At 63.1% G+C, this 56628-nt stretch carries 53 protein-coding genes (2 of these 53 running past the window's edge); 35 read left to right on the top strand and 18 right to left on the bottom strand.

Annotation, left to right across the window (positions count from 1 at the left end; all coding sequences use genetic code 11):
* The 4 genes from C8K44_RS10905 to C8K44_RS10915 form a co-directional block, all read left to right on the top strand.
* Positions 1–1492 carry the 3' portion of an efflux RND transporter permease subunit gene (locus tag C8K44_RS10905; protein WP_109575817.1) on the top strand. The gene continues 1598 nt to the left of window position 1, outside the view, so 1492 of the gene's 3090 nt are visible here — the last part of the coding sequence; its start codon lies beyond the left edge, outside the window; the stop codon is at positions 1490–1492.
* 106 nt (positions 1493–1598) lie between these two features.
* The gene (locus C8K44_RS27510; protein ID WP_158282729.1) at positions 1599–1751 is read left to right on the top strand and encodes a hypothetical protein; all 153 of its coding nucleotides are present in this window, start codon (positions 1599–1601) and stop codon (positions 1749–1751) included.
* Positions 1723–2790 (top strand): GNAT family N-acetyltransferase, encoded by a 1068-nt coding sequence (locus C8K44_RS10910; RefSeq protein ID WP_158282730.1) that lies wholly within the window; start codon positions 1723–1725, stop codon positions 2788–2790. Before C8K44_RS27510 ends, C8K44_RS10910 begins: the two co-directional genes overlap by 29 nt.
* Positions 2791–2968: 178 nt before the next feature.
* Positions 2969–4099: a glycoside hydrolase family 3 protein gene (locus tag C8K44_RS10915; protein ID WP_109575819.1), complete on the top strand. Its 1131-nt coding sequence runs from the start codon at positions 2969–2971 to the stop codon at positions 4097–4099.
* Positions 4100–4127: 28 nt separating this feature from the next.
* On the opposite strand, the gene C8K44_RS10920 is transcribed toward C8K44_RS10915, so the two are convergent.
* Positions 4128–5147 carry a substrate-binding domain-containing protein gene (locus tag C8K44_RS10920; protein WP_109575983.1) on the bottom strand — a complete coding sequence of 340 codons (1020 nt, stop codon included), beginning with the start codon at positions 5145–5147 and terminating at the stop codon, positions 4128–4130.
* A gap of 355 nt (positions 5148–5502) precedes the next feature.
* On the opposite strand from C8K44_RS10920, the gene C8K44_RS10925 reads away from it, so the two are divergent.
* The 5 genes from C8K44_RS10925 (at position 5503) to ugpC (ending at position 12042) form a co-directional block, all read left to right on the top strand.
* The gene (locus tag C8K44_RS10925; RefSeq protein ID WP_109575820.1) at positions 5503–6858 is read left to right on the top strand and encodes an ABC transporter substrate-binding protein; all 1356 of its coding nucleotides are present in this window, start codon (positions 5503–5505) and stop codon (positions 6856–6858) included.
* Between the two features lie 196 nt (positions 6859–7054).
* Positions 7055–8071 (top strand): sugar ABC transporter permease, encoded by a 1017-nt coding sequence (locus tag C8K44_RS10930; RefSeq protein WP_109575821.1) that lies wholly within the window; start codon positions 7055–7057, stop codon positions 8069–8071.
* Position 8072: 1 nt separating this feature from the next.
* Positions 8073–9227, top strand: coding sequence for a carbohydrate ABC transporter permease (locus tag C8K44_RS10935; protein WP_109575822.1), 1155 nt, complete (start codon positions 8073–8075; stop codon positions 9225–9227).
* Between the two features lie 4 nt (positions 9228–9231).
* Entirely contained in the window at positions 9232–10896 is a 1665-nt protein-coding gene (locus C8K44_RS10940; protein ID WP_109575823.1) for an alpha-glucosidase, read from the top strand.
* Between the two features lie 30 nt (positions 10897–10926).
* Positions 10927–12042, top strand: coding sequence for a sn-glycerol-3-phosphate ABC transporter ATP-binding protein UgpC (ugpC, locus tag C8K44_RS10945; RefSeq protein WP_109575824.1), 1116 nt, complete (start codon positions 10927–10929; stop codon positions 12040–12042).
* Between the two features lie 7 nt (positions 12043–12049).
* Here the strand turns inward: ugpC and C8K44_RS10950 are convergent, their stop codons facing one another.
* From C8K44_RS10950 to C8K44_RS10965, 4 genes are all read right to left on the bottom strand, one after another.
* Entirely contained in the window at positions 12050–12895 is an 846-nt protein-coding gene (locus tag C8K44_RS10950) for a metal ABC transporter permease (RefSeq protein WP_109575825.1), read from the bottom strand.
* A 148-nt stretch (positions 12896–13043) separates the two neighbouring features.
* Positions 13044–13904 carry a metal ABC transporter permease gene (locus C8K44_RS10955; protein ID WP_109575826.1) on the bottom strand — a complete coding sequence of 287 codons (861 nt, stop codon included), beginning with the start codon at positions 13902–13904 and terminating at the stop codon, positions 13044–13046.
* Positions 13901–14815, bottom strand: coding sequence for a manganese/iron ABC transporter ATP-binding protein (locus C8K44_RS10960; protein WP_245417447.1), 915 nt, complete (start codon positions 14813–14815; stop codon positions 13901–13903). The genes C8K44_RS10955 and C8K44_RS10960 overlap by 4 nt, the downstream gene beginning before the upstream one ends.
* On the bottom strand, positions 14812–15672 hold the full coding sequence (locus tag C8K44_RS10965) for a metal ABC transporter substrate-binding protein (RefSeq protein WP_281062990.1): 861 nt from the start codon (positions 15670–15672) through the stop codon (positions 14812–14814). Before C8K44_RS10965 ends, C8K44_RS10960 begins: the two co-directional genes overlap by 4 nt.
* A 234-nt stretch (positions 15673–15906) precedes the next feature.
* Here C8K44_RS10965 and C8K44_RS10970 point away from each other — a divergent pair, with 234 nt between their 5' ends.
* From C8K44_RS10970 to gndA, 3 genes are all read left to right on the top strand, one after another.
* Positions 15907–16158, top strand: a complete 252-nt coding sequence (locus C8K44_RS10970) for a DUF2171 domain-containing protein (RefSeq protein WP_109575827.1) — start codon at positions 15907–15909, stop codon at positions 16156–16158.
* A 192-nt stretch (positions 16159–16350) separates the two neighbouring features.
* A complete protein-coding gene (locus C8K44_RS10975; RefSeq protein ID WP_109575828.1) occupies positions 16351–16791 on the top strand; it encodes a Fur family transcriptional regulator in 441 nt (146 codons plus the stop codon).
* A 145-nt stretch (positions 16792–16936) separates the two neighbouring features.
* Complete coding sequence (gndA, locus tag C8K44_RS10980; protein ID WP_109575829.1) at positions 16937–18364, top strand: NADP-dependent phosphogluconate dehydrogenase; 1428 nt, start codon at positions 16937–16939, stop codon at positions 18362–18364.
* Here gndA and C8K44_RS10985 read toward each other — a convergent pair.
* Positions 18352–19413: a LacI family transcriptional regulator gene (locus C8K44_RS10985; protein ID WP_109575830.1), complete on the bottom strand. Its 1062-nt coding sequence runs from the start codon at positions 19411–19413 to the stop codon at positions 18352–18354. The genes gndA and C8K44_RS10985 overlap by 13 nt on opposite strands.
* Positions 19414–19785: 372 nt before the next feature.
* Between C8K44_RS10985 and C8K44_RS10990 the strand changes: the two genes are divergently transcribed.
* From C8K44_RS10990 to C8K44_RS11025, 8 genes are all read left to right on the top strand, one after another.
* Positions 19786–21015 carry an ABC transporter substrate-binding protein gene (locus tag C8K44_RS10990; protein ID WP_109575831.1) on the top strand — a complete coding sequence of 410 codons (1230 nt, stop codon included), beginning with the start codon at positions 19786–19788 and terminating at the stop codon, positions 21013–21015.
* A gap of 129 nt (positions 21016–21144) precedes the next feature.
* Complete coding sequence (locus C8K44_RS10995) at positions 21145–22047, top strand: sugar ABC transporter permease (RefSeq protein WP_109575832.1); 903 nt, start codon at positions 21145–21147, stop codon at positions 22045–22047.
* Complete coding sequence (locus C8K44_RS11000; RefSeq protein WP_199227072.1) at positions 22040–22993, top strand: carbohydrate ABC transporter permease; 954 nt, start codon at positions 22040–22042, stop codon at positions 22991–22993. Before C8K44_RS10995 ends, C8K44_RS11000 begins: the two co-directional genes overlap by 8 nt.
* A 4-nt stretch (positions 22994–22997) precedes the next feature.
* Complete coding sequence (locus tag C8K44_RS11005) at positions 22998–24080, top strand: ABC transporter ATP-binding protein (RefSeq protein WP_109575833.1); 1083 nt, start codon at positions 22998–23000, stop codon at positions 24078–24080.
* A 24-nt stretch (positions 24081–24104) separates the two neighbouring features.
* Entirely contained in the window at positions 24105–24851 is a 747-nt protein-coding gene (locus C8K44_RS11010; protein ID WP_109575834.1) for a sugar phosphate isomerase/epimerase, read from the top strand.
* Between the two features lie 11 nt (positions 24852–24862).
* Positions 24863–26005, top strand: coding sequence for a Gfo/Idh/MocA family oxidoreductase (locus C8K44_RS11015; RefSeq protein ID WP_109575835.1), 1143 nt, complete (start codon positions 24863–24865; stop codon positions 26003–26005).
* Between the two features lie 57 nt (positions 26006–26062).
* Positions 26063–27115, top strand: a complete 1053-nt coding sequence (mgrA, locus tag C8K44_RS11020; RefSeq protein ID WP_109575836.1) for an L-glyceraldehyde 3-phosphate reductase — start codon at positions 26063–26065, stop codon at positions 27113–27115.
* Positions 27116–27290: 175 nt separating this feature from the next.
* Complete coding sequence (locus tag C8K44_RS11025; RefSeq protein ID WP_109575987.1) at positions 27291–27704, top strand: Fur family transcriptional regulator; 414 nt, start codon at positions 27291–27293, stop codon at positions 27702–27704.
* Between the two features lie 3 nt (positions 27705–27707).
* Here the strand turns inward: C8K44_RS11025 and C8K44_RS11030 are convergent, their stop codons facing one another.
* Both C8K44_RS11030 and polA read right to left on the bottom strand, forming a co-directional pair.
* The gene (locus C8K44_RS11030; RefSeq protein WP_109575837.1) at positions 27708–28337 is read right to left on the bottom strand and encodes a LysE family translocator; all 630 of its coding nucleotides are present in this window, start codon (positions 28335–28337) and stop codon (positions 27708–27710) included.
* Position 28338: 1 nt separating this feature from the next.
* Entirely contained in the window at positions 28339–31323 is a 2985-nt protein-coding gene (gene polA / locus C8K44_RS11035) for a DNA polymerase I (protein WP_109575838.1), read from the bottom strand.
* 832 nt (positions 31324–32155) lie between these two features.
* Between polA and C8K44_RS11040 the strand changes: the two genes are divergently transcribed.
* The 6 genes from C8K44_RS11040 to C8K44_RS11065 all read left to right on the top strand — a co-directional run bounded on the left by C8K44_RS11040 (position 32156) and on the right by C8K44_RS11065 (position 37599).
* On the top strand, positions 32156–33544 hold the full coding sequence (locus C8K44_RS11040) for a dipeptidase (RefSeq protein ID WP_109575839.1): 1389 nt from the start codon (positions 32156–32158) through the stop codon (positions 33542–33544).
* 76 nt (positions 33545–33620) lie between these two features.
* Entirely contained in the window at positions 33621–34238 is a 618-nt protein-coding gene (locus C8K44_RS11045; RefSeq protein ID WP_109575840.1) for a ribonuclease D, read from the top strand.
* Positions 34239–34387: 149 nt separating this feature from the next.
* Positions 34388–34687: a hypothetical protein gene (locus C8K44_RS11050; protein ID WP_109575988.1), complete on the top strand. Its 300-nt coding sequence runs from the start codon at positions 34388–34390 to the stop codon at positions 34685–34687.
* Positions 34688–34758: 71 nt separating this feature from the next.
* Positions 34759–35007, top strand: a complete 249-nt coding sequence (locus tag C8K44_RS11055; RefSeq protein WP_109575841.1) for a hypothetical protein — start codon at positions 34759–34761, stop codon at positions 35005–35007.
* 35 nt (positions 35008–35042) lie between these two features.
* Positions 35043–35258: a hypothetical protein gene (locus C8K44_RS11060; protein WP_109575842.1), complete on the top strand. Its 216-nt coding sequence runs from the start codon at positions 35043–35045 to the stop codon at positions 35256–35258.
* Between the two features lie 124 nt (positions 35259–35382).
* Entirely contained in the window at positions 35383–37599 is a 2217-nt protein-coding gene (locus tag C8K44_RS11065; protein ID WP_109575843.1) for a transglycosylase domain-containing protein, read from the top strand.
* Positions 37600–37664: 65 nt separating this feature from the next.
* Here the strand turns inward: C8K44_RS11065 and ybaL are convergent, their stop codons facing one another.
* Together ybaL and C8K44_RS11075 are read right to left on the bottom strand one after the other, a co-directional pair.
* The gene (gene ybaL, locus C8K44_RS11070) at positions 37665–39464 is read right to left on the bottom strand and encodes a YbaL family putative K(+) efflux transporter (protein ID WP_109575844.1); all 1800 of its coding nucleotides are present in this window, start codon (positions 39462–39464) and stop codon (positions 37665–37667) included.
* Between the two features lie 194 nt (positions 39465–39658).
* On the bottom strand, positions 39659–40108 hold the full coding sequence (locus C8K44_RS11075) for a host attachment family protein (protein ID WP_109575845.1): 450 nt from the start codon (positions 40106–40108) through the stop codon (positions 39659–39661).
* Positions 40109–40525: 417 nt separating this feature from the next.
* On the opposite strand from C8K44_RS11075, the gene cysG reads away from it, so the two are divergent.
* Genes cysG through C8K44_RS11100 form a run of 5 tightly spaced genes read left to right on the top strand, consistent with a single transcriptional unit; the run spans position 40526 to position 45259 of the window.
* Positions 40526–41977 carry a siroheme synthase CysG gene (gene cysG / locus C8K44_RS11080; protein ID WP_109575846.1) on the top strand — a complete coding sequence of 484 codons (1452 nt, stop codon included), beginning with the start codon at positions 40526–40528 and terminating at the stop codon, positions 41975–41977.
* Entirely contained in the window at positions 41974–42279 is a 306-nt protein-coding gene (locus C8K44_RS11085) for a DUF2849 domain-containing protein (RefSeq protein WP_109575847.1), read from the top strand. The genes cysG and C8K44_RS11085 overlap by 4 nt, the downstream gene beginning before the upstream one ends.
* 20 nt (positions 42280–42299) lie before the next feature.
* Positions 42300–43970, top strand: a complete 1671-nt coding sequence (locus C8K44_RS11090) for a nitrite/sulfite reductase (protein ID WP_109575848.1) — start codon at positions 42300–42302, stop codon at positions 43968–43970.
* Positions 43945–44703 carry a phosphoadenylyl-sulfate reductase gene (locus tag C8K44_RS11095; RefSeq protein ID WP_109575849.1) on the top strand — a complete coding sequence of 253 codons (759 nt, stop codon included), beginning with the start codon at positions 43945–43947 and terminating at the stop codon, positions 44701–44703. The genes C8K44_RS11090 and C8K44_RS11095 overlap by 26 nt, the downstream gene beginning before the upstream one ends.
* A gap of 10 nt (positions 44704–44713) precedes the next feature.
* Positions 44714–45259, top strand: a complete 546-nt coding sequence (locus tag C8K44_RS11100; RefSeq protein ID WP_109575850.1) for a DUF934 domain-containing protein — start codon at positions 44714–44716, stop codon at positions 45257–45259.
* 7 nt (positions 45260–45266) lie between these two features.
* Here the strand turns inward: C8K44_RS11100 and C8K44_RS11105 are convergent, their stop codons facing one another.
* Positions 45267–45485, bottom strand: coding sequence for a hypothetical protein (locus C8K44_RS11105; RefSeq protein ID WP_109575851.1), 219 nt, complete (start codon positions 45483–45485; stop codon positions 45267–45269).
* Between the two features lie 192 nt (positions 45486–45677).
* Here C8K44_RS11105 and grpE point away from each other — a divergent pair, with 192 nt between their 5' ends.
* The 3 genes from grpE to C8K44_RS11120 all read left to right on the top strand — a co-directional run bounded on the left by grpE (position 45678) and on the right by C8K44_RS11120 (position 48483).
* On the top strand, positions 45678–46355 hold the full coding sequence (gene grpE, locus C8K44_RS11110) for a nucleotide exchange factor GrpE (RefSeq protein ID WP_281062991.1): 678 nt from the start codon (positions 45678–45680) through the stop codon (positions 46353–46355).
* A 116-nt stretch (positions 46356–46471) separates the two neighbouring features.
* Positions 46472–47104 (top strand): trimeric intracellular cation channel family protein, encoded by a 633-nt coding sequence (locus tag C8K44_RS11115; RefSeq protein WP_109575853.1) that lies wholly within the window; start codon positions 46472–46474, stop codon positions 47102–47104.
* A 68-nt stretch (positions 47105–47172) separates the two neighbouring features.
* Positions 47173–48483, top strand: coding sequence for an NAD(P)/FAD-dependent oxidoreductase (locus C8K44_RS11120; protein WP_109575989.1), 1311 nt, complete (start codon positions 47173–47175; stop codon positions 48481–48483).
* A gap of 72 nt (positions 48484–48555) precedes the next feature.
* Here the strand turns inward: C8K44_RS11120 and C8K44_RS11125 are convergent, their stop codons facing one another.
* From C8K44_RS11125 to C8K44_RS11155, 7 genes are all read right to left on the bottom strand, one after another.
* Positions 48556–48909, bottom strand: a complete 354-nt coding sequence (locus C8K44_RS11125) for an MmcQ/YjbR family DNA-binding protein (protein WP_109575854.1) — start codon at positions 48907–48909, stop codon at positions 48556–48558.
* Between the two features lie 4 nt (positions 48910–48913).
* Positions 48914–49744: a GNAT family N-acetyltransferase gene (locus C8K44_RS11130; protein WP_245417458.1), complete on the bottom strand. Its 831-nt coding sequence runs from the start codon at positions 49742–49744 to the stop codon at positions 48914–48916.
* A 199-nt stretch (positions 49745–49943) separates the two neighbouring features.
* Positions 49944–52223 carry an ATP-binding protein gene (locus tag C8K44_RS11135; RefSeq protein ID WP_109575856.1) on the bottom strand — a complete coding sequence of 760 codons (2280 nt, stop codon included), beginning with the start codon at positions 52221–52223 and terminating at the stop codon, positions 49944–49946.
* Between the two features lie 131 nt (positions 52224–52354).
* Positions 52355–53104 (bottom strand): SH3 domain-containing protein, encoded by a 750-nt coding sequence (locus tag C8K44_RS11140; RefSeq protein WP_109575857.1) that lies wholly within the window; start codon positions 53102–53104, stop codon positions 52355–52357.
* Positions 53105–53391: 287 nt separating this feature from the next.
* On the bottom strand, positions 53392–53883 hold the full coding sequence (gene lspA, locus C8K44_RS11145; RefSeq protein ID WP_109575858.1) for a signal peptidase II: 492 nt from the start codon (positions 53881–53883) through the stop codon (positions 53392–53394).
* Between the two features lie 109 nt (positions 53884–53992).
* Entirely contained in the window at positions 53993–54835 is an 843-nt protein-coding gene (locus C8K44_RS11150) for an RNA methyltransferase (protein ID WP_109575859.1), read from the bottom strand.
* Complete coding sequence (locus tag C8K44_RS11155) at positions 54832–55923, bottom strand: class I SAM-dependent rRNA methyltransferase (RefSeq protein ID WP_109575860.1); 1092 nt, start codon at positions 55921–55923, stop codon at positions 54832–54834. The genes C8K44_RS11150 and C8K44_RS11155 overlap by 4 nt, the downstream gene beginning before the upstream one ends.
* Positions 55924–56174: 251 nt before the next feature.
* Between C8K44_RS11155 and C8K44_RS11160 the strand changes: the two genes are divergently transcribed.
* Positions 56175–56628, top strand: the 5' portion of a protein-coding gene (locus C8K44_RS11160) for a YafY family protein (protein WP_109575861.1). It continues 239 nt past the right edge of the window; only the first 454 of its 693 coding nucleotides appear in the window; its start codon is at positions 56175–56177; its stop codon lies off the right edge, out of view.

The raw sequence follows: 56628 nt of genomic DNA on the forward strand, positions 1-56628 counted from the left end.
TTCGGTCTTTCTTCTAACCCAGTTGCCGACCGGTTTCGTGCCGACTGGTGACGGCAATGTTTCGCAAGTGCAGGTGACATTGCCTCCGGGCACGAGGCTGGAGGAAACAGCACGGGTCTCCGACAACATCGTACGCGAACTGAGGGCGCGGCCCGAGGTGGCGAGCGTGCTGGTGACCACCGACGAAGTCAACAAGGTGACCGTGATCATCAGGCTCAAGCCGCGCAAGGAACGCGAACTCGACCGCAAGTCGTTTGAGCTCGCCGCGCGTCCGATCCTGGCCAATACACCCGACATCCAGTTCACCTTCGTCTCGGACACCGGCGGCAAGGAAGTCTCGATCTATCTGGCCGGCAACAATCCAGAAGAGCTGAACAAGGCTGCCTATCAGCTCGAAGCCGAAATGCGTCAGCTGCCAGAACTGACCAACGTGCTGTCCGACCAGGCTCCGTTGGCGCCGGAGCTTCTGGTCAAGCCGCGCCAGGACGAGGCGGCCCGGCTTGGCGTGTCGGTGGTGTCGCTGGGTACCGTCGCGCGCATTGCCACGCTTGGCGAAACCGACACCAACTCGGCGCAGTTCAACTTGGGCGACCGGCTGGTGCCGATCCGCGTGCTGCTCGACAAATCGGTGCGCGGCGATCTCGAAACCTTGCGCAAGCTGAGCGTGAGCACGGCCGACGGCAAGGTGGTGCCGCTGACGTCCGTCGCCGACATTTCGTTCGGCGCCGAGGAAGGCAAGGTCGATCGCCTCGACCGCAAGCGGCTGGTCAAGGTCGAGGCCAATCTGAATGGCGTCGTGTTTGGCGACGCGATGAAAGCTGTCGCTGCATTGCCGGCGCTGAAGAACCTGCCCGCAAGCGTCAGCCATATCGAATATGGCGCGGCCGAAGAGATGGCGCAGATGTTTCGCGGCTTCGCACAGGCGCTGGTGGCGGGCATCCTGATGGTCGTTGCGGTGCTTGTACTGTTGTTCAGGAACTTCCTGCAGCCGGTCACCATCCTGATCGCCTTGCCCTTGTCGCTCGGTGGCGCGGCCCTGGCGCTGCTCGCTTATGGCGCGGCATTCGATCTGTCCTCGACGATCGGCATCCTGATGCTGATGGGCATTGTCTGCAAGAATTCGATCTTGCTGGTCGACTACGCCATCGAATGCCGCGCCGAAGGGCTCGACCGGCGCGCGGCATTGATGAAGGCGGGCATGACCCGAGCCCGCCCGATCATCATGACGACCATCGCCATGGTGGCCGGCATGGTCCCCGCGGTGATCGGCTTCGGCGCCGATGCCAGCTTCCGCGCACCGATGGCCGTTGCCGTGATCGGCGGGCTGATCACCTCGACGCTGCTTTCCCTGGTGGTCGTGCCTGTCATGTTCGCGACCATGGACGACCTTAACGCCTGGTTCGCGCGCCGCCTGCAGCGGCTCACCTCGGTCACCGATGCGGACCGTGCCGAGGGCGATTTGATCGCAGCACGCCAGGACGCGAGGAGCTGAGGCGCGCATGACCGAGATTTGTCCAAGGCCGGTGGGCCTTTGACCGAAGAGTTCCAGCGTGGCGGCAAATAGCCCGGCACGTTTCATTCGATAGATGGAGAGACAGATGGCAGCGACTTTCAAAGCGAAGCAATGGGCGGATTGCCGGGACAATCCGGCGATCGCCGCCCTTCAACTTGAAGATTTCAGTGCCCGCGCCGACGCGCGTGGCCGACCAGGGAAATATGCCCATGTTCAAACTCGACCCGGCACGATTTAGCGTCGCCGAACCTCTGCTTAAACGTCTCGCCGAGACCCACGCCAGCATCGACGCCGTCACTGCGGGTGTGCTTGAAGGCGACATCTGGGTGGATGATCCGCGCCACCCCAAGGTTGCGCTGCTGTGCGAAGGCGGAGACGGATACTACCTCGCCGGCGATGTCGACTATCGCCCGTCCTATGCTGCCTTGAAGCGGACGATCCCGCACACCGCCTATCTCATTCCCGATCGCGTGGAATGGGGCGAGGTCCTGGAGGAAATCTGGGACAATCGGTTCGCCCGGCTCCATCACCGCAAGGCCTTTTGCCATACGGGTGCGCCGGAGACGGCGAGCGCGCAGGAAATGGCCGATGGCTTCGAACTGGCGCTGGTGGATCGGAATCTGCTCGACCGCAGCGACCTCGTCGACCATGAGAGGATTGCCGATCACCTCGAAAGCTGGTCGTCGCCGGACGTGTTCCTGCAGCACGCCATCGGCTATTGCCTGATCCACAACAACACCATCGTCAGCCATTGCCTGGCCGACAGTGTCGTTCAGGACCGCTGCGAGCTGGGCGTTGGCACCGAGGAGGCCTATCGCGGCCTTGGCATCGGCTCGCTGGTGACGCGCGAGACCGTCGCGCGCTGCCTCGAACGCGGCATCAGGCGGATAGGCTGGCATTGCCATGCCTCCAATGCCGGATCGATGCGCGTGGCCGACGCCGCCGGGTTGGTCGAGGCCACCAACTACGTGGCGTTCAGCTCGACATTTCCGGCCGAAAATGTCGGCGACCTGCCGGCGCAGGAATGCCTGGACTGGGCGCATCACTACGAGGCGGCGAGTGCCGATATCTCCTGGTACGCCTTCCACGCGGCGGGTTCGTTCGCGCTTGCCGGCGATCACGAGCGTGCGCTTGTCAATCTCAGGCGGCTGGTCGACAGCGAATGGGAAGGCAACGCGGAATGGCTGGAGACCTACTGGACCTTCACCGCGCTACGCGATCATCCTGACCTGCCCGAAATCGTCGCCGCACAGGCGAGGAAGCTGGGCAACCGATGATGGTTGAATGACCGTCAACGACGGTTCGGGCGGCTGGCAACATGTCAGCCGCCCGATTTCGAACCCAGCTTGTTCGAAAACCGATTCCGCTTCCTTTGCTCATGCACTAAGGACTTGTTTGGATCAGGCTGCCACAAACGTCGCGTGGCACCCTGAATCCCGGCGGAGTTGGCAAAGCATGGATCTTACATTCGATCTCGGACGCGGGCCTGCGTCCTTCGGACATCGTTTCCTTATCGGCCTGCAGCCGGGGCACGTGCTCGGCGACAAGGACAAGCGGCTTTTGTCGATGCTCAAGCCGGCCGGTGTCGTGCTGTTCCGCGCCAATTTCCTCGCCGACGCCCCTTACCAGGACTGGGTGGAAAGCCACGCCAGGCTGCTCGCCGACGTGCGTGAGTATATCGAGCGCGACGAGGTCATCATTTCGATCGACCATGAGGGTGGCGGCGTGCTGCGTCCGCCGGCACCGATCACGCCGTTCGCCTATGCGCGGGAATGGCCCCGGCAGGCCGCCGATGTCGGCAAGGCAATGGGCATCGAACTTCGCTCGCTTGGCTTCAACGTCAATTTCGCCCCCGTCGTCGACGTCAATTCGAACCCGGCCAATCCGGTGATCGGCCAACGCTCCTTCGGCACGACGCCACAGGATGTGGTGCCGGCGGCGCGCGAGTTCCTCGACGCGCTCCAGGCCGAGGGCGTGCTGGGCTGTCCCAAGCATTTCCCCGGACATGGCGACGCGGCGGTGGATTCGCATTATTCTCTGCCGGTCATCGACGTCGATCCCAAGACGTTCCGAAACCGCGAGCTCGAAGCGTTCCGCCATTTCAACGATGCCGGAACGCGCATGATCATGACCGCGCATATCGTCATCTCGCAGATCGATCCGGGTATCCCGGCGACGATGTCGAAGGTGATCCTTCAGGATATCCTGCGCAAGGAACTTGGCTATGAAGGCGTGGTGGTCAGCGACGATCTCGGCATGAAGGCGATTTCGGAGCGGCTGGACAAGCCGGAGACGACGACCAGCATCACCAATGCCGGCTGCGATCTTCTGTGCATGTGCGCCTACTGGGCCGACACCGAGATCATCCTGCGCATGATCGACCATATGTCCGCCGGTCTGAAGGCGGGCGTGATCAAGGAAAGGGCGCTCGAGCAGTCTTTCACCCGCGTCGCGGGGCTGTTGTCGGACCTGCCCAACCACAAGGTCGAAGCGCTTGAAGAGGAAACCTTCCAGCGCCACGCCTCGGTCGCCCCGCTGCGCGCGCGCTCGCTGCCGGCCAATCATGGCGGTGCCACCAAGATCTAGCGACCGCCGGATGCGGCGACGCAAGTCTCTACCTTACCCCCGCGATCGAACCCCTGACCACGAGATCGACCGGCCAGACCTCGCCGCGCGCGCCGTCCTCCAGCCCAGAAATCCGTGCCGCCAGCCGCTCGGCCACGCGTGCCCCGGCAGCCCGGATCGATGAGCGTGTCGTGGTCAACGGCACCGAAAAATGCTCCGGTCGCAGCCAGGGGAAGACGTCGTCGTGGCTCACCAGCGACAAGTCTCCCGGCAGCGACAGCCTCAGGTCGCGCGCCGCGCGCACAACGCCCAATGCCATGATCAGGCTTGAGCACACGATTGCCGTCGGCGCATCGGAGGCTTCCAGCATGCCGCGCGCCGCGCGGTAGCCGTTCTCTTCGGTCATTGCCACGGAGCGGATTTGACGCGGCTCAAGCACAAGCCCGCTTTCCAACAGCGCCCGCCTGACGCCACGCTCGCGGAAAATCGCGAAGGTCTGGCTGTCGTCGCCATTGATCAGCCCCACGCGGCGATGGCCGAGCTGGAGCAATAGCCGCGTCGCGTCGTGAAAGGCGCCTTCATTGTCGATGTCGATGAAGGGATAGTCGAAATCGAGCCCCTCGCTGCGGCCATGCACGATGAAGGGGATGCCGAGCTGGTGGGCGAGCGCGACGCGTTTGTCGGCACTGCAGGGTGCCGAGATGTAGAGCGCGTCGACCTGCTTGTTTGCAACGATGCGCCGGTAGGTCGTCTCCTCGTCCTGGGCATCCGCCGGGCTCAGCACCAGGTCGAGTTCATGGCCGCGGGCATAGTCGCCGAGGCCCGACAGGAACTCGACGAAATGCGGATCGATATCGACGGCTGCACCTGTCGGCATGACGTAGCCGATCATGCCGGCCTTGCCGGTAGCCAGCCTGCGCGCACTCGGGTTCGGCCGGTAGCCGTGGCGCTTGGCGGCGTCCATGACACGGCGGCGCGTTTCCTCGCTGACCTCGGGATAGCCGTTCAGCGCGCGGCTTACCGTCGTCTGCGAAAGCTCGAGCATCAACGACAGCTGCTTGAGGTTCACCTGGGCTCCGATCTCCAAAGCGCTTTAAATCCGGCTTTGCCCGGATGTCGGGCGTGCTGGGCGCTCGATACCATTGAGAATAGGCGTGCAATTGCCTGGTTTGAAGCGAAATGTGCTGTTGCAACGCCAAAAAGCATGTTGCGGCGCACATCTTCCTCGATTCTAAATCGATTAGTCTACCGACGCTCTTGACTCTTTTCGATTCCGGTGGCGTGATGAGGGCGACCAAAGCGCTTTGAATTGCCGTTGCGTGATGCGGTTGCAGCTTGCGCAAGACTGGGGCACAGTTCGCGGCGGTGCAGGCGGGCGGAATGGAGGTTCCGTCCGGAGTTTTCGATCCATTGGGAGGAAGACCATGAGGAAGTCCCTGTTGCTGGGCGTGGCGTTTGCTGCCGTTGCCCTGAGCGCGCCCGCCTCGGCGGAGCTGAAATTCAAGCCGGGCGAGGACGCCCGTTTCACCTGGGCAAATTTCGAAGAGCTCAAGAAGGTCGACCTGAAGGGCGAGACGCTGTCGATCTTCGGCCCGTGGCGCGGCGAAGACGAAGCGCTGGCGCGTTCGGTGCTCGACTATTTCAGCGAGGCCACCGGCGCCACCATCAATTATTCGTCGTCGGAGAATTACGAACAGCAGATCGTCATCGACACGCAGGCCGGAAGCCCGCCCAATATCGCCATCCTGCCCCAGCCCGGCCTGATCCAGGATCTGGCCTCGAAAGGCCTGCTCGCCCCGCTTGACGAAGGCACGGCCAGTTTCGTCAAGGAGAATTACGGCGCCGGCCAGTCCTGGGTCGACCTCGGCACGTTCAACGGCAAGGACGGCAAGCCCGGTTTCTACGGGTTTCCGTTCAAGGCCGACCTGAAGTCGCTGGTCTGGTACGTGCCGGAAAACTTCGAGGAAGCCGGCTATCAAGTGCCCAAGACCTGGGAAGAAATGCAGGCCCTGACCGACAAGATCGTTGCCGACGGCGGCGTGCCGTGGTGCATCGGCCTCGGCTCCGGCGGCGCTACCGGCTGGCCGGCTACCGACTGGGTCGAAGACATCATGCTGCGCACGCAGGCGCCCGACGTCTACGACAAATGGACCAAGAACGAGATCCCGTTCACCGATCCGGCCGTGGTCAACGCGCTAGACATCTTCGCCAAGATCGCCACCAACGACAAATATGTCGACGGCGGCAAGGCAGCGGTTGCGGCGACCGACTTCCGCGACAGCCCCAAGGGCCTGTTTGCCGTTCCGCCCAAGTGCTACTTGCATCGCCAGGCGTCGTTCATCTCGTCCTTCTTCCCCGAAGGGACCAAGCTCGGCGAGGATGCCGACTTCTTCTACCTGCCGCCGATGGCCTCCAAGCCGGAACTCGGCAATCCGGTGCTCGGCGGCGGTACGCTGTTCACCATCGCCAAGGATTCCAAGTCCGCGCGCGCCTTCATCGACTTCCTGAAGATGCCGCTCGCTCATGAGATCTGGATGGCACAGTCGGGCTTCCTGACCCCGCTCAAGACGGCCAACAAGGACGCCTACGCCAATGACGCGCTGAAGAAGCAGGGCGACATCCTGGTCAACGCCTCGACCTTCCGCTTCGACGGCTCGGACCTGATGCCCGGCAAGATCGGCGCTGGCGCCTTCTGGACCGGCATGATCGACCTGGTCGGCGGCAAGCCCGCGCCAGATGTCGCGTCCGACATCCAGAAGAGCTGGGACGCGATCAAGTAGAGATAGCGCTTAGCCCCCTCATCTCGCCGCTTTGCGGTGCCTTCTCCCGAACGGGAGAAGGCACCGGTGGCGCCGTTCCCGGTCCCTCTCCCGCTGGGAAGAGGCTGCCTCGGGATGCCGCGGAGCGCGGGTGAGGGGGCATCTTTACCTGGACTGGCAGTCTGCTTGAACCAGCCCGTTGAAAGGGACTGATCCCATGACGGCACAGATACTTTCGGCCATTTTCACCATCATCGTCGGCGTCGGCGGCTGCGTCGTCTACTACTGGGGCGCCAACAAGATCCTCGACGCGGTCTTTCCCTCGCGCGGCGTTTCCGGCGCTGCCGCTGTCGACAATTTGCGCCGGCAGGGCCTGATCCGGCCATGGCTGTTCGTCGGCCCGGCCATGCTGATCGTCACCGTCTATCTCGTCTACCCGGTGATCGAGACGCTGAGGCTCTCCGTCATGGACCGCACTGGCCAGAATTTCGTCGGTCTCGCCAACTACAGCTGGGCTTTCGGCGACCGCGAGTTTCGAAATTCGATCTTGAACAACCTGCTGTGGCTCGCCGTCGTTCCCGCCGCCTGCACCTTCTTCGGCCTGATCATCGCCGTGCTCACCGACAAGATCTGGTGGGGCAACATCGCCAAGAGCCTGGTCTTCTTGCCGCTCGCCATTTCGTTCGTCGGCGCCAGCGTCATCTGGAAATTCGTCTACGAATATCGCGCTGAAGGACAAACCCAGATCGGTATCCTCAACGCTGCCGTGCAATATCTCGGCGGCAATCCGCAGGTGTGGATATCGACGCCGTTCTGGAACAATTTCTTCCTGATGGTCATCCTGATCTGGATCCAGACCGGCTTTGCCATGGTCATCCTGTCGTCCGCCTTGCGCGGCATTCCCGAGGAAACCATCGAGGCGGCCGTCATCGACGGGGCGAACCCGTTCCAGATTTTCTGGAAGATCATGGTCCCGCAGATCTGGGGCACCATCGCCGTTGTCTGGACGACGATCACCATCCTGGTGCTCAAGGTCTTCGACATCGTCTTGACCATGACCAACGGCCAGTGGAACAGCCAGGTGCTGGCCAATCTGATGTTCGACTGGATGTTCCGCGGCGGCGGCGATTTCGGTCGCGGCGCTGCCATTGCCGTCATCATCATGCTCGCGGTCGTGCCGATCATGATCTGGAACATACGCCAGGCCAACCGCGAAGGCGGGGGAGGGCACTGACATGGCAAACGCACGCGGAAAGTCCTTCATCGGACGCTTCGGCGTTCACATCGCGGTGCTGGTCTTCGTCGCTGTCTGGACCATCCCGACGCTTGGCATCCTGATAAGCTCGCTGCGCGACAAGGACCAGCTCATCGTCTCCGGCTGGTGGACAGCCCTTTCGACCTCGTCGCAGACCGAGGCCGGACGGCTGCCAGGTGCTTCGGCGCAGGTCGAAAAGGGCGGAAAATTCGTCATCGAGGGCAACATCTTCGGTGATGGTCCAGCGCGCAACATCAGCGCCTTCGGCACCAAGGCGGCGGCGCCGACGCAACATCAAGCGGGCGAAGTCGCCGATCTCGGGGAAGGCGTTTCGCTTTTGCTCAACGCAGACGGTTCCTTCGTCATGCAGTCGCCCAAAGCCTTCGAGGGCGACCGCGGCCAGCGCGTCTACTACGCGTCGTCGGCACCGCCGCGTTTCACCACCGACAACTACCGCACCGTGCTGTTTTCCGAAGGCATTGGCCGCTCCTTCATCAACTCGCTGACGGTGACCATTCCAGCGACCATTATCCCGATCCTGATCGCCGCCTATGCCGCTTATGCGCTCGCCTGGATGCGCTTTCCCGGTCGCGCGCTTTTGATCGCCGTCATCATCGGCCTGCTTGTCGTGCCGCTGCAGATGTCGCTGATCCCGCTGCTCAAGCTCTACAATGGCGTCGGCCTGTTCTTCGGCGTGCCGGCCAAGACCTATCTCGGCATATGGCTTGCGCATACCGGCTTCGGCCTGCCCTTCGCCATCTACCTCTTGCGCAGTTATATCGCCGGCCTGCCGCGCGAGATCATGGAGTCGGCCCGCATCGACGGCGCCAGCGATTTCGAGATCTTCGTCAAGATCGTGCTGCCGCTGTCCTTCCCCGTGCTCGCTTCCTTCGCCATCTTCCAGTTCCTGTGGGTCTGGAACGACCTTCTGGTGGCGATGGTGTTCCTGGGCAGCGGCTCCGACCAGCTAGTGCTGACCGGCAAGCTCAACGCGCTGCTCGGCTCGCGCGGCGGCGACTGGGAAATCCTCACCACCTCGGCCTTCGTCACCATCATCGTGCCGTTGATCGTGTTCTTCTCGCTCCAACGTTATTTCGTCCGCGGGCTGCTCGCGGGTTCAGTCAAGGGAGGCTAGCTCCATGCAGGCCGCAATGCGCAAGATCGAAAACCCTGAAACCGCTGTGGATCGCGACTGGTGGCGGGGGGCGGTGATCTACCAGATCTACCCCCGCAGCTTCCAGGATTCGAATGGCGACGGCATCGGCGACCTCAAGGGCATCATCGACCGCCTGCCGCACATCGCTTCCCTTGGCGCGGACGCTGTCTGGATCTCGCCCTTCTTCAAGTCGCCGATGAAGGATTTCGGCTACGACATCTCCGACTATCTCGACATCGATCCGATGTTCGGCACCCTTGCCGACTTCGACGCCATGATCGCCGAAGCCCATCGTCTCGGCCTCAAGGTGATGATCGACGGCGTGATCTCGCACACCTCCGACCTGCACCCATGGTTCAAGGAAAGCCGTTCGAGCCGCGATAACGCCAAGGCCGATTGGTACGTCTGGGCTGACGCCAAGCCCGACGGCAGCCCGCCCAACAACTGGCTGTCGATCTTCGGCGGCTCGGCCTGGCAGTGGGACACGCGCCGCATGCAGTATTACCTGCACAACTTCCTGGCCGAGCAGCCCGATCTCAACTTCCACAACCGCGACGTCCAGGACGCGCTGCTCGACGTCACCCGCTTCTGGCTCGAGCGCGGTGTCGACGGCTTCCGTCTCGACACGATCAATTTCTACTTTCATTCGGCGGGGCTGGAAGACAATCCCGCACTGCCGCCGGAACAGCGCAACGACCAGACAGCGCCTGCGGTGAACCCCTACAATTTCCAGGATCACATCTACGACAAGAGCAGGCCTGAAAACCTCGAATTCCTCGCGCGTTTCCGTGCCGTTCTCGACGAATATCCGGCGGCCGCAGCCGTCGGCGAGGTCGGCGATTCCCAGCGCGGGCTGGAGGTCGTCGCGTCCTACACCGCCGGCGGCGACAAGGTGCAGATGTGCTACGCCTTCGACTTCCTGGCGCCCGAGAAGATTAGCGCCTCCAAGGTCCGCACCGTGCTCGAAGACTTCGGCAAGGCTGCCAGCGACGGCTGGTCGTGCTGGGCTTTCTCCAACCACGACGTCGTCCGCCACGCCTCGCGCTGGGGCATGGGCGAGGCCGACCGCACCGCCTATCTCAAGGTCATTTCGGCGCTAATGATGTCGCTACGCGGCTCGGTCTGCATCTACCAGGGCGAGGAACTCGGCCTCACCGAAGCCAACCTCGCCTTCGAGGACCTGCAGGACCCCTATGGCATCCGCTTCTGGCCGGAGTTCAAGGGCCGCGACGGCTGCCGCACGCCGATGGTCTGGAAAAAGGACGCCAAAAACGGCGGTTTTTCCTCGGCCAAGCCGTGGCTGCCGGTGCCGGTGGACCATCTGGCCAAGGCGGTCGACACGCAGGAGGGCGATGCGGCTTCGCTGCTCGAGCATTACCGCCGCTTTCTCGCCTTCCGCCGTGCGCACCCAGCCCTTGCCAAGGGCGACATCTCGTTCCTGCAAGCCGAAAACGACACGGTCGCCTTCACCCGCCGCGAGGGCAACGAGGAGATCGTCTGCGTCTTCAATCTTGGCAGCACACCGGCTAACGTTGATCTAGGAGGTCGAGGCCTGCAGGCCCTGGCTGGGCATGGGCTCGACGGAAATGCAAATGCCGGCGCAGTTCGGCTCGGTGGCTACGGCGCCTGGTTCGGGCGCTTCGTCTGACCGCCGGAAAGCAAAATCTGGGAGGAAACCATGGCCGATCTAACGCTCAGGGACGTCAAGAAGTCTTACGGCAATCTGCATATTCTCCACGGCATCGACCTCGATATCAAATCGGGCGAGTTCATCGTCTTCGTCGGCCCCTCGGGCTGCGGAAAGTCGACGCTGCTGCGTTCGATCGCAGGGCTTGAGGAGATCAGTAGCGGCACGCTGGAGATCGCTGGCGAGAAGGTGAACGACGTGCCGCCATCCAAGCGCGGCATCGCCATGGTGTTCCAGTCCTACGCGCTCTACCCGCACATGACGGTCTATGACAACATGGCCTTCGGCATGAAGATCGCCAAGGAAAGCAAGGCCGAGATCGACAAGCGTGTCCGCGCCGCAGCCGAAATCCTGCAGCTGACCAAATATCTCGACCGGCTGCCCAAGGCGATGTCGGGCGGCCAGCGCCAGCGCGTCGCCATCGGCCGCGCCATCGTGCGCAACCCCAAGGTCTTCCTGTTCGACGAGCCGCTGTCCAACCTCGACGCGGCCCTACGCGTCGCCACCCGTATCGAGATCGCCAAGCTCAAGGAATCGATGCCCAATACCACGATGATCTACGTCACCCACGACCAGGTCGAGGCGATGACGCTGGCCGACCGCATCGTCGTGCTCAAGGATGGCCGCATCGAGCAGGTCGGCACGCCGATGGAGCTCTACAAGCACCCCGGCAACCTGTTCGTCGCCCAGTTCATCGGCTCGCCTGCAATGAACATCGTCGGCGGCACCATCGACAGGACGGGCGAGACCAGTCTGGTCAGCCACGTCGGCGGCCACAAGACCTCAGTGCCGGTGGCGACGCCTGCCGAGGCCCAGGGCAAGACGGTCAGCTTCGGCGTGCGGCCCGAGGACCTCTATGTCGCGACCGGCGACGACTATCTGTTTGAAGGGCTGGTCGACTATGTCGAACAGCTCGGCGAGGTCCAGCTTGTCTATGTCGACATCGGCCGCGCCGACCAGCCATTGGTGGCCAAGCTGCCCGGCAATGTCGAGGTCAAGCGCGGTGCGAAGATCCGCCTCGCCGCCAGCCCCGACGAGCTGCACATCTTTGACAGCGACGGCCATTCGTTTGCCCGTCGCCGGCTGAACGCTGCGGCGGCGGCTTGAGACGACCTCAATCCGCCGCCATCACCTGCCGCTCCCGCAGCGCTGTCCGGCGCTTCGAGATGAAGAAGGCAGCGACGAATGTCAGGCTCATCAACAGCACGATTGTTGGCGCCGGCGCGCTGTCGATGAAGAAGCTGAGATAGACACCCAAGAACGACGACAGCACCGCCACCAGCACCGACACGACGAGCATGCGCTCGAAGCGGTCGGTGAGCAGATAGGCGATCGCGCCCGGTGCGATCAGCATGGCGATGGCGATGATGATGCCGACGGCTTTCAATGCGCCGACGATGGTCAGCGACAGGATCGACAGCAGCCCGTAGTGCAACAGCTTGACCGGCAGGCCGATGGCCTGCGCGTGCTGAGGGTCGAAGGCGTGCAGCAGAAGGTCGCGGCGAAACAGGCCGATGGCACCCGTTGCGATCAGCGCGATGACGGCGGTCTGGCCGACATCGCTCCAGCTCACGCCCAACATGTCGCCAAACAATATGTGGTCGAGATGCACGTCGGTCTGGATCTTGGTGTAGAGCACGATGCCGAGGCCAAACATGCCGGAAAAGACGATACCCATGACGGTGTCTTCCTTGATCCGGCTGTTTTGCTTGAGATAGCCGGTCGCCAGCGCGCAGGTCATGCCGGCGGCAAAGGCGCCGATGGCGAGCGGAATGCCGGCGATGTAGGCCAGCACTACACCCGGCAGGACGGCATGGCTGATGGCGTCGCCCATCAGCGACCAGCCCTTGAGCACCAAAAAGCACGACAGCAGTGCCATCGGCACTGCCACCAGCAGCGCTATGACGAACGCCTGCTGCATGAAGGGAAAGGAAAAGGGCAGGGTGAGCGTTTCGATCATGATTGTTCGCCCCTCATACGCCTGCTGGCACCTTCTCCCCGCGAAGAACGGGGAGAAGGGCGCAGTTGCAACGCCGACGCCTCCCTCTCCCCGTTGTTTACGGGGAGAGGGTAAGGGTGAGGGGCAGCAATTACGGTTGGAAAGTTGCTCATGCCCCCGCCTCCAGCGCTTCCCGCGCCCGCTTTCGCGACGCCAGCAGCCCATGCTTGGGTGCGAAGACAAACGCGATCAGGAAGATCAGCGTCTGCGCGACGACAATGATGCCGCCCGTCGCACCGTCGAGGAAATAGCTGGCATAGGCGCCGACGAAGCTGGTGATCGAGCCGATGGCCACGCTGATCGCGATCAGTCGCGGGAAGCGGTCTGTAAGAAGATAGGCGGTCGCTCCCGGCGTCACCACCATGGCAATGACGAGGAAGGCGCCAACGGTCTGAAGGGCGGCTACCGTCGATGCCGACAGCAGCATGAAGAACAGCACCTTGAGCAAATCGGGCTTGAGCCCAATCGAGCGGGCATGATTCTCGTCGAAAAACGCGACCATCAGGTCCTTCCACTTGGCCAGCAGGATGGCGAGCGAAATGCCGCCGATCAGCACGAGCTGCAGCGTGTCGGAAGGCGTGATGGCGAGGATGTTGCCGAGCACGATGGTCTGGATGTTCACCGAGGCCGGCGACAGCGAGATCATGAACAGGCCAAGCCCGAAGAACGAGGTGAAGATCAGCCCGATGATGGCGTCCTCTTTCAGCTTGGTGCGCTGGTTGAGAAACAGCATGGCCCCCGCCGCAAGCCCGCCCGAAATGAAAGCGCCGAGCGCAAACGGCAGGCCGAGCATGTAGGCGCCGGCGACGCCTGGTACAATCGAGTGCGAGAGCGCGTCGCCGATCAGCGACCAGCCCTTGAGCATCAGATAGGCGGAGAGAAAGGCGCAGACGCCGCCGACAAGGGCGGACACCCACATGGCATTGAGCATGTAGCCGTAGCCGAACGGCTCCAGGAACATGGCGATCATTTCTTGCGCCCGCCCTTCTTGTCCGCACCGTCATTGCCGTTGTCGTCGCCATAGATGACGAAGGGGCGCTCGTCGTCGGTCAAGACAGTCACCTGGCGCGTGTCGGCGGCGTCCTGGTGCAACTCGGCGCCGCCGAGGATGAACTGGCGCAGCACCCCGCCAAAGGCCTTTTCCAGATTGGCCTTGGTGAAGGTCTCGGCCGTCAGCCCGGCGGCAAGGACGGTGCGGTTGACCAGCACGGCGCGGTCGCAGAAGCGCGGCACCGAGCCCAGGTTATGCGTCGACACCAGCATCACCCGGCCTTCGTCGCGCAGGCCCTGCAAAAGCGTGATGATCGCCTCTTCGGTGCGCACGTCGACGCCGGTGAAGGGCTCGTCGAGCAGGATGATCTCGCCCTCCTGGGCCAGCGCGCGGGCAAGGAAGACACGCTTCTTCTGCCCGCCCGAGAGCTCGCCGATCTGGCGCTTGCGGAAATCGGCCATGCCGACGCGTTCGATTGCGGCATCCACCGCCTCGCGGTCGATGGCGCGCGTCATGCGGAAAAAGTTCATGTGGCCGTAGCGGCCCATCATGACGACGTCTTCAACCAGCACCGGAAAGTTCCAGTCGACATCCTCGCTCTGCGGCACATAGGCAACGAGGTTCTTCTTCAGTGCCTCGCGCGCCGGCTCGCCAAAGATCGACACGCTGCCTGACGCGAGCGGCACAAAACCCATGATCGACTTGAACAGGGTCGACTTCCCTGAGCCATTGACGCCGACAAGGGCGGTGATGGTGCCGCGCGGAATGGCGAAGGACGCATTGCGCAGGGCGGTGTGGCCATTGCGGTAGGTCACCGAGATGTTGTCGGCACGCAGGCCTTCGCCTGAAGGCGCCTGGGGCGTAGGGCGCCCCTTCAGAGGCACGGTCATTGGGCGAGCCCCTTGACGATGGTTTCGGTGGTGACCCGCAGCAGGTCGAGATAGGTCGGCACGGGGCCGGTGGCGTCGCTCAGCGAGTCGACATACAGCACGCCGCCATATTTGGCGCCGGTCTCCCGCGCCACCTGCTCGGCAGGCTTCGACGACACCGTGCTTTCGCTGAAAACGGCGGGAATGTTGTTGGCCTTGACGAGGTCGATCACCTTGCGCACCTGCTGGGGCGTACCTTGCTGGTCGGCGTTGATCGGCCAAAGATAGACCTCCTTCAGGCCGAAGTCGCGCGCCAGGTAGGAGAAGGCGCCTTCGCTGGTGGCGAGCCAGCGCCGCTGCTCGGGAATGGTCTCGATGGCCGTATGGATCGGTGCAACGGTCGCCTTGATCTTGTCGGCATAAGCGGCTGCGTTCCTGGCGTAGATCTCCGCGTTCTTGGGGTCCTTGGCGGCAAAGGCCTTGCGGATGTTTTCGACATAGATGAGGGCCGCTTCGGGCGACATCCAGGCATGCGGGTTGGGCTTGCCGGTGTAGGGTCCCTCGGCGATGCCCATGGGGGCGACGCCATCCGACACCACGGCCTCGGTCACGCCGTCGAGATTGTCGAAGAACTTCTTGAACCACAGTTCGAGGTTCAGCCCGTTCCACAGGATCAGGTCGGCTTTCTGGGCGCGCAAGATGTCGCCCGGTGTCGGCTGGTAATTGTGGATCTCGGCATTGGGCTTGGTGATCGATTCCACCTCGGCCGCGTCGCCGGCGACGTTGCGGGCGATGTCGGCGATCACGGTGAATGTGGTGACGACCTTCATCTTGCCGCCCGCTTCGCTCTCTTGCGAGCAGGCTGAAAGTCCGAGCATGGCCCCCAACATGGCGATGGCGGCAAAGGTGATGCGAAACGCTTTCATGGAAAACCCGTCTAGGATGCCGCGCCGAATGGGCGGCGGATACCATGGCTTACCTAATGGCAGCCGCCCCTCTTGTCAATGCAATTGCAAATCGTTTGCAACTAGATGAGGTAAGAGGCACCTTGCTGACGTCTTTTCCACCGCAGCTCGCATGGTCCTTGCCAATCCCAACCAAGGAGCATCATCGTGTCAGCCACCTCGGGAATTCGCGAGCATATGGAAGTCATCGGTGCCGACGGCGTTCACATCGGCACTGTCGACAAGGTCGAGAATGGTCGCATCAAGCTGACCAGGAAGGACAGCGGCGAAGGCAGCCACCGTGGCCACCACCACTACATTTCCACCGCTCTTGTCGCCGAAACCGAAGGCAACAAGGTACGTCTGTCGGCCAATGCCGATGTCGCGGTGACCTTCGAGGAAGAGGGCAAGTCGGGCTGAGCTTCACGGAGAGGCAGGACCGCCGCAAGCCTCGTTCGCCGCTTTCCGCATTTCCTCATCCTGAGCCTGTCGAAGGATGACAACGGCCGGGCGCGAAAGCGGGCGTCGTGGTGAATGGCCGCATGCTTCATCTGGGGATGAAGACATACATAATCTTTTGCAACTGGGTGTCATCTGGCACATAGTCGCGCCATGATGAAGACTGCCACGAAGCCAGTTTCCAAGAAGCCCGACTACGAAAAGGCGCTGCGCAAGGCGGGCATCCGCATTACCCGCCCACGCAAGATAATCCTGGGCATTCTGGGCGAGACCGAGGATCATCCCGACGCGCTCGAAATCTTCCGCCGCGCCGAGACCATCGACAAGAGCATCTCGCTGTCCACCGTCTATAGGACGATGAAGCTTCTTGAGGAAATGGGTGCGATCCACCGCCATGCCTTCGAGGGCGGGCCGTCGCGTTTCGAGCAGGCCGGCGGCGACCATCACGACCACCTGATCGACATTGACAGCGGCGACGTCATCGAGTTCCGTTCCGACCTCATCGAACAGCTGCAGCAGGAAATCGCACGCCAGCTCGGTTACGACATCGTCCATCACCGGCTCGAGCTTTACGGGCGCCGCCGCAAGGACTAGCGCGTCCATCGTGCTCTTGGCCAAGGCACGACGAGTTGATCGGCAACACACAGATGCGCGCCGGGCCGCGAGTTGACCTTGGCCCGGGGGCGGTCAATCATGCCGCCGCCTCAGGCACGTGAAATCAGCAGACAGGATAGCGATCATGGAAAAAGCCGAAATCGGACTGATCGGATTGGGCACGATGGGCTCGAACCTGGCGCTCAACATCGCCGAAAAAGGCCACCGTATTGCCGTCTTCAACCGCACGCCGGCCCGCACGCAAGCGTTTGTCGAATCCGCCGGTGCGCTCCGCGACATGGTCGTGCCCTGCGCGTCGATCGAGGAACTGACCGCAGCCATCCGCCCGCCGCGCCCCGTCATCATCATGGTGCTGGCGGGAACCCCTGTCGATGAACAGATCGCGGCCCTGCGCGGCGTCATGTCGGCCAACGACATCATCATCGACGCCGGCAACGCCAATTTCCGCGACACCATGCGCCGCTTCAAGGAACTCGAGGGTTCGGGCCTGACCTTCATCGGCATGGGCGTTTCGGGCGGCGAGGAGGGCGCGCGCCATGGACCTTCGATCATGGTCGGCGGCACCCCGGAGTCCTACAAGCGTGTCGAGGGCGTGCTGACCGCGATCTCGGCGAAATTCAAGGGCGAGCCCTGTGCGGCCTGGCTCGGCACCGACGGTGCCGGCCACTTCGTCAAGACCATCCACAACGGCATCGAATATGCCGACATGCAGATGATCGCCGAGATCTACGGCATCCTGCGCGACGGTCTCGGCATGAAGCCGAAGGAGATCGCCCCGGTATTTGCCGGCTGGAACAAGGGCCGTCTTGAATCCTATCTCATCGAGATTACCGCATCCGTTCTCGAAGCCGACGATCCCAAGACCGGACGCCCGGTGGTCGACATCATCCTCGACCGCGCCGGCCAGAAAGGCACCGGCAAATGGTCGGTGATCGAGGCGCAGCAACTCGGCGTTCCCGCGACCGCCATCGAGGCTGCGGTGGCAGCCCGCGTGATGTCGTCGATGAAGGACGAGCGGCTGGCTGCGGAAAAGGCTTATGGCGCCAACACGCTCAAGTTTACGGGCAGCAAGGATGAGGTGCTTGGCGATCTCGAGCTTGCATTGTTCGCCGGCAAGATCGCTGCCTATGCGCAGGGTTTTGCGGTCATGGCTGCAGCCTCCAGGGAATTCGGCTGGAACCTGCCGATGCCGACGATCGCCAAGATCTGGCGCGCGGGCTGCATCATCCGTTCGCAGTTCCTCGACACCATTGCCGAGGCTTTCGGCAAGGCCGACGCTTCGACCAACCTCCTGATGGTGCCGGCCTTCGTCGAAATGATGGGCAAGGCGCATCCTTCGCTGAGGCGCATCGTAGCCCGCGCTGCCGAAGCCGGACTTCCGGTGCCGGCACTATCGTCGGCGCTTGCTTATTTCGACGGCTACCGACAGGGCCGTGGCTCGACCGACCTGACGCAGGCGCAGCGTGACTTCTTCGGGGCGCATGGCTTCGAGCGCATCGATGCGCCAGGCGCGTTCCACGGTCCGTGGGGCAGTGGCAATCAGGCGTCGTAGGCTTCGACGGCACTTGGCGTGCTGAGGCTCTGCAGCGAGGCGATGTCGCGGCCGGCGATGCGACCAATCACGGCGCGGGCGAGTTCCGCGCCGGCCAAACGCACATCTTCGTTGACCACATAGAGCTGCGGCCGAAGCAGGTGCAGCAGCTTTGACGACTGCTTGGAAACGATGTCGATGTCCTGGCCAAGCTTGAAGCCGGCGTCCTCGACACCGGCGACCAGGGCGAACGTGCCGGCACCCGCACCGCTGACGAAGCCGTCGGGACGGTTGGGCCGGCGCATCAGATCGGCGGTAAGCTTGCGGATGTCTTCGATCGAGTGATCGACGGTCGCGGTCGGGAAGGGCACTTCGCTCAAGCCGTGCTCCATCAGCGCATCGGCGAAGCCATCGCGCATGTGGTGATAGTAGCTGAGACTGGAGGGTGGGGCGAGCAGCGCCAGCCGCTTGCGCCCGAGGGCCGCAAGCTTCTTCACCGCTTCGACCGAGTAGGCATAGTTGTCGAAATCGTGGAACGCATGATCGATGCCCATATGCGTGCGGCCATGCGTGGCAAAGGGCATGCCACGCTCGCTCATGTAGCGCACGCGCTTGTCGTCGGGTTCGGTGCGCGAAATGATGACCCCGTCGGCGGAAGCCGTGTCGACGACATAACGCACCGGTTCAAGCGGGTCGTTGTTGCGCGAATAAGGTGTGACGACGAGGTGATAAGGTGTCTGCGCCAGCGCCTCCGAGATGCCGTAGATGAGGTCCGAGACAAAGCCGCCGACCTGCTCCTCGGTGTCGAGCACGAGGCTGATGACGTTGGTCTTGCCGGTTCTCAAGCGTACGCCGGCGCGATTGGGCCGGTAGCCGATCTGGCGCGCAACAAGCTGCACGCGCTGCCTGGTCGCTGCACCGATTTCCGGCGCGTCCTTCAGCGCGCGTGAAACGGTGGTGACGCCCAGGCCGGTCATGAAGGCAATGGTTTTCAGCGTCGGCGGATTGGCCTCGCCGCCGTTGGCTTGCTCCACACCTTCGTCTGGCGGTGTCTTGTCGTTCATGGCCATGCCCGCCGTGTCCCTCGCTCGGCGCATATCGCATTTGCATCATGAACCTTGCAAGGGCCTCCGGCAAGAACTGTAACGTTACAGATTGAATCGGATCGATTAAAAATCCATGCTGCCTTTTCGGCTGGACTGGCTTGGCATCGTGCGCCGCAGCATGCTTGGCTGCCATTGATTCGGTTGGAAAATTGTGCCGAAAATGCTGCATTGCGGCGGAATTCAAGGCATTTTCTGCGGCTCGGCCGTTGGCTGCTTTAGTTCGAGACGCGAATAAATTCGTTCTGCCGCTGGTGCCTGCCATTGCGCGATCTCCAGACTTCGCTTAACCTCCGTATCTGTAACGTTTCAGATTCAGGGAGGAGTACGATGCGTTATATGCTGACGACCGCTGCATTGGCGGCGGGGGTCGCGCTTGGAGCCACCGGCTTGGCTTCCGCGACAGATCTCGAAGTGACGCACTGGTGGACCTCCGGCGGCGAGGCCGCGGCGGTTGCCGAATTCGCCAAGGCGTTCGACGCCACCGGCAACAAATGGGTGGACGGCGCAATCGCCGGCTCGGGCGACGTTGCCCGCCCCGTCATGATTGGGCGCATCACCGGCGGCGATCCGATGGGCGCGACCCAGTTCAACCACGGCCGCCAGGCGGAGGAACTCGTCCAGGCCGGACTGATGCGCGACCTTACCGACCTTGCCGCCAAGGAAGGCTGGGCCAACTTCATACATCCCAAGAGCCTGCTCGACGGCTGCACTTTGGACGGCAAGATCTATTGCGTGCCGGTCAACATCCATTCGCAGCAATGGCTCTGGCTATCCAACAAGGCCTTCGCCGACGCAGGCGTGGCCGTGCCGAAGAACTGGGACGAGTTCGTGGCGGCGGCTCCGGCGCTCGAAAAGGCCGGCATCGTGCCGCTCGCGCTGGGCCAGCAGCCGTGGCAGACCACACTCGCCTTCCAGGTGATCCTCGTGGCGCTCGCCGGGCCTGAAACATTCCAGAAGGTGTTCGGCGACAAGGACGCGGCTTTGGCAGGCGGTCCCGAAATGGCCAAGGTCTTCGCCGCCGCCGACCAGGCGCGCCAGATGTCGGCGAAATCCAACGTCCAGGAATGGAACCAGGCGACGGCGCTGGTCATCAACGGCAAGGCCGGCGGGCAGATCATGGGCGACTGGGCGCAGGGCGAATTCCAGATCGCCGGCCAGACTGCCGGCAAGGACTACACCTGCCTGCCCGGGCTCGGCGTCAACGAGATCATCTCGACCGGCGGGGATGCCTTCTATTTCCCCAAGCAGACCGATCCCGAAAAGGCCAAGGCGCAGGAGGTGCTTGCTTCGGAGATGCTTTCGCCGGCAACGCAGGTCGCATTCAACCTCAAGAAAGGCTCGCTGCCGGTTCGCGGCGATATCGATCTGAAGGCGGCCAACGACTGCATGAAGAAGGGCCTCGAAATCCTGGCCAAGGGCAACATCATCGCCGCCCCGGACCAGCTTATGTCGGCGGACTCGGTCACCCAGGTCAACGACCTGTTCGTCGAGTTCTTCGCCAACAAGCAACTGACGCCGGCGGACGCGCAGAAGCGCTTCGCCGAAATCATCGCCGCTGCGGACTAGAACGATAGACGCCCCGGCTCCGTCCGGGGTGGGTGGACCTCGTTCTGATGCGACAGCAGACAGCGGCGCTCTGCCGGTCCCTTGAGGGGAGGGACCGGCAGATTGTCCAAGCACCATGGAACCCGACCGATGACCCCTGTTGAGGCGGGCCGGCAGAGCCGGTTGTTTCGAAACCTGAGCGCCAAGATCGCGTCGATCCCGATGATCCTGACCGCGCTGGTCATCTTCGTCGGTGGCACGGCCTGGACCGTGTTCTACTCCTTCACCAACTCCAAGCTTCTGCCCCGCGCGACCTTTGTCGGTCTCGAACAATATGAGCGGCTATGGGCGACGCCACGCTGGCTGATGGCGGTCGAGAATCTCGCCATCTACGGTGTCTTTTCTCTCGTCTTTTCGCTGGTCATCGGTTTTTTGCTGGCCGCGCTGATGGACCAGAAGATCCGCTTCGAAAACACGTTCCGCACGATCTTCCTGTATCCATTCGCGCTGTCGTTCATCGTCACCGGGCTTGCCTGGCAGTGGATCCTCAATCCGAGCTTCGGCATCCAGCAAGTCGTGCGCAATCTCGGCTGGCAAAGCTTCACCTTCGACCCGCTCTACGACGCCGACATCGTGATCTACGGCATCCTCATAGCCGGCCTTTGGCAAGGCACCGGCCTGATCATGTGCCTGATGCTGGCGGGCCTGCGCGGCATCGACGGCGAGATCTGGAAGGCCGCGCGCGTCGACGGCATCCCGACCTGGAAGACCTATGTCTTCATCATCATCCCGATGATGCGCCCGGTGCTGGTCACCACGCTGGTCATCATCGCCAGCGGAATCGTCAAGGTCTACGACCTCGTCGTGGCGCAGACCAGCGGCGGTCCCGGCATCGCGTCGGAAGTGCCGGCCAAGTATGTCTACAACTACATGTTCCTGGCGCAGAACCTCGGTCAGGGTTTTGCCGCCTCGACTATGATGTTGTTGTCGGTGATCATCGTTGTCGTTCCGTGGGCCTATCTCGAATTCGGGAGCAAGCGGCGTCATGGTTGATCACGTCCTTCGCGCCACTCCAGACATGGCGGCCGCCGCCGCCCCGGCAGGCCGCGCCGGTGACTTTGCCGGACCGAGCGGGCCAAGACCGCGCCGCGCATTCTCGCGCCGCAACATATTCATCTACGGCACGCTTGCCGTCGTCGCGATCTACTATCTGCTGCCGCTCTACGTGATGGTGGTGACGTCGCTGAAGGGCATGCCGGAAATACGTCTCGGCAACATCTTCTCGCCGCCGATGGAGATCACGTTCGAACCCTGGGTCAAGGCGTGGTCGAGCGCCTGCACCGGGCTTAATTGCGACGGTCTCAGCCGGGGTTTCTGGAACTCTGTACGCATCACCGTGCCTTCGGTGTTCCTGTCGATAGCCATTGCTTCGGTCAATGGCTATGCGCTCGCCAACTGGCGCTTCAAGGGCGCCGACATCTTCTTCACCATCCTCGTGATCGGCGCCTTCATTCCCTACCAGGTGATGCTTTATCCGATCGTCATCGTGTTGCGCGAAATCGGGCTCTACGGCTCGCTGTGGGGGCTGGTGCTGGTGCACTGCATCTTCGGCATGCCGATCCTGACGCTTTTGTTCCGCAACTATTTCGCCTCGCTGCCGGAGGAGCTGTTCAAGGCGGCACGTGTCGATGGCGCCGGCTTCTGGACCATCTATCTCAGGATCATGTTGCCGATGTCGCTGCCGATCTTCGTGGTGGCGATCATCCTGCAGGTGACCGGCATCTGGAACGATTTCCTGTTCGGCGTCGTCTACACCAAGCCCGACACCTACCCGATGACGGTCCAGCTCAACAACATCGTCAACGCCGTGCAGGGCGTGAAGGAGTACAACGTCAACATGGCAGCAACCCTGCTGACCGGGCTGGTCCCGCTCGTCATCTACTTCGTCTCCGGCAAGCTTTTCGTCCGCGGCATCGCCGCCGGCGCGGTCAAGGGGTGAAGCGATGACCAGCGTTGTCGTCCGCGATGTCTCGCTCAATTTCGGCGCCTTCGATGTGCTGAAAGCGCTCAATCTCAATGTGCCGGAGGGCGAGTTCCTGGTGCTGCTCGGCCCGTCGGGCTGCGGCAAGTCGACTTTGCTCAATTGCATCGCCGGCCTGCTCGACGTGTCGGAAGGGCAGATCTTCATCAACGGCAAGAACGTCACCTGGGAAGAGCCCAAGGACCGGGGCATCGGCATGGTGTTCCAGTCCTACGCGCTTTATCCGCAGATGACGGTGGAAGGAAACCTGTCTTTCGGGCTGAAGACGGCGGGCATGGCCAAGGACGAGATCGCGAGCCGTGTCGCCCGCGCCGCCGAGATCCTGCAGATCGAGCCGCTGCTCAAGCGCAAGCCGGCGGCCCTTTCGGGCGGGCAGCGCCAGCGCGTGGCGATCGGCCGGGCGCTGGTGCGCGATGTCGACGTGTTCCTGTTCGACGAACCGCTGTCCAATCTCGATGCCAAGCTGCGCTCGGAACTGCGCGTCGAGATCAAGCGGCTGCACCAGAAGCTCGCCAACACCATGATCTACGTCACCCATGACCAGATCGAGGCGATGACGCTGGCCGACCGCATCGCCGTCATGAAGGGCGGCGTGATCCAGCAGCTCGACGCACCGCAGGTGATCTACAACCGCCCGGTCAACCGCTTCGTTGCCGGTTTCCTAGGCTCGCCTGGCATGAATTTCCTCGACGGTGAGGTCGAGGCAGGTTCGAAGCCTGCATTCGCCGTTGCCGGAGCAAGGATCCCCCTCGACCGCTACGGCTTCGATGGCAAGGCGACGGGCGGCAAGGCTGTGTTCGGCATCCGCCCCGAGCACGTAGCGATTGGGGAGGCGGCAGGCGCCATGCCCTTCGCCACCGACGCTGCGGTCGAGATCGTCGAGCCGATGGGCTCGGACACGCTGGTCTGGACGCGGCTTGGCGGCCAGAGCTTTGCCTTCCGCGTCGAAGCCGAACGCCAGCTGCACTCGGGCGACCGGCTCCGCATCGGCTTCGACCCGGCGCGTGCCTCGCTGTTTGACGGCCAAAGCGGCAACCGTATCTGACATCAACCCAACCGGACAAAGAACATGGACTGGTCATTCCAACTCTACAGCGCCCGCAACTTCCAACCTTGGGAAAGCGTGCTCGAGATGCTTGCCGGGCTCGGCTATAGCGAGGTCGAGGGCTTTGGTGGGGTCTACGAGAACCCGCAGGCATTTCGCGCCGAGCTCGACAAGAACGGCCTCACCATGCCGAGCGGCCATTTCGGCATCGACCTGCTCGAAAAGGATTTTGGCCGCGCCGCGGACATCGCCACCACTCTTGGCATGAAGCTCATCGCCTGCCCCTATCTCGAGGCGGCGGAGCGTCCGGCCGATGCGGAGGGCTGGCGCGATTTCGGGCGCAGGCTGGCGCGCATTGGCGACACCGCTCGCAAGGCCGGATTCGACTTTGCCTGGCACAACCATGACTTCGAGTTCGTGCCCTTCAAATATGGGTCCATGCCCCAGCGCCTGGTCTTCGAGGCCGCCCCCGAGATCGGCTGGGAAATGGACGTCGCCTGGGTGATCCGTGGCGGCTCCGATCCGCTGCACTGGATCGAGGAATTCGGCCCGCGCATCATGGCGGTACACGTCAAGGACATTGCCCCGCATGGCGAGGCGGCCAACGAGGACGGTTGGTCCGATGTCGGCCACGGCACGGTGGATTGGGCCGGGCTGGTGACGGCGCTGCGCAAGAACACGCCGGCTAAATATTTCATCATGGAACACGACAATCCGGCCGATTTCGAACGCTTCGCGCGTCGGTCGATCGCTGCCGCCCAGACCTTCTAGGGGAACATCATATGGCAAGGAAACTCGGCGTCGGGGTGATTGGCTGCGGCAACATCTCGAAGACCTATTTTTCGCGCGCGCCGGAATTCAAGGGCATCGAGATGCGGGCCTGCGCCGACATCAACATGGGCGCGGCCAAGGCAAGGGCGAAGGAGTTCAAGCTGCGCGCCGAAACGGTCGAAGGGCTGCTGGCGTCAAAGGACATCGACATCGTCGTCAACCTGACCGTTCCGGCGGTGCATTACGAGGTTTCCAGGCAGGCGATCGACGCCGGCAAGCATGTCTACTCGGAAAAGCCGTTCGTTCTGGCGATCAAGGATGGCCTCGACCTCAAGAAGCGCGCGGACAAGAAGGGCGTGCGCATCGGTTCGGCGCCCGACACGTTCCTGGGCGGCTCCCACCAGCTGGCGCGCCACCTGATCGATACCGGCAAGCTCGGCAAGATCACCTCGGGCACCTGCCATGTGATGAGCCACGGCATGGAGCACTGGCACCCCAATCCCGATTTCTTCTTCCAGCCGGGAGGCGGGCCGATCCTCGATCTCGGCCCCTATTACATCGCCAATCTCATCCAGCTGATCGGGCCAGTGAAGCGCGTGGCAGCACTGTCGTCGATCCCGGCAAAGGAGCGCACTATCTCGTCCAAGCCTCGCGCTGGCGAAAAGATCCCGGTGACGACGCCGACGACGATCCTGGCGCTGATGGAGTTTGAAAACGGCGCTGTCTTCACCTTCAATGCCAGCTGGGATGTCTGGGAAAACGGTCATTCGCCGATGGAACTTTATGGCGAGGCCGGCACGATCCACATGCCGGATCCGAATTTCTTCGGCGGCGAATTGCGCTACACCAAGGGTAACAAGCCGGTGAAGTCGCTGCCCAAGTGGGAGCATCCGTTCGGCGTGCCCAACGAGAAGCACGACCACGGCATGATGGCCAATTATCGTACGGCCGGCCTTGCCGACATGGCGCTGGCGATCATGCAGGGCAGGCCGCACCGCTGCTCGCTGGAACTCGCCAATCATGTCATCGACGTCATGACCGGTATCCTGAAATCGGGCGAGACGAAGAAGTTTGTCGAGATGCAGACGACCTGCGAGCGGCCGGAGGCACTTGGGCCAGCAGCAGCAAGGGGGCTGCTGGCGCCAGCGAAATAGGCTAAGGGAGGGGGACGGCTTCAAGCGCCGATTCCCCTATTCTCCGAGGACAGCATCATGACCTGGCAGCCGGCCGCCAATCGCTACGAAAACATGGTCTACAACCGCTGCGGCAGATCGGGCCTCAAGCTGCCGGCGATGTCGCTCGGCCTGTGGCATAATTTCGGCGAGGACACCCCGCACAAGACCAAGCGCGCCATCTGCCAGAAGGCCTTCGACCTCGGCATCACCCATTTCGACCTCGCCAACAACTACGGCCCGCCGCCCGGCTCGGCCGAGACGGCGTTCGGCGAAATATTGCGCACCGATTTCGCCGGGTTGCGCGACGAGATGATCATCTCGACCAAGGCCGGCTACGACATGTGGCCGGGACCGTATGGCGAGTGGGGCAGCCGCAAATATGTGCTGGCGAGCCTCGACCAGAGCCTGAAGCGCATGGGGCTCGACTATGTCGACATATTCTATTCCCACCGCTTCGACCCGGACACGCCACTCGAAGAAACGATGGGTGCGCTCGACCACGCCGTACGCTCGGGCAAGGCGCTTTACGCCGGCATCTCTTCCTACAATGCCCAGCGCACCCGCGAAGCCGCCGACATCCTGAGGCAACTCGGCACGCCATGCCTGATCCACCAGCCGAGCTATTCGCTGATCAACCGCTGGGTCGAGGATGACGGCCTGCTCGATGCGCTCGACGGGCTTGGCATTGGCTCGATCGTGTTCTCGCCGCTGGCGCAGGGCATGTTGACCGGCAAGTACCTGCAGGGCGTGCCGGAAGGCAGCCGCGCCTCGCAGGGCAAGTCGCTGCGCCCGGCCTTCCTCAACGACAAGAACCTCGCCAACATCCGCGCGCTGAACGGCATCGCCGAACGTCGCGGCCAGACACTGGCGCAGATGGCGCTGGCATGGGTGCTGCGCGGCGGCCGCGTGACTTCGGCGCTGATCGGGGCAAGCCGTCCCGAGCAGGTCGAGGATTGTGTCGGCGCCCTGAAGAACGCGACCTTCACCGAGGCCGAACTGGCCGAGATCGACACCTACGCCCGCGAGGCCGACATCAACCTTTGGGCCCGCTCGTCCGAGCGCGAAGGTCCGGCGCGGCAGAAGAAATAAGCGGGCACGCCAAAACCCCGAACGTGCAGGCGGCGGGAGTTCCCGCCGGTTGCTATTGGGGCAGATTGTCTTTGCCGGCCGGACGCGCTAGCAAAACCCTTGTCCAGTCGCCATCTAAGGCGATGGATTGTTCCGTCCGGGCATCGGCCGGGCCGAGGAAGGTGAAAAAAGAAAGATGGCGGCGCGGGTTACGCTGACGAAGAACCAGCAGAAGGTTCTGGAGAAACTCGAAGCGGCGACAGGCCCTCTCAGCGCCTACACGCTGCTCGACCAGTTGCGCGACCAGGGTTTTCGCGCGCCGCTGCAGGTCTACCGTGCTCTTGAAGGGTTGATGAAGGACGGATTCGTCCATCGCCTCGAAAGCCTGAACGCCTTTGTCGCCTGCTCGGAGCCGCACGACCATAGCCACCACAACCACCGCATGACGGCCTTCGTCATCTGCGACACCTGCGGCCAGGTCACCGAAATCTCGGATGAAACGATCGGCAACCAGCTCGATCATTGGGTCGGCTCGACCGGTTTCGTTGCCAAGAAAGCGGTCATCGAGTTCCGTGGAACCTGCGCCAAATGCGCAGCGCTCGCCGCGTAAGTTTTACCGCGCCGTCGAAAACGCGAACCAGATCGCCACAGCCGCCAGCAGCGCCGAAAGTATGCGTCGTGCGATCTTTTCGATGCGCACGTCGTTGAGAAGCGGCTCAAGCCGGCTCGCAAGCACGACGATCAGCGCATGGACAGCGGTTGCGACCGCCACATAGATCGCCGTCAGCGTGATTGTCTGCGCCAATACCGGCCGTTCAGCGACGATGAAGGTCGGCAGCACGGCGACATAGAAGACCGCAGCCTTAGGATTGAGCAGGTTGGTGACGAGCCCGCGCGTAAAATAGCGCCGGTCGGCGTCGGTGTCGTTTGCGACGGCCTCGCCGCCGCCTTTCCAGCCTTCCCATGCCAGATAGAGCAGAAACAGCACGCCGGCCCAGCGCAGCCCCTCATAGAGCAGGTCCGAAGCCTGGATCAGTTCGGTGACGCCCAGGGCAGCTACGATGCCGATGGTGGCCAGACCGAGCGCGATGCCGGCCACGGTGGCGAAACCGGCGCGCCGGCCCTCGCTGGCAGATACCAGCGCTAGGTAGGTCATGTTCGGCCCCGGCGTCAGCTCGATGATGAGGGCCGTCAGCCCGAAGGACAGCAACGTCGACAGGCTCGACGACGTTGCGCCCTCCATCTCAGTGCGCCTCGTCCCAGCTGTCGGCGGCGTTGGCGTCGACATGCAGCGGCACCGACATCGACGCCGCCGGCATGGCGGCATTTTCCATCACGTGGCGCACGACCGGGATGGTCGCAGCGACTTCGCCCTCTACGGTCTCGAAGATCAATTCGTCGTGCACTTGCAACAGCATGCGTGCCGACAGGTTGGCGGCGACAAGGGCGTCTTCCATGCGGATCATGGCACGGCGGATGATGTCGGCGGCGGTGCCCTGAAGGCGCGCATTGATCGAGGCCCGCTCGTTGAAGGCGCGCACCGACGGATTGGACGAGCGGATTTCCGGATAGTGGATGCGGCGGCCGAAGATGGTCTCGACATAGCCGTTGTCGCGGCAGAACGCCTTGGTCTCGTCCATATAGGCGCGGATGCCGGGGAAGCGCTCGAAATACTTCTTGATGTAGTCGGAAGCTTCCTCGCGCGGGATCGACAGCTGGTTGGCGAGGCCAAAGGCCGAGATGCCGTAGATGATGCCGAAGTTGATCGCCTTGGCGCGGCGGCGCACTTCCGATGGCATGCCTGCCACCGGCACGGAGAACATCTCCGACGCGGTCATCGCATGGATGTCGACGCCGTCGGCGAAAGCCTGCTTGAGCTGGCCGATGTCGGCGACATGGGCGAGCACGCGCAGCTCGATCTGGCTGTAGTCGGCCGAGATCAGCTTGTTGCCCTTGTCGGCGATGAAGGCGGTGCGGATCTTGCGCCCTTCCGCGGTGCGGATCGGGATGTTCTGCAGGTTCGGATCCGACGACGAGAGCCGGCCGGTGGTGGTGGCAGCGAGGGCGTAGGAGGTGTGGACGCGCTTGGTCTCGGAGTTGATGAAGCCCGGGAGCGCGTCGGTGTAGGTCGATTTGAGCTTGGTCAACTGGCGCCAGTCGACGATCTTGCGCGGCAGTTCGTGGCCTTCGGCGGCGAGGTCTTCGAGCACCTGGGCCGAGGTCGACCATTGGCCGGTCTTGGTCTTGGTGCCGCCTGGCAGGCCCATGCGGCCGAACAGGATGTCGCCGAGCTGCTTGGGCGAGCCGATGTTGAAGCGCTCGCCGGCAAGCGTGTTGATCTCGTCCTCAAGGCGCGCCGCACCCTGTGCGAGTTCGCCCGAAAGGCGCGACAGGATCTGCCTGTCGACGGAGATGCCACGCTGCTCCATCCGTGCCAGCACCGGCACCAGCGGGCGTTCCAGCCTTTCGTAGACCGATGTCAGTCCCTTGGCGGCGAGGCGCGGCTTGAGCACGTGCCACAGGCGCAGTGTCACGTCAGCGTCCTCGGCGGCGTAGGCGGTCGCCTTGTCGATGTCGACCTGGTCAAAGCCGACGAAGCTCTTGCCCGAACCGGCGACGTCCCTGAACGGGATTGGCGTGTGGCCGAGCCATTTCTCCGACAGCGGGTCCATGCCGTGGCCGCCATTGGTGCCGCCGTCGAGCACGTAAGACAAAAGCATCGTGTCGTCGAAAGACCTGATGTCGATGCCGTGGCGGTTCATCACCACCAGGTCGTATTTCAGGTTATGCGCGATCTTCAGCACGGAAGCATCTTCGAGCAGCGGCTTGAACACGGCGATGGCGTCGCGCACCGGAATCTGGTTCTCGACCAGCCCGCCGCCCAAAAGGTCGCCGCGCCCGCTCTTGTGGGCAAGCGGTACATAGGCGGCACGGCCCGGTGCGGTGGCGAACGAAAAGCCGACCAGTTCGGCCTGCATCGGGTCGAGTGAATTGGTCTCGGTGTCGAAGGCCACGACCCCGGCCTCGGTGGCCTCGGCGACCCAGGCCTTCAGCGTCGCGAGATCACGGATGGTGACATAGGCGGCGTGGTCGAATTTCTGCGCCACCGCCGCTTCGGCGATCTTGTTGGCGAGGCCGGTTGGCGTATCGAGGCCGGTGCTTGCGCTGTCAATGGGAGCGGCAGTTGGGGCGGCGACAGCTGCAGTGTTGCCACCGTTTCGGGCTGCGGCAGGCGCTGCGGCCGGCTTGGCCGGTGCGGCGCCCGAGCCGACATCCGGCCCATGCGCATCGGCGCCCCACTGCACGGTGACGGGCACTGCCTCGATCTCGCCGGCCTCAGTGCCGGTGGCATCGGCCACGCGCCTGGTCAGCGAGGTGAATTCCATCGTCTTGAGGAAACCGATCAGCTTCGGCCCATTGGGCGGCTGCAGCTCGAAATCGGCGAGCCCATCGGTCACCGGCACGTCGTTCTTCAGCCGCACCAGCTCGCGCGAAATGCGTGCCTTGTCGGCGTTGTCGATGATCGACTGGCGCCTTTTGTCCTGCTTGATCTCTGAGGCTCGGGCGAGCAGCGTGTCGAGATCGCCGAACTGCTCGAGCAGTTGGGCCGCCGTCTTCGGTCCGATTCCGGGTACGCCCGGCACGTTGTCGACGGAATCGCCGGTCAGGGCCTGCAGGTCGATCATCTTTTCGGGTGGCACGCCCCACTTCTCGATGACCTCGGGAATGTTGATCTGGCGATCCTTCATCGGGTCGTACATCGACACGGTGGGGCCGACGAGTTGCATCAGATCCTTGTCGGACGAAACGATGGTGGTGTCGGCGCCGGCTTCGCAGGCGAGCCTGGCGTAGGTTGCGATCAAATCGTCGGCCTCAAAACCTTCCATCTCGATGCAGGGCAGCTCGAAGGCCTTGGTCGCCTGGCGGATGAGGCCAAATTGCGGGATCAGGTCTTCCGGCGGCGCCGAGCGATTGGCCTTGTATTCTGGGTAGAGTTCGTTGCGGAAGGTCTTCGAAGAATAGTCGAAGATGACGGCGAAATGGGTCGGCACGACACCGGCATCGGTGTTGCGCGCGTCGAGCATCAGTTTCCACAACATGTTGCAGAAACCCGATACCGCGCCGACCGGCAGGCCGTCCGACTTGCGTGTCAGCGGCGGCAGCGCGTGATAGGCGCGGAAGATGTAGCCGGAGCCGTCGACAAGGAAGAGATGATCGCCTTTTTTCATGGCGATACGGGTAGCTTGGCACAGGCCGGCTGTCCATGGTCAAGCAGGCCTTGCCGCCGTCTACTGACAAGTCGTTGATAGTCTGCGGTCACCGACGCCGCTGAGCCTGCCTGGAGAGGCCAGCTGCGGTTTTTGCCCGGCTCAACCCTGCCATTTGGCGGAGGCTCTTCACCGATTTGCGTAAACGGGAAAGATCGATGGTCGATGGCAGATTATGCCCAAGTATCTTAGTTCGACAAGCTGAAAAAATGGCTATCCAGGAGCGATGTCCCAAGAACGTTTTACGTCTAAATTAATCTCACACGAGAATTATCCTCAGATTGGCGGCATACGGATTTTGATCAATTAATCGGTTGATCTTGCAGTCGGTATCATTGGAAAGATTTGGCCCATAGCATTTGTCGTCGCCGACGAATTCGTTCCGACGGATTTGATCGCGGATCGCCTACGGATCATCGAATACATGAGCAAGCAGGCCAAGGGCTGGGGCCATGCGATGGGTTCAATCACGGTCATGTTACAAAAGTGTAATCTTCGTGCCCTTGAATCGCCACGTTCAAGGGAACAAATAGTAGGCATCGGCAGTTTTTGCCGAAGTCCGGTCTCAGGCCCGTCCCCCGCCTATCCGGACCCTGCGGCAGCCTCATCCCCCTCTCCGGGCTGCCGCACCGTTTAAAGATGTGCCGCCGTGGCTACCCCTCCACCACGGCGGCACTTTTTCATCCCGCTACGGCATGCATTTCCATCGTTGGTCGCTGGCCTAATCGTGCCGGCTTTTCGTTTTCGTCTGTGGTCACTAGGTTGCGCCCCAGAAGAATCGAAAGGCACAAAAATGACCGCCCTCGCGCCCGTTCTCGACCGTCTCGACAAGAACCTCGACCAGTCCCTGGAGCGCCTTTTCGGCCTGCTTCGCATCAAGTCGATCTCCACCGATCCTGCCTTTGCCGGCGATTGCCGCAAGGCCGCCGAATGGCTGGTCAAGGACCTCAGGACCATCGGCTTCGACGCCAGCGTCCGCGACACACCGGGCCACCCGATGGTCGTTGCCCATCATGACGGCCCGGCCGGCTCGCCGCATGTGCTGTTTTACGGTCACTACGACGTCCAGCCGGTCGATCCGCTGGACCTGTGGGAGAGCGATCCGTTCGACCCCAAGATCAAGGAGCTGGAGCCGGGGCGCAAGGTCATCACCGGTCGCGGGTCGTCCGACGACAAGGGCCAGCTGATGTTGTTCGTTGAGGCCTGCCGCGCCTGGAAAGAAGTGCATGGCGGCCTGCCGTGCACGATCACGCTGCTGTTTGAAGGTGAAGAAGAGTCCGGCTCGCCATCGCTCAAGCCGTTCCTCGATGCCAATGCCGAAGAACTCAAGGCCGATTTTGCCATGGTCTGCGATACCGGCATGTGGGACCGCGAAACGCCGGCGATCACGACTGCGCTGCGCGGATTGGTCGGCGAGGAGATCACGGTTCACGCCGCCGATCGCGATCTGCACTCGGGCGAGTATGGCGGTGCCGCCGCCAACCCGGTGCGCATCCTGGCCAAGGTCTTGGCCGATATCCACGATGAGACCGGCCGTGTCACCATTCCCGGCTTCTATGACGGCGTCGAAGAAACGCCCTCCCAGATCTTGAAGTCGTGGGAAACACTTGGCGAGACGGCCGAAAAGTTCCTCGGCGAAGTTGGCCTGTCGATTCCGTCGGGCGAAAAGGGACGCTCGGTGCTCGAGCTGGTCTGGGCGCGCCCGACGGCCGAGTTCAACGGCATCATCGGCGGCTATACTGGCAAGGGCTTCAAGACGGTGATCGCGGCGGAAGCCTCGGCGAAAGTATCGTTCCGTCTCGTCCACAAGCAGGATCCCGAAAAGATCCGTTCAGCCTTCCGCGATTTCGTGCGGGCGCGCGTCCCCGCCGATTGCACCGTCGAGTTCCATGAGCATGGCGGCTCGCCGGCAATACAGCTGTCTTACGAGTCGCCCTTCCTGGCAAATGCCAAAGACGCGCTGTCGGATGAGTGGTCGAAGCAGACGGTTATGATCGCCATGGGTGGCTCGATCCCGATCGTCGGCGACTTCCAGACTTATCTCGGCATGGAATCGCTGCTGGTCGGCTTCGCGCTTGCCGATGACCGCATCCATTCTCCCAACGAGAAGTACGACCTGACCTCGTTCCACAAGGGCCAACGCTCCTGGGCCCGCATTCTTGAGGCGCTGACCCGTTCGTGACCACCTAACATCAACTTTCTGTTGATTTTTCATCCGATCGCGGCGAGGACGAGCCAAGCCGCGATCGGAGAAGACCATGACCATCCGCTTCCACAAGAACGACCTGCCTGACCTTACCAACTACAATGTCGACGCGGTCGCCATCGACACCGAGACCCTGGGGCTGAACCCCCATCGCGATCGCCTCTGCGTCGTGCAAATTTCACCGGGCGATGGCACCGCCGATGTGATCCAGATCGCGCCGGGGCAGAAGAAGGCACCGAACCTCGTAAGCCTGCTCAAGAACCGCAAGATCACCAAGCTGTTTCATTTCGGGCGCTTCGACATCGCCGTCATGCACAATGCCTTCGGCGTGATGGCCGAGCCGGTGTTCTGCACCAAGATCGCCTCGCGCCTGACCCGCACCTACACCGATCGCCACGGTCTCAAGGACATTTGCAACGAGCTTCTGGGCGTCAGCCTGTCAAAGCAGCAGCAGTCGTCCGACTGGGCGGCCGAGACGCTGTCGCCCGAGCAGCTGGAATACGCCGCCTCCGACGTGCTCTATTTGCACCGCCTGCGCGACGTGCTGGCCGGTCGGCTTGAACGCGACGGACGCACCAAGGAGGCAGAGGCCTGCTTCCGCTTCCTTCCCACGCGCGCCAAGCTCGACCTGATGGGTTGGGACGAAGACGACATCTTCGCCCATAGCTGAGATTTTCCAGCCCGTTGAAATTGCGCAGTTTTTACCTCGAAAGCCGGTTCCGGCTTTCGAATGTCGAGGCTTCGGACAATCCTTTCTTTTGGAACGAACTTGGCGGCTGGGCCGTTTGGGAGCGTTACTTGATGAAAGGAAATGCCCGAATGGCTACGACCCGTGAAGAAATCCAGTCCGACCTCGAAGAGCAGGTTTCCCAGCTGACAAAGCAGGTCGCTTCGCTGACCAAGGCGATGTCCAAGCGCAGCGCGGCGGCGCTTGCCGATACGCGCGAAAGCGCCTCTGAACTCTATGACGGTTTCTACGACCGGTTTTCCGACGCGATGCCTGCCATGCGCAAGCAGGCACGGTTGGCCCAGAAGCGGGCGCAGGAAAATCCGATGACGACTGCGCTCGTGGGCGTTGCCGTTTTCGGTTTGCTGGCCGCGTTGCTGACGCGCCGATGACATTCGCCCCCGCGTGGCTTTACCGGGCCGCGCGGTGGGCTATTGTTCGTCATCACACTTGAGGGAACAGCATGAGCGCCAAACTGCCGATCGACACCGCGCCCAGGGATGGCTCGAAGGTTACGGTCTACTGGACCGACCGCGACGGCCAGGAAAATGAATCGGTGGCGCAATACCGTTCGCTGGCCCGCCTCAAGTCTGCCGGCGGCCAATGGGACGACAGCGACGAGGGCTGGTGGGCCTATGTCGACAGCGACACCCAAAAGCGCATTTCCCCGCACTCCTGGTCCAAGCCTGGCGGCGACGACGAGGAAGAATAGGCGTATGATCGGGTTGCCTGCCAGGGAGAACAGCCATGGCCGAAAAACCCGATCGCAAAGAGCCCGAACGCAAAGAGCATGAGTTCATGGTCGCTTCTGTCGAGTCGGCGAGGGACGATACACTCGACGGCATCGCCGTGACGCTTGTCGATGTCCGTGGCGGGCGCGTGCGCCTGCACATGGATCCCGACATCGCCGAGATATTGCGCGAACGCATCTCGGCCGCTCTCAACAAGACCATTGGGCCTTGAGACTTGCGGCAACCCCCGCCGCCGTAGCGCCGCTTGTCCACACCGCGTCACTTAATGCCTCCTTAAATCGCCGCATTTAATGTCCAACCGGAACGCCATTGGCATGGGGGCCGGACACACAGGTATGGCGAACCGAAGAGACAGACGCATCGAGCCAAGCTTCGATGGACCGCGCCATGACGCGGAAGACGAGGTCTTTTCGGTGCGCGAGGAGGATCGCGTCGTGCCTAGCCGCAAGGCCCCTGCAAAACGCAAATCCTCCAAGGCGAGGTCGACGCCCCGAGGCCGGGCCAGAAAACCGCGGCGCGGCATGTTCGGCATTGTCGGCCGGCTGGTCTACTGGTGCTTCGTGCTTGCCATCTGGGGCGGTATCGCTGCCGCCGGCATCGTCGTCTACTACGGCGCCAAGATGCCGAGTGCCACGACTTGGGCGATTCCCGACCGCTCGCCCAACATCAAGATCGTCGGAGTCGACGGCAAGCTGATTGCCAATCGTGGCATGACCGGCGGCGAGGCCGTCGGCCTGCACGAGATGTCGCCCTACATTCCGCAAGCCGTGATCGCGATCGAGGACAAGCGCTTCTATTCGCATTTCGGCTTCGACCCGATCGGCCTGGCGCGCGCCGTTTCCACCAGGTTCCTGCATGGGCGTTTCACCCAGGGTGGCTCGACGCTGACCCAGCAGCTCGCCAAGAACCTGTTCCTGAAGCCCGACCGCACGTTGGAGCGCAAGGTCCAGGAAGTGCTCCTGGCGATGTGGCTGGAGCAGAAGCACACCAAGGACCAGATCCTTGAAATGTATCTCAACCGGGTGTTTTTCGGCTCCGGTTCGTACGGTGTGGAAGCGGCCTCGCGGCGCTATTTCGGCAAGTCCGCGCGGGATGTGACGCTCGCCGAGGCGGCTTTGCTGGCCGGCCTGCTCAAGGCGCCGTCAAGGTTATCGCCGGCACGCGACCCAAAGGCAGCCGGCGACCGCGCGCAGCTCGTGCTGGCCGCGATGCGCGACCAGGACATGATCGGCCAAAAGGAGCTGACCACGGCCATGAGCGCGCCGGCTACGCGCGCCGCATCGTTCTGGACCGGTTCGGAAAATTATGTCGCAGACAGGGTGATGGCGGAACTGCCCGACCTGATCGGCGAGGTGCGTTCGGACATCATCGTCGATACCACTGTTGACCTGACCCTGCAGGAGCTGGCCGAAAAGTCGATCCGCCGCCTGATCGACGAGAACGGCAAGAAGCTCAATGTCAGCCAGGGCGCGCTGGTGTCGATCGACAATTCGGGCGCCGTGCGTGCCATGGTCGGCGGCTATGATTACTCAACCAGCCAGTTCGACCGCGCGTCCGAAGCGCGGCGCCAGCCTGGATCGGCCTTCAAGCCATTCGTCTACATGGCAGCCGTCGAACAGGGCCGTACGCCCGACAGCGTCCGCAACGATGCGCCGATCAAGATCGGCAAGTGGACCCCTGAAAACTACCAAGGCAAGTATTTTGGCCGCGTGACGCTGAAGACCGCACTCGCCAAGTCGCTCAACTCGGTGGCGGCCCAGCTTGCCATGGAAGTCGGGCCCAACGCGGTTGTCGAAGCGGCGCACCGTATGGGCATCGAATCCGAACTGCAGCCCAACGTCTCGATCTCGCTTGGCACGTCCGAGGTGACGCCGCTCGAGCTGACCGCAGCCTACGTGCCTTTCGCCAATGGCGGTTATCGCCCCGAGGTGCACATCATCCGCCGGGTCACCACGACCGACGGCAAGGTGCTGTACGAAAACACGTCCGGCGGCGGCCCTCGTGTCATCAGCCCGGAGGTTGTCGGCATGATGAACGCCATGATGACCGGCGCGGTGGAAGAGGGCACGGCCAGGAAGGCAGCCTTCGCATGGCCGGCTGCCGGCAAGACAGGCACCAGCCAGAACTCGCGTGATGCCTGGTTTGTCGGTTACACCGCGAACCTGACAACGGGCGTATGGTTCGGCAATGACGACGGCAAGCCGATGAAGAAAGTTACCGGCGGCGCGCTGCCGGCCCTTGCCTGGCATGAATTCATGGTCGCCGCCCACGAAGGCGTACCGGTGGCGGCATTGCCGGGCTCGTGGACGCCGAGGCCCGAGACACCTGAAGTCGCGGTCGAAAGCCAGCCGCTCGACGACAACAGTTTTCCGGCAGCGCCGCAGCCAATTCAGCGACAACAGCAACCTCGACCGGTCGAGCAGGTCGGTGATGCCGGGACGCAGGAGCAATCCTCGACGGCCTCCATCCGCCGCCCGGTGCCTCCAGGCGATGTCGGCGGCCCGACCCAGCGTCGCGAGACGTCCATCCTCGACGTTCTCTTGGGGAATTAGTCCTCCGCTTGCGAAGATGCATTGGCGCGGCCGAACTCAAGTCGCGCGCCTCACACGGTGCCTGATCAGGCAACTGCCGGTGATTGCTCGGGATCGCCTCTTGGCGGCGTGGTCTTGGCCGCCAGCACCTGCTCGACGATGCCGCGCGCGATCTCACGCTCGCCCATGATCACCTTGTCGGCGCCGAGCCCGGTGAGATGGTCGACCTCGGCGTCGGAATGGGCGCGCGCCACGATCAGCATCTCGGGATTGGCGGCCTTGGCCTTGAGGATGATCTGGCCGGCCTCGAAGGCATTGGGGATAGCCAGGATCAGCCGTTTTGCGCCGGCGGCATTGGCCGAGGCGAACACCTCGCCCTTGACCGCATTGCCCGACACCGTCTCGATGCCGTCTGCCTTGAGCTTGGCGACAGTCTTGTGGGCATCCTCGATAACCAGGAAGGGCAGGCCGGCCTCCCTCAGGGATTGGCCGACGAGCGAGCCGACGCGGCCATAGCCGATGAGGATGGTGTGGTCGGTCAGCTTGGTCGGAGGCGGCGCATCCTCGTCGTCCGCCACTGGCACGACGGTCGTGGTCGCGACCTCGCCAGGTTCGGTCGCCGGGCCGATCGGCACCGCTTCGACGGCCTCGGCAATGCCGGCGCGCTTTTCGAGCCAGGGCTTCAGGCGCGCCGCACCGGCAAAGGCCAGCGGGTTGAGCACGATAGACAGGATCGCACCGGCCAGGATCAGGTCGCGTCCTTGTTCGGGCAGCAGGTCGAGGCTGACACCCAAACTGGCGAGCATGAACGAAAACTCGCCGATCTGGGCAAGGCTGGCGGAAATGACGAGCGCCGTTGCAACAGGATATCCGAAGGCGACGACGATCAGGAAGGCGGCGACCGACTTGCCGATGACGATGATGAACAGCGTTGCAAGGATCGGCCAGGTGTTGCTGAGCAGGCTCGTCGGGTCGAACAGCATGCCGACCGAAACGAAAAACAGCACCGAAAACGCGTCCCGCAAAGGCAGGGTCTCTTCGGCCGCCTGATGGCTGAGCTCGGATTCGCTCATCACCATGCCGGCGAAGAAGGCGCCGAGCGCAAGCGACACGCCGAACAGTTTCGCGGCTCCGAAGGCGACGCCGAGCGCGATCGCCAGCACCGCGAGGCGGAACAGTTCGCGCGAGCCGGTATGGGCGACGTAGTGCAGCAGCCAGGGAATGACGCGACGGCCGACGACCATCATCAGCACGACGAAGGCGGCGACCTTGGCAAGCGTGATGCCGAGCACGCCCCAGACGCCGAAATCGAAGCGAAGGGCGAGGATGTTGGGCGCCTGTGCCGCCTGCTGCTCGCCACCGAGCACGCCGGCGAGCGCGGGCAGCAGCACCAGCGCCAGCACCATCGCCAGATCCTCGACGATGAGCCAGCCCACGGCGATGCGTCCGCGTTCGGTTTCGATCATGCGGCGCTCCTGCAGGGCGCGCAAAAGCACGACCGTCGAGGCGACCGACAGCGCCAAACCAAACACCAGGCCGGCACCGATCGACCAGCCGAGCAGCCAGGCAAGCGCTGCGCCAAGCGCGGTCGCGAAGGCGATCTGCACGATCGCGCCGGGCACCGCGATTGCGCGCACCGACAACAGGTCCTTCAGCGAGAAATGCAGGCCGACGCCGAACATCAGCAGGATGACGCCGATTTCGGCGAGCTCCAGCGCCAGTTTCTGGTCGGCGACGAAGCCGGGCGTATTCGGCCCGACCAGCATGCCGGCGATCAGATAGCCGACAAGCGGGGGAACCCTGAATCGATTGGCGAGAGCGCCGAAAATGAATGCCAGCCCCAGACCGGCGACGATGGTAGCGATGAGGGGCGTGTCATGCGGCATTGTCCCGGCGGCACCTTTCGGAAATTTGACGATTTGTTGGGGTGCGGCGGTGAAATCCGCTGCGTTTCCAATATGGTGGGCGCAAGCGCGCATGCGCAACCCTGAGCGGCCAAGAAACTTGGCATATGGCAAAAAAAATGCCGGCAATCGCTGCCGGCACACATCACGAGGTTGCTTGGAACTACTGTAGCGGGTCAGGCCGCCATCAGGATCGTCTCGATGTCGGCGACGCTGTGATTGGTCAGTGTCTTGGGAAGTTCAGCCAAAACGCGCTGGTCGACTTCCTTGTGCAGCTTCTTGCGCAGTTCGCCGAGCACCACAGGTGGAGCGACCAGCACGATCTCGCGAAAATCGCCAGCGTGGGCAAATTTGTAGAGCCGTGCAGCGATCTCGTCGGCGAAACGCTCCTTGGCGACCCTGTGCCAGTCGGTGTCGTCGACAGCACTGCGATGGGCCGAGGGACCGTCGCTGTAGCGGCCGGGGCGATCGCTGCCTTGCTCGCGTGTCGGCGGGTTTTCCTGTTCCATTTCGCGCACGATTTCGAGGTTCGGGTACTTCGTGTCGCCTTGGTTTCGCAAAAACAGCGCCTTTTCGCCATCCGCCACCAGCACCCAGATCCCGTGCTTCAGATTGATGTGCGTCATGTCGTGCTCCTTTTTCTGGCGAGGCGTTGTGCCCCGCTTGGGGAACGCGAGGTGCCCGCGGATGTTCCGAAAAGTTTGGCGGCAAGGTTGCCTGGCTTAATTCTACTAAGTTAGTAGAAATTAGCAAAAACGAGCCGAACATGCTTCATGTGCGCGCCTGGCCGATGGCCTGGTCGGCTGTGCTGCACGCTTGGCAATTCCTTGCGATGCAAGGGTTGTAGGCCCTGATCCTGGCGCTGAGGCTCATGAGACGTCGCCGAGCGGAAATGGCCGTTCCGGCCACGGCGCGGAATAATATTCTATTGCCTCAATGGCGCGGGCAAAAGCGATTGCCTCCCATGCCGGGGCGCGCGAGTGCGTTTCTTCTGTGCCGCGGCAAGGGCAGCTAAAAATGGCGGGTATCCCGGAACCCCTGACATGACGCAAGCCGCCGCCAAGCTGAATGCCTTTCCGATCTTCCTGAAGGTCGAAGGCCGAGTCGTGGCCATCGTTGGCGGTGGCGACGAGGCGCTGGCAAAGGCCCGCCTGCTCAGCCAGTCCAGCGCGGAAATCCGCATTATCGCCGAGCATGTCGAGCCTCAGCTGCGCGACTGGATCGCTGCCAACGGCGCAACCCGCATCCACGCGACTTATGAGTCAGCGCTGGTCGAGGGCGCGGTGCTGGTGTTCGCGGCCACCGGTAACGAGTTGCTCGACCGTCGCATCTCCCAAGACGCCCGCCGCCTCGGAATCGCCGTCAATGCCGTCGACCGCCCCGAACTCTGCGATTTCTTCACGCCCGCACTCGTCAACCGTGCGCCGGTGGCCGTAGCCATCGGCACCGAAGGGGCGGGGCCAGTGCTTGCCCAGATGATCCGCGCCCGTGTCGACCGCATGCTGTCGCCTCAGCTGGGCGCGCTGGCAACGCTGGGCGCGAGCTTCCGTGACGCGGTCGAGCGCTTGCTGCCCAAGGGCAATGTGCGTCGCGGTTTCTGGCGCGAATTCTTTGAAGGCGCCCCCGCCCACGCCCTCGACAACGGCCAGCTTGCCGACGCGCATGACGCCGCAACCGAGCTGTTGCTGCAAAATGGCTCGACCAAGGGCCATGTTGCGCTCGTCGGCGCAGGCCCCGGCGCCGAGGATCTTCTGACCCTGCGCGCCCATCGCCTTTTGATGGAAGCCGATGTCATCGTGCATGACGCGCTGGTGCCGGAGGCGGTGATCTCAATGGGCCGCCGCGACGCCGAGCGGCTGCCGGTCGGCAAGCGCAAGGGTTGCCATTCCAAGACGCAAAGCGAGATCAACGATCTGCTCGTCGAACTGGCACAGGCCGGCAAGCGCGTGGTGCGCCTCAAGTCGGGCGATCCCCTGGTCTTCGGCCGCGCCGGCGAGGAGATGCAAGCGATGCGCGATGCCGGCGTCTCCTACGAGGTCGTGCCGGGCGTAACCTCCGCCTTTGCCGCCGCCGCGGATTTCGAGCTGCCGCTGACGTTGCGCGGCGTGACCTCGTCGATGGTCTTTACCACCGGCCATGATCTCAAGGGCGGCTCGCTGCCCGACTGGGCCAAGCTCGCGATCTCAGGTGCTACCGTCGCCGTCTACATGGGCCGCTCCGTCGCCGCCGACGTTGCTGGCCGTCTCATCGCTGCGGGGCTTTCGCCCGATACGGCGGTGGCCGTCGTCGAGAATGCCAGCCTGAAAAACCGCCGCCGCTTCCACGGCACGCTCGCCGACCTTCCTTCGCTCGAAGGCCGCGGCGACCTCACAGGTCCAGTCATGACCATCATCGGCGACGCGGTTGCGGGTGCGAATTTCGAACTCTCCGAGCCGCTCGCGGCACACAGGCACGAACAGGCCGCATTCGCGGCGCTCGAAGGAAGCAGGGCATGAAGATCCTTACCGCCAACCGCCTGACCGATGGCGAGGCCGTGTGGTTTTCAACCGACGGCAACTGGGCCGAGACGATCGATGTCGCTGCGACCGTCTACGACAAGGCTGGCGAAGCGCGCCTCGAGGCGATCGGCAAGGCTGCCTACGACAACAACGAGGTGGTCGACGTCAATTTGATCGACGTCAGCGTCGTCGATGGCGCGATCCACCCGCTCAGGCTGCGCGAAGTGATCCGCGCGGCCGGCCCCACCAACCGCCTCGACCTTGGCAAGCAGGCCCGGCCCGCAGCCGGCGCCGCCTGAAGATAGACCGGAAGACGACCATGTACCGTTACGACGAATTCGATCATGACTTCGTGAAGGCCCGCGTCGCCGAGTTCAGCGATCAGGTCGAGCGCCGCCTTGCCGGCGAGATCACCGAGGACCAGTTCAGGCCGCTGCGTCTGATGAACGGCGTCTATCTCCAACTGCACGCCTACATGCTGCGCATCGCCGTGCCCTATGGCACGATGAACTCCAAGCAGATGCGCATGCTCAGCCACATCGCGCGCAAATACGACAAGGGCTACGGCCATTTCACCACGCGCCAGAACATCCAGTTCAACTGGCCGGCCCTGTCGGACATTCCGGCGATCCTGGCCGATCTCGCCAGCGTCGAGATGCACGCCATCCAGACCTCCGGCAACTGCATCCGCAACGTCACCGCCGATCACTTTGCCGGTGCGGCCGCCGACGAGGCCGCCGACCCGCGTCCCTACGCCGAGATCCTGCGCCAGTGGTCTTCGGTGCATCCCGAATTCTCGTACCTGCCGCGCAAGTTCAAGATCGCGGTAACTGGCGCCGAGCGCGATCGCGCGGCGATCCAGACGCACGATATCGGCCTGCATCTGAAGAAAAACGAAACGGGCGAGCTCGGTTTCGCCGTCTATATCGGCGGCGGCCAGGGCCGCACGCCGATGGTTGCCAAGAAGATCCGCGACTTCCTGCCCGAAGAACACCTGCTGTCCTACACCACCGCGATCCTGCGCGTATACAACCTCTATGGACGCCGCGACAACAAGTACAAGGCGCGCATCAAGATACTGGTCCACGAGACCGGCGTCGACGAGATCGTGCGACAGGTCGAGGCTGAATGGCAGGCGCTCAAGGACGGCGAACTGAAGCTGCCGGAAGCGGACGTTGCGGCGATCCAGTCCTATTTCGCGCCGCCGGCGCTGAAGCCACGGCCGGAGGGCGACGAGGTGATCAAGCTCGCACGGCTCGATTCCAGGAGCTTCGGCGAATGGCTCGACCAGAACGTGTTCACCCACTGCAATCCCGACTACGCTGCCGTGACGATTTCGCTCAAAGGCATCGGCGAGGTGCCGGGCGACGCCACCGACAGCCAGATGGAGGCAGTGGCCGACATCGCCGAGCAATACGGTTTCGACGAAATTCGCGTCAGCCACGAGCAGAACCTGATCCTGCCGCATGTCGCGCGCGCCGACCTCAAGGCGGTCTACGACGCGCTGGTGGCGATCGAGCTTGCCACCGCGAATTCGAACCTGATCAGCGACATCATCGCTTGCCCGGGCCTCGACTACTGCGCTTTGGCCAACGCCCGTTCCATCCCGGTGGCGCAGGAAATCTCCAGGCGTTTCGCTTCGCTGGAGCGTCAGCGCGACATCGGCGAGCTGAAGCTCAAGATCTCGGGCTGCATCAATGCCTGCGGCCACCACCATGTCGGCCACATCGGCATACTGGGGGTTGAGAAGAAGGGCGCGGAGCTTTACCAGGTGACGCTTGGCGGTTCGGCCGACGAGCACACGTCGGTCGGCGAGATCATCGGCCGCGGCTTCGGCCCGGAGGAGATCACCGACGCCATCGAAACCATCGTCGAGACCTATCTTCAGATCAGGCTCGACCGTTCGGAAAAATTCCTCGACGCTTACCGCCGCGTAGGCCCAGCGCCGTTCAAGGAGGCGCTCTATGCTAGCGAAGCCAAGGCAGCCTGACGGCGACACCGAGGCGCAGGTTCTGGCTGAGGCCGCATCGCTCGACGCGCTTTACGGGCATCTGACGCCCGTGGAGATCATCGAGCGCGCCGCAATCGAGCGCTTTGCAGGCGAAATCGCCGCCGTTTCCTCCTTCGGGGCGGATTCGGCGGTCTTGCTGCACATGATCTCTGAAGTCGACCGCAAGCTGCCGGTGATCTTCCTCGATACCGGCAAGCATTTCGGCGAAACACTCGACTATCGCGACGCACTCGCCGCCGATTTCGGCCTGACCGATATCCGCATCATCACGCCTGACGAGGCGGCATTGGCGCGCGTCGATCCGACTGGCGAGTTGCACAAGACAAGTACGGACGCCTGCTGCGACGTGCGCAAGGTCGAGCCCATGGCACGCGGCGTCGAGCCGTTCCGCGCCTGGTTCACCGGCCGCAAGCGGTTTCAGGCGGCGACACGTGCCGCTCTGCCGGTGTTCGAGCAGGTCGGTCCGCGCTTTCGCATCAATCCGCTCGCCCGTTGGACGACCGCCGACCTCGCCGAATACATGCGCAAGCACGCGTTGCGCGAAAACCCGCTGGTCGCTTATGGTTACCTGTCGATCGGCTGCTTTCCGTGCACGCAGGTCGTCAAGCCGGGCGAGGATGCCCGCAGCGGACGTTGGGCCGGGCAGGGCAAGACCGAATGCGGCATCCACCTTTCCGGCCTCGAACAGTCGCTGACCGACGCATCCCTCTAGGAATTTCTACATGACCGAAGCGACACCGGAGACAAAGATCCGCCTCTGGACATCCCAGGGCTTCCGCGACGACGGCTGGGTCCATGCCGAGGACGCTGGCGCGCTTGCCGGCAACAGCCGGGTCATCCTGCCGCTCCAGGCCTTTCTCGAACTGGATCCGGCGCAGCGCAATGCCGCCAAGGAGCGTCTTGGCGTGTCGCTACAGCCGGGCGACCAGCTTGAGGCGATCGTCGAGTTTCTGGACGATCTTGCGCTGGTGGCACTTGCCTTCCCGGCGTTCAACGACGGCCGTTCGTTCTCGAAGGCTGAACTTCTGCGTAGCCGGCACAATTTCGAAGGCGCCGTGCGGGCAACCGGGCAGGTTCTGATCGACCAGTTGCCGCACATGCTGCGTGTCGGCTTCAACGAGTTCGAGGTCTCGCACCCGGTGCTGCTGAAGCGGCTCGAAGCAGGCGAGGTTGGTGGCTTGCCGCTTCATTACCAGCCCGCGGCCAAGGCAGCTCAACCATCGGAAAAGGGCGCCAAATACACGTGGCGCCGCGCCGCGGCGACATAAGACGGCTTCAGCCTTTTGACAGCGGCTGGGCTTGCTCAGCGGCCTCGAGCTTCTTCAGGAGCTTTCTGAGCTTCTTGGGAAGGGTGCCATCTGCCCGGAACACCGGCATGGATTCGAGCACGCGCACATTGCTTTGCGAGGCAAGCTGGCGCCTGATGTCAGTGGCGACCTTGGCTGTGGTTTTGCTGTTGTGTGTGCTTGGCATGACAAAAGGCCTGTTCTTCATCGTGAGAACTCCTGCCAGATGCAAATGGTTCCCATATTGGTGGCCCCGCCATGGCAATCGTCGCCCTGTATGGTAAAACTTGAATTAACTTGGAATTGCCGGCGCTTGCCGAACCGGGGCTGAGGGCGCCGCAAGGCGCGGCATCCCGTCCCCTGCGACCCTTGCCCCTTGATTTTTGGCACCCAAACCTCGATATCGGGCGCAACTTCAAACGTATCCGAACAACGGGAAATGGCGATGAGCGACCAGGCAAAAGACGAACGCGCGCCCGATGAGACGGCGGCTGCCGAGGCCCAGGCCGAAAAGATCGAGGGCGCTGTCGACGGCGACTATGAAGCTGTCGTGCGACTGCTGAAAGAAAACGAAGAACTCAAGGACCGCGCTTTGCGCACGGTCGCCGAGATGGAGAACCTGCGCCGCCGCACCGCGCGCGACGTCCAGGATGCCCGCGCCTATTCGGTGGCCAATTTCGCCCGCGACATGCTTTCCGTGTCGGACAATCTGCGTCGCGCCATCGAGGCGGTTTCCGACGAGGCGAAGGCTGCCGGCGGCGCTGGACTTGCAAGCCTCATCGAGGGCGTCGAGGTGACCGAGCGTTCGATGCTCGCGGCTCTGGAGCGTCACGGCGTGCGCAAGCTCGACCCGCAAGGCGAGAAGTTCGACCCCAATTTCCACCAGGCAATGTTCGAGGTGCCGAACCCCGACGTGCCCGCCAACACGGTCGTGCAGGTCGTGCAGTCGGGCTACACCATCGGCGACCGCGTCCTGCGTCCTGCCATGGTCGGCGTCGCCAAGGGCGGCCCCAAGCATGTCGCCGAAGCGCCGGCCGAGCCCGGTCCGGTCAACGAGCAAGCCGAAAAGGACGCCTGATCGGCGAATAGAGGACAGGGAGTAGTGAGTAGGGAATAGATTTAGAGCGGCTCTGGCTTCGGTGCCCGACGCTGCTATTCTCGCTCACTATTCGCTACTCGTTACTCGCTGGCAGCATGAACCTACTGCTCTACCTCGACTATGCCGGCGTGGCGGTGTTTGCCGCCACCGGCGCGCTTGCTGCTTCGCGCAAGCAACTCGACATCATCGGGTTCTTGTTCCTGGCAAGCTTCACCGGCATCGGCGGCGGCACCGTGCGTGACGTGATTCTTGGCCTGCCGGTGTTTTGGGTGGTCAATCCGGCTTACATCCTGGTTTGTGTCGCCGTGGCCTGGGTGGTCTTCTTCACCGCCCATCTCGTCGAATCCCGCTACAAGCTTTTGCTCTGGCTTGATGCGCTCGGCATGTCGGCCTACGCCGCCATAGGCGCTGCCAAGGGGATGGAGGCAACCGGTTCGCCGACGGTCGCCATCGTCATGGGGCTTTTGACCGCCACTTTCGGGGGCATCCTGCGCGACCTGCTTGCCGGCGAACCATCCGTGCTGCTCAAGCCCGAAATCTATGTCTCCGCTGCGATGGTCGGGGCCGGCATCTACACGCTCGCCGAGATCGCCGAACTGCCGCCTCAGGCATCAGCGGTTGTCGCCTTCGTCGCCGCCTTCATGGTGCGCGGTGGGGCGCTGAAATTCGGGTGGACCTTCCCCGCCTACCGCAGCCGTCCCGGCCGAAATCCGGAGGATATTCCGTGAGGATCATGGCCGCGCCCCGGTTCCAAGGCGCGGTTTCGCAGGTGCCGCATCAGCAGAGGATACCCGCCATGCAACAGCGAATAGTGGTTGTCGGCGCAGGTTTTGGCGGCCTGGAGGTCGTCAAGGGACTGGCCGGCGCACCGGTCGACATCACCTTCATCGACCGGCGCAATCACCATCTTTTTCAGCCGCTGCTTTATCAGGTTGCCACGGCCTCGCTGGCCACATCCGAGATCGCCTGGCCGATCCGTTCGCTTGTTTGGGACAGGCCGGGAGTTACGACCGTCCTGGCCAATGTGACGGGTGTCGACGCGAAGCGACGCCTTGTGCTGCTCGAAGACGGCGCAACGGTGCCATACGACACGCTGGTGCTGGCGACCGGAGCTCGCCACGCCTATTTCGGGCACGACGAATGGGAGCCTTACGCCCTTGGCTTGAAGACGCTGGAGGATGCAACGACGATCCGGCGGCGCATCCTGGTGGCTTTCGAACGAGCCGAGCAGGAGGCCGATCCTGAAAAGCAGGCCGCGCTGTTGACCTTCGTCATCGTGGGCGCCGGTCCGACCGGGGTGGAGCTGGCCGGAACGATTGCCGAATTGGCGCGCGATACGTTGCCGCGCGAATTCCGTAACATCGACACGGGCCGGGCACGGGTCGTGCTGATCGAAGCAGGCCAGCGTGTTCTGGCAGGATTTCCCGAAGACCTGTCTGACTATGCGCTACGCTCGCTTCGCAAGCTTGGCGTCGAGGTCGAGCTTGGGCGAGCGGTCTCCGACTGCTCCGCCGACAGCGTCACTTATGGCGACATCAGGCTGGCGACCAGGACGATCATCTGGGTTGCCGGCGTGCGCGCATCACCCGCTGCCGAGTGGCTGGGGGCACCTGCAGACAGGGTGGGACGCATCCAGGTGATGCCCGACCTTACGGTGCCCGGTCACCCCGAGATCTTTGCCATCGGCGACACGGTGACGGTGAACGGGCCGGACGGAAAGCCCGCACCGGGGATCGCACCCGCCGCCAAGCAGGAGGGCCGGTATGTCGCCGCCGTCATCAAGCAGCGGCTGCGCGGTGATGCCGAGCCGCAGCCGTTCCACTACCGCCATCAGGGTAGCCTTGCCCAGATAGGCAAACGACGCGCGGTCATCGATTTCGGTTGGATGAGACTGCGAGGCGCGCTGGCTTGGTGGCTGTGGGGCATCGCCCATATCTACTTCCTCATTGGCTCGCGAGCCCGGCTCAGCGTCGCCATCAACTGGCTTTGGGTTCATGCCCGCAATCAGCGTAGCGCACGGCTGATCACACAAGGCGAGGCGCAAATCGAATCGCCTGAAAATCCGACGGCCAAGGGCGCTGTCAAAGCAAATTCGCCGCTGGGTTAGCGATCGGGCCCCGCGACATCGCGGCGAGGCCTCGGCAGCTGCCAGATGAAGATCGTGCCGAAGCGGCGCGGTTTAGGCTTTGTACTGCCGCGTTTTCAGCAGGCTCTTCGGAGCCTGCATCATCCAGGCGCGTTCGAGCCGCGTTCTGAGCTGATCGAGCGGGATTTCGTGGACGCGCACCAACATGGCCGGCCAGCCCTTGTAGTGAGCGGTTTCGAAGTAGAGCCGTGGGTCGGCCGCCACCAACATCTCTTTTTCCTCGAGCGCGCACATCACCACGACCGTGTCGGCGTCCTTGACGCGGCAGAGGAATTTCTTGCGGACCTGAAGGGACGGTGTGCCGTAGGACGTGCTTTCGACAATCTCCGGAAGGCCTTCGGCCGCTGTTCGCAGCATCTCGAAGGCCCTGGAGAGATCGTCGACCATTGCTCTAGGCGGCGAAGCGCTGGGCTTCCCCGCCATAATAGTTGATGTAGCGGGCGCCGATTTCCTTGACCGGCATGACGATGAAGACGTCTGTCGTGCCGAAGTCGTGGTCGATGACGCAGCCGTCGCCGATCTTGGCGCCGACGCGCAGGTAGCCTTTGACCAGTGGCGGCATGGCAGCGATCGCCGACTTGGCGTTGATCGCTTCGATCGGCATCAAGTCCATGGCGCAATAGCGCGACGCGACCGCGCGCACGTCCCAGTCGGCACTCGTGCGGCAATGATGGGCAAGATAGGTCAGCGCCTCGGCATGTGCCGCTGGCACCGTGCCGTGGAACGAGGCGCAGCCAGTCATGACGTCGATGTCGTAGCGGTTGAGATAGGCCCAGATGCCCTGCCACAGCGCCTCGATGGTTCGCTTGGAGCGGTATTCGGGCAACACGCAGGAGCGGCCTAGCTCGAGAAAGCGCTGGCCGGGATGGCGCGCGATGAGCTTGTTGAGTTCGAATTCGTCGTCGGAGTAAAAACCGCCGGCTTCGGTCGCGCGCTCCTGGCGCAGCAGCCGATAGGTTCCAACGATGCGGCGATGCTCGGGGCCGTTGATCGACGTGTCCAAGACCAGCAGGTGGTCGCAAACGTCGTCGAAGCGGTCGGCGTCGCGGCGTTCGATCGAGTGCGCCGCCTGCTTCCGGGCACCCAGTTCGTCGAAGAACACGCGGTAGCGCACTTCCTGTGCGGCGGCGATCTCTGATTCGTCTCTGGCGAGGCGAACTTCCAGCGTACCTATCCGTCCGAGCGGTGTACCTGGCAGCAAAGGTTTGGAAGGCACTGTCAACTTGGCGCCGTTGGCTTTCTGAGTGTCACTGTCCGGCAAGGCTGTATGCACGGGTGATTCTCCTTCGAGCCATCCCTCCTGGCGCGGGGATACGGTGTCGGTGCTACAGGATTGTGACAGTATCGTGATCAACCGGCACGGGCAAGACTTCCAAGGCAAGCAACGGCGTCTAGCCGGCTAGGGAATCGGCAGGAATAGTTCAGGCGGCGGCGCGCTGTTCGACAAGATTTATCAGAACATCGGGGTCGAGCGGCTTGGTGACGAAGCCGCTCGCACCATGCGCCAGGACTGCATGGCGGGTCTTTTCCTGGCTGTCAGCCGACAAGACCATGATCGGAACGGCTGAAAGGCCATGCTGCTCTTCATGCCTGCGGATGGCCGAAATCGCGTCCAAACCGTCCATTACGGGCATGTGCATGTCCATCAGCACCACGTCGTAGCGGCGTTTGCGCGCCGCACCCGTGACCGCCTCAACGGCAGCCTTGCCGTTGTTGACGACGTCGACCCGGTGCCCAGCCTTGAGCAGCACGGCGCGCGCGAGCATGGCGTTGATATCATTGTCTTCGGCGATCAGAACCGACAGGCCATGAAGATGTGGATGAGCCGCAGGTTTGCTCGCCGCGCGACGTTTTGTGAGCTGCGGCTGCACTTGGACGACGCCCTGATTCGCCAGCAACACGCGAAGCAAGGTCTCGCCACGCACCGGCCGGGCGAGGAAAGTCGCATAGCCGCTGGCGCGCAATTCGCCCAGCAGTCCGCGGTCGTTGGGAGCGATCAGCGTCACCGCTTCGCTTGCGGCGAAGCCGCTCTCGCGCAGTTGCCTCAGCATGCGCCCGTCATTTTCTTCCAGTGCCGCATCGATGAGGATCGTGTTGCAGCCCGCGGCCAGGCCTTGAGCCTGTTCTGGCGTGACGGCGATGTCGGCACTGCCGCCATGTGCGCGGATCGTCTCGGCGATTGCCTCGGCCTCGGTGGTGTTGCGGGACAGGATCACCGCGCGGCGGCCGGCAAGCATTTCAGTGCTGGCTTGTGTGTCGTCGGCGGCGCCAACGGCGGGCAGGTCGAAGGAAAACTCCGAGCCTTCGCCTGCAATGCTGTTGGCCCGTATCGTTCCGCCCATCGACGTCACCAGGCGCTTGGAGATGGCCAGGCCGAGGCCAGCGCCACCATGCGAGCGGGTCGAGGTGCCGTCGGCCTGTTCGAACTCCTCGAAGATGCGGTCCATGTCCTCGGCGCGCAGGCCGGGTCCGGTATCGGTAACGGTGAAGCGGATCATGTCGCCGATGCGTTCGACGGAAAGCCTGATACCACCGGCGTCCGTGAACTTGATGGCGTTGCCAATCAGGTTGAGCAGCACCTGGCGCACCCGGCCCGGGTCGGCGGTGATCATCTGCGGCACGTTCGGCGCGACGTGGCAGCCCAGTCCGATGCCCTTGCCGAAGGCGCGCGAGGCCAGCAGCTCGACCACATTGTCGGCGATCTCGCGCGGCGACATCGGCTGCGGTTCGGGATCGAAGCGTCCTGCCTCGATCTTCGAATAGTCAAGCAGGTCCTCGATCAGGGCCAGAAGCGCACTTGCCGACGTCGAGACCGCACCGACATAGGTGCGTTGCTCGGGCGAAAGTTCGGTATCGTGCAGAAGCTTTGCCATGCCCATGATGCCGTTCATCGGCGTGCGGATTTCGTGGCTGACCGTGGCAAGGAAACGCGACTTTGCCTGGCTTGCATATTCTGCGCGCTCTCGCGCGCTGATCAATGCTGTTTCGGCACGTTTCCGGGCGGTGATGTCGCGGGCAATCGCCCTGTGCGATACCGTGTTGCTGGCCTTGTCGCGCACCGAAAGTTCGATCCAGGAGAACCAGCGCACGGCTCCGTTCGAGCGAATGCCGACGTCGGTGGAGCTCAGGCATTCGCCCTGGGAGAAGGCGGCATCGGGAACGACGCCGACATCGACGCCGAGTTCCGACAAAGTGCGCCCGGCGATATCGCGCTCATCCTGGCCGATGAGCTCGGCGAAAACCTTGTTGGCATAGACGATACGGCCGTCACGGTCGCGGTGCACGACCAGGTCGCCAAGCGCATCGATGAGCCCGCGAAAGCGTTCTTCGCTTTCCTGCAGCTCCCACATGCGGTCGGCGAGGGTTTCGATCTCAGCGCGGTTGCGTGAAGCGCTTTCGGTAATCGCTTCGGCGGCGCGCTCACGCTCGCCAAGGCTGCGCGAAATAAGCACGAGGCCGGTGATGGCGGCAGCTATCAGGCCGATGCTGATGAAAGCCGGCGCGCCGGTCAGGTGGGCCATACCCGCGAGCACGAATACGGTCACGATCGTGATGAAATAGAGTCCGCGTGGCGGCTCCTTCGGCAATTGTAGCTCAAGCGACGGCAGCGTCATGGCAAGGCGACTGGACAGCGTTTCGGCGCCGCCGCTGGGCGCGCCCTGCGTCGTCGTTGCTTTCGCTGTGCCAGGCTCCGTCATCATGGCGGAAGCCTAGCACCGAGTGCTTAGGGAAGATTTGGACGGATCGTTCGAATTTTAGCTGTCGCGCCGATTTGCGCTACACGTTGGGTCCAGCGTGCGTAGTTGGTGCGTTCGTTCGGACGCGTGGCACTCTACTGGATGTAGGTTTTGAAGACGTAGCCGCGCTTGCCGTTGAAAACGATTTCACACCATTGCGTACACGCCACCAGTTCCACAGAGGTCTTGGCCGGGATGACGCCCAGGACCTGACCGCCCTTTTGCGGTTTGGCGCGCATGTTCACCGAACGCTTGATGGTGGCCTCGCGACCGCCTTTGCCAGCTTGGCCGGCGGGCTTGACCTCGGCCTCCATCGCTTTGACGGCGGCGGTTTCAGCAGGATCTGGCCTGGTGGTTTCGGCCAGCGCGAGTGGAGCTGAATCGACAGGATCCGCAGCGACGACCTTCTCTGCACCAGGTATGGCAGGCATCGCTTCCAGCGGCCGGTTCGCGGCCGCTGCCACCACCTGTGCCCAGCGTGGGTCGGCCGCTAGCGGCATGTCGGAGGCTTCTTCGGCAGAGGCGTCGGAAACCAGGATCGAAGTGCGGCTGGTGGCGACGCGTTCCTTGCGACCGGTCGGTTCGGCGGCGATCGCTGTGATCTTTTCCTTTGCCGGCGCGGCTGCGGCCTGTTGGGCATCTAGCGCGGTATTTGCCGAATGCTGGCCCATATGCGGCACGATGAACAGTGCCGAAACGGCTGTCACGCTCATAAGCGCGGTCATTGCCAATACGCCGCAGACCAGCCCGCGGTTCGGCGCGTTTTCGCGCCAGGAAGCCGGCTCGGCTTTCATGAACATCATCGCGGAGCGCGACCTGTTGGCTGCGCCCAACCCGAAGGGCATTTTCACTAGCAACTCTCCACTCAGGCCCCAAGCGCTCGGAAAAATGAGCGTCCCCACCTGTCGTTTCGACCCGCAAATCTACGCCGCGTAGCCGCAAGACAGTTTAGTCGGTACCTATCGGCCCGTCCACCGATCGCACCATGATGACCGATTGTGGCAGACCTTGGACCCGATTGCGACCATGCTGAAAAAATTCTTAACCGCCAAGAGAAGTCTGTCCGGGAGCCGCGATCGACTTCACGCATAAGTCACAAAGCGTATTGTAACTTGATCGGCAAAGAAGGCCGTTACTTGTCGGAGGTGGTGGTTTCCCTGCGGCCACGCCGCCAGCTCAGGAATTCGTCCAGCACCACCAGAGCGGCACCTATCGAGATGAAGGCGTCGGCGAGATTGAAGATCGCAAACGACCACACCGGAGTGTGGAACAAGATGTAGTCGATGACGTGGCCGTAGACGGTGCGGTCGATGAGATTGCCGAGCGCACCACCCACGATCAGCGCGAAGCCAAAGCGCGAGATGACCTGCTGCGGTGTCGTGCGGATGGCCAGGTAGGTCACGAGTGCGATGACGATTGCGGTCAGTGCGATCAGACCGGTGTCGCCGACATTCGAAAACATCGAAAAGGCGATACCTGTGTTGTAGGTACGAAAAAGCGCCAGGAATGGCAGCACGTCGACTTTCTCGTGCATGACGAGATTGGCTTCGACGAGGATTTTGATCCACTGGTCGAGCGCCACGGCCAATGCCGTCACAAGGCCATAGAATGCTACTGACTTCACTTGGCGCGGCCTCCTTCAGCGCCACGCGCCCAAGAGGGCGCGCAAAGGACGCTGTAACGCTTTGAATTTGTGCATGATCCTTTCCAAAAATCGATTCCGGTCCTTGGGGTCATGCACTGAGTGTGAGCGCGTTGCGCCGAATCTCGAACAGCATGACGCCGGTGGCGACCGCGAGATTGAGCGAATCGGCACGGCCCGCCTGCGGAATACGCAGGAGCTTGTCGCAGGCGTCCGCAAGATTGTCGGGCAGGCCCTGCTGTTCGTTGCCCATCATCAAAAGCACTGGGCGGTTGCCGAAATCGACCGAACGGTAATCGACGGCGCCCTTGAGATGGGTGCCGGCGACTGTGCCGGCAAAATCCTTGCGCCAGGCAAGAAACGCCTCCGGACTGGTCTTGGCGACCGGAACCGCGAAGATCGAGCCCATGGTGGCGCGCACGGTTTCGAGAGAGAAAGGATCGGTCGTCTCGCCAACGAGGATGATGCCCTTGGCACCAACGGCATCGACCGTGCGGATGACGGTGCCGAGATTGCCGGGATCGCGCACCCGGTCGAGCGCCACCCAGACATCGTTGCCCTTGGGGCGCACGTCCTTGAGCGGCACGAAGCGTTGGCTGAACACGCCGACCACTGCCTGCGGGTTATCGCGGCGGGTGATCGCTGTCAGCACCTTTTCGGAAACCTCGAGCACGTCGCCGCCTGAGGCAACCGAGCGCGCCGCGACCTTTTCCACGGCGGCGTTGCCGAGAGCGGACTTGGCAAAAATCAGCGTCTTGATCGTCCAGCCGAGATCAAGCGCGTCGATGACGAGCTTCAGTCCTTCGGCGATGAACGCGTTCTGCTGGTCGCGAAACTTCTTCTGCGCCAGCGCCTTGATGTCCTTGACCAGCGGATTGGCGAGGCTCGTCACTTCCTTGACGCGGCCAGGTGCCCCGGTACGGTGTTCGCTCATTTGGCCACCCAGCGCGAAAACAGAGAAGTCGAAAGCGCGCGTCCCGCCGATTTTTCGCGGATGACGAGTTCGCCCGATTCGATGGTGCCGCCCATGCCGGCGAAGGTGTCGCGCATCAAGGCGTGGATGGCGAAGAACGAGGCGCGGATCGAATAGGCCGTCAGCACCACGGCCAGCGGATTGGGCGTCAGGATCGAGCGGCAGATGTCGGTCATCGCGGGCAGGCTCTCGAACAGTTGCCAGACCTCGCCCTTGGGACCGCGGCCATAGGCCGGCGGGTCGAACAGGATGATGTCGTAGCGGCTGCCGCGACGCTCCTCGCGCTCGACGAATTTCATGGCGTCCTCGCAGATCCAGCGGATCGGCTTGTTGGCGAGACCGGCCATTTCCTGGTTCTCGCGGGCCCAGCCGATGGCCTTCTTGGAGGCGTCGACATGGGTGACCTCGGCGCCGCTGCGGGCGGCAACCAGCGAGGCCAGCCCGGTATAGCCAAACAGGTTGAGCACCTTGACCGGGCGCTTGGCACCTTTGATCAGCCGGGCCATGTGGTCCCAGTGGGTCGCCTGCTCGGGAAAAACGCCCACATGGCGGAATGAGGTGAAGCGGCCCTGATAGTGAAGCCCGTCATGGCGCATCGGCCAGGTTTCGCCGAGCGGGGTCTTGGGGAAGCGCCAGCGGCCCAGGCCTTCCTCGTCGGTATCGCCGGTGAAGACGGCGTCGACGTTTTCCCACTGCTTTGCCGGCAGGGCCGGTTGCCAGATCGCCTGGCCCTCAGGCCGCACGATCCGGTAGGGGCCATACTGCTCGAGCTTGAGGCCAGCACCGCTGTCGAGCAGCGCATAGTCGTCATTGGGCGCGACTTCGAGGATCAGCGGCAGGTGTTCGGCCGGCAATGCGCCTTCGCGGCGGACGAGCTTGCGCGGCTCGCTCTTGGGCTCCGGGGCAGTCTCCTGTCGCGGGCTGGGGCGCTGTTCTGGCTTGCCCTCCTGCTGCCGCTCGACGCGATCTCGTATCTGCGCGGGGGCGGCACCGCCCTTGCGGGGCGGTTGCGGGCGGCTGTCGCGGCGTTTGTCGCGCGGGTGCTTCAAGGAACGGCGTCTCCGGGTGGTTGGCCGCTTTTGGCACAGGCCACCGCGCACCGCAACCGGACGGGCGGTCGCGGCGGGGAGGCAGGTTCCGCCAAAGTCCTCATGGTGAGCCTGTCGAACCATGTGTTCGGGCGCAAGCAGGCGCGGCTCGACAGGCTCACCATGAGGGCTATTGACGGGCTTTCGCCACTCCATGCCTTCCGGCGAGCAAGGCCCCAGCCTATCGTATCCGCCAAACCCACCCGAGAATCATGTCGCGCTCCGAACGCCTGCTTGACCTCATCCAAATCCTGCGCCGCCATCGCCGGCCGGTGAATGGGCTGACGCTTGCCCGCGAACTCGACGTGTCGATCCGCACGCTCTATCGCGACATCGCCACTTTGCAGGGGCAGGGCGCACCGATCGAGGGCGAGCCGGGGGTCGGCTATGTGCTGAAGCCGGGCTTCATGCTGCCGCCGCTGATGTTCACCGATGAGGAGATCGAGGCGATCGTGCTCGGGTCGCGCTGGGTCGCCAAGCAGCCCGATGCGCGCCTTTCGGCGGCGGCGGCCGACGCGCTCGCCAAGATCGCGGCTGTCCTGCCCGACGATCTGCGTGAGGAACTCGACACGACCGCATTGCTGGTCGGTCCGGGCGCGGAGATGACACGCGAAAGCGTCGATCTCGGTGCTATTCGGCAGTCAATCCGCACCGAGCGCAAGATCG

This window comes from Aminobacter sp. AP02 (assembly GCF_003148805.1).
Lineage (GTDB): Bacteria > Pseudomonadota > Alphaproteobacteria > Rhizobiales > Rhizobiaceae > Aminobacter.

Excerpts from the sequence above, each read along its gene's own strand:
- C8K44_RS11005 (WP_109575833.1), top strand. The coding sequence starts at position 22,998 with ATGACCAGCGTTGTCGTCCGCGATGTCTCGCTCAATTTCGGCGCCTTC.
- mgrA (WP_109575836.1), top strand. The coding sequence starts at position 26,063 with ATGACCTGGCAGCCGGCCGCCAATCGCTACGAAAACATGGTCTACAAC.
- C8K44_RS10930 (WP_109575821.1), top strand. The coding sequence starts at position 7,055 with ATGACGGCACAGATACTTTCGGCCATTTTCACCATCATCGTCGGCGTC.
- C8K44_RS11040 (WP_109575839.1), top strand. The coding sequence starts at position 32,156 with ATGACCGCCCTCGCGCCCGTTCTCGACCGTCTCGACAAGAACCTCGAC.
- C8K44_RS11000 (WP_199227072.1), top strand. The coding sequence starts at position 22,040 with ATGGTTGATCACGTCCTTCGCGCCACTCCAGACATGGCGGCCGCCGCC.
- C8K44_RS11050 (WP_109575988.1), top strand. The coding sequence starts at position 34,388 with ATGGCTACGACCCGTGAAGAAATCCAGTCCGACCTCGAAGAGCAGGTT.
- C8K44_RS11090 (WP_109575848.1), top strand. The coding sequence starts at position 42,300 with ATGTACCGTTACGACGAATTCGATCATGACTTCGTGAAGGCCCGCGTC.
- C8K44_RS11030 (WP_109575837.1), bottom strand. The coding sequence starts at position 28,337 with ATGGAGGGCGCAACGTCGTCGAGCCTGTCGACGTTGCTGTCCTTCGGG.
- C8K44_RS11045 (WP_109575840.1), top strand. The coding sequence starts at position 33,621 with ATGACCATCCGCTTCCACAAGAACGACCTGCCTGACCTTACCAACTAC.
- cysG (WP_109575846.1), top strand. The coding sequence starts at position 40,526 with ATGACGCAAGCCGCCGCCAAGCTGAATGCCTTTCCGATCTTCCTGAAG.
- C8K44_RS10955 (WP_109575826.1), bottom strand. The coding sequence starts at position 13,904 with ATGATCGCCATGTTCCTGGAGCCGTTCGGCTACGGCTACATGCTCAAT.
- C8K44_RS11085 (WP_109575847.1), top strand. The coding sequence starts at position 41,974 with ATGAAGATCCTTACCGCCAACCGCCTGACCGATGGCGAGGCCGTGTGG.
- C8K44_RS27510 (WP_158282729.1), top strand. The coding sequence starts at position 1,599 with ATGGCAGCGACTTTCAAAGCGAAGCAATGGGCGGATTGCCGGGACAAT.
- C8K44_RS10925 (WP_109575820.1), top strand. The coding sequence starts at position 5,503 with ATGAGGAAGTCCCTGTTGCTGGGCGTGGCGTTTGCTGCCGTTGCCCTG.
- C8K44_RS11115 (WP_109575853.1), top strand. The coding sequence starts at position 46,472 with ATGAACCTACTGCTCTACCTCGACTATGCCGGCGTGGCGGTGTTTGCC.
- C8K44_RS11065 (WP_109575843.1), top strand. The coding sequence starts at position 35,383 with ATGGCGAACCGAAGAGACAGACGCATCGAGCCAAGCTTCGATGGACCG.
- polA (WP_109575838.1), bottom strand. The coding sequence starts at position 31,323 with ATGAAAAAAGGCGATCATCTCTTCCTTGTCGACGGCTCCGGCTACATC.
- C8K44_RS11055 (WP_109575841.1), top strand. The coding sequence starts at position 34,759 with ATGAGCGCCAAACTGCCGATCGACACCGCGCCCAGGGATGGCTCGAAG.
- C8K44_RS11075 (WP_109575845.1), bottom strand. The coding sequence starts at position 40,108 with ATGACGCACATCAATCTGAAGCACGGGATCTGGGTGCTGGTGGCGGAT.
- C8K44_RS10965 (WP_281062990.1), bottom strand. The coding sequence starts at position 15,672 with ATGCTCGGACTTTCAGCCTGCTCGCAAGAGAGCGAAGCGGGCGGCAAG.
- C8K44_RS11140 (WP_109575857.1), bottom strand. The coding sequence starts at position 53,104 with ATGCCCTTCGGGTTGGGCGCAGCCAACAGGTCGCGCTCCGCGATGATG.
- C8K44_RS11120 (WP_109575989.1), top strand. The coding sequence starts at position 47,173 with ATGCAACAGCGAATAGTGGTTGTCGGCGCAGGTTTTGGCGGCCTGGAG.
- C8K44_RS10940 (WP_109575823.1), top strand. The coding sequence starts at position 9,232 with ATGCAGGCCGCAATGCGCAAGATCGAAAACCCTGAAACCGCTGTGGAT.
- C8K44_RS11150 (WP_109575859.1), bottom strand. The coding sequence starts at position 54,835 with ATGAGCGAACACCGTACCGGGGCACCTGGCCGCGTCAAGGAAGTGACG.
- C8K44_RS10935 (WP_109575822.1), top strand. The coding sequence starts at position 8,073 with ATGGCAAACGCACGCGGAAAGTCCTTCATCGGACGCTTCGGCGTTCAC.
- C8K44_RS11025 (WP_109575987.1), top strand. The coding sequence starts at position 27,291 with ATGGCGGCGCGGGTTACGCTGACGAAGAACCAGCAGAAGGTTCTGGAG.
- C8K44_RS10985 (WP_109575830.1), bottom strand. The coding sequence starts at position 19,413 with ATGGCCATGAACGACAAGACACCGCCAGACGAAGGTGTGGAGCAAGCC.
- C8K44_RS11060 (WP_109575842.1), top strand. The coding sequence starts at position 35,043 with ATGGCCGAAAAACCCGATCGCAAAGAGCCCGAACGCAAAGAGCATGAG.
- C8K44_RS11010 (WP_109575834.1), top strand. The coding sequence starts at position 24,105 with ATGGACTGGTCATTCCAACTCTACAGCGCCCGCAACTTCCAACCTTGG.
- C8K44_RS10950 (WP_109575825.1), bottom strand. The coding sequence starts at position 12,895 with ATGATCGAAACGCTCACCCTGCCCTTTTCCTTTCCCTTCATGCAGCAG.
- C8K44_RS11095 (WP_109575849.1), top strand. The coding sequence starts at position 43,945 with ATGCTAGCGAAGCCAAGGCAGCCTGACGGCGACACCGAGGCGCAGGTT.
- C8K44_RS11100 (WP_109575850.1), top strand. The coding sequence starts at position 44,714 with ATGACCGAAGCGACACCGGAGACAAAGATCCGCCTCTGGACATCCCAG.
- gndA (WP_109575829.1), top strand. The coding sequence starts at position 16,937 with ATGGAAAAAGCCGAAATCGGACTGATCGGATTGGGCACGATGGGCTCG.
- C8K44_RS11125 (WP_109575854.1), bottom strand. The coding sequence starts at position 48,909 with ATGGTCGACGATCTCTCCAGGGCCTTCGAGATGCTGCGAACAGCGGCC.
- C8K44_RS11105 (WP_109575851.1), bottom strand. The coding sequence starts at position 45,485 with ATGAAGAACAGGCCTTTTGTCATGCCAAGCACACACAACAGCAAAACC.
- C8K44_RS10915 (WP_109575819.1), top strand. The coding sequence starts at position 2,969 with ATGGATCTTACATTCGATCTCGGACGCGGGCCTGCGTCCTTCGGACAT.
- C8K44_RS10995 (WP_109575832.1), top strand. The coding sequence starts at position 21,145 with ATGACCCCTGTTGAGGCGGGCCGGCAGAGCCGGTTGTTTCGAAACCTG.
- C8K44_RS10990 (WP_109575831.1), top strand. The coding sequence starts at position 19,786 with ATGCTGACGACCGCTGCATTGGCGGCGGGGGTCGCGCTTGGAGCCACC.
- C8K44_RS10910 (WP_158282730.1), top strand. The coding sequence starts at position 1,723 with ATGTTCAAACTCGACCCGGCACGATTTAGCGTCGCCGAACCTCTGCTT.
- C8K44_RS11015 (WP_109575835.1), top strand. The coding sequence starts at position 24,863 with ATGGCAAGGAAACTCGGCGTCGGGGTGATTGGCTGCGGCAACATCTCG.
- ugpC (WP_109575824.1), top strand. The coding sequence starts at position 10,927 with ATGGCCGATCTAACGCTCAGGGACGTCAAGAAGTCTTACGGCAATCTG.
- ybaL (WP_109575844.1), bottom strand. The coding sequence starts at position 39,464 with ATGCCGCATGACACGCCCCTCATCGCTACCATCGTCGCCGGTCTGGGG.
- C8K44_RS10975 (WP_109575828.1), top strand. The coding sequence starts at position 16,351 with ATGATGAAGACTGCCACGAAGCCAGTTTCCAAGAAGCCCGACTACGAA.
- C8K44_RS10960 (WP_245417447.1), bottom strand. The coding sequence starts at position 14,815 with ATGACCGTGCCTCTGAAGGGGCGCCCTACGCCCCAGGCGCCTTCAGGC.
- C8K44_RS11135 (WP_109575856.1), bottom strand. The coding sequence starts at position 52,223 with ATGATGACGGAGCCTGGCACAGCGAAAGCAACGACGACGCAGGGCGCG.